The sequence below is a fragment of the Histidinibacterium aquaticum genome (genome assembly GCF_008710275.1).
GTDB classification, from domain to species: domain Bacteria; phylum Pseudomonadota; class Alphaproteobacteria; order Rhodobacterales; family Rhodobacteraceae; genus Oceanicola; species Oceanicola aquaticus.
In genome coordinates, this window is record NZ_VYQE01000003.1 from 1 (window position 1) to 56,369 (window position 56,369).

At 65.1% G+C, this 56,369-nt stretch carries 53 protein-coding genes and 2 pseudogenes (1 of these 55 running past the window's edge); 26 read left to right on the forward strand and 29 right to left on the reverse strand.

Translation table 11 applies throughout. The features are described from left to right. Window positions 1-646 precede the first annotated feature (646 nt). The 3 genes from F3S47_RS09605 to F3S47_RS09615 are packed head-to-tail and all read right to left on the reverse strand — an operon-like array spanning window position 647 to window position 7,284. Window positions 647-2,539 carry an ATP-dependent nuclease gene (locus tag F3S47_RS09605; protein WP_150445058.1) on the reverse strand — a complete coding sequence of 631 codons (1,893 nt, stop codon included), beginning with the start codon at window positions 2,537-2,539 and terminating at the stop codon, window positions 647-649. Between the two features lie 54 nt (window positions 2,540-2,593). Further along, a complete protein-coding gene (locus F3S47_RS09610; RefSeq protein ID WP_191090142.1) occupies window positions 2,594-6,040 on the reverse strand; it encodes an ATP-binding protein in 3,447 nt (1,148 codons plus the stop codon). Beyond that, window positions 6,037-7,284 (reverse strand): metallophosphoesterase family protein, encoded by a 1,248-nt coding sequence (locus F3S47_RS09615; RefSeq protein ID WP_223877781.1) that lies wholly within the window; start codon window positions 7,282-7,284, stop codon window positions 6,037-6,039. The genes F3S47_RS09610 and F3S47_RS09615 overlap by 4 nt, the downstream gene beginning before the upstream one ends. Before the next feature lie 408 nt (window positions 7,285-7,692). On the opposite strand from F3S47_RS09615, the pseudogene F3S47_RS19720 reads away from it, so the two are divergent. The 7 genes and pseudogenes from F3S47_RS19720 to F3S47_RS09645 all read left to right on the forward strand — a co-directional run. Beyond that, window positions 7,693-7,770 (forward strand): annotated as a pseudogene (locus F3S47_RS19720) (thiol reductase thioredoxin); the annotation flags it as partial. A 39-nt stretch (window positions 7,771-7,809) separates the two neighbouring features. Further along, a complete protein-coding gene (locus F3S47_RS09620) occupies window positions 7,810-8,121 on the forward strand; it encodes a thioredoxin family protein (RefSeq protein WP_317978259.1) in 312 nt (103 codons plus the stop codon). A gap of 108 nt (window positions 8,122-8,229) precedes the next feature. After that, window positions 8,230-9,153: a DnaJ C-terminal domain-containing protein gene (locus F3S47_RS09625; protein ID WP_150445062.1), complete on the forward strand. Its 924-nt coding sequence runs from the start codon at window positions 8,230-8,232 to the stop codon at window positions 9,151-9,153. After that, window positions 9,150-9,482: a chaperone modulator CbpM gene (locus F3S47_RS09630; protein WP_150445063.1), complete on the forward strand. Its 333-nt coding sequence runs from the start codon at window positions 9,150-9,152 to the stop codon at window positions 9,480-9,482. The genes F3S47_RS09625 and F3S47_RS09630 overlap by 4 nt, the downstream gene beginning before the upstream one ends. A gap of 82 nt (window positions 9,483-9,564) precedes the next feature. Then, window positions 9,565-9,861, forward strand: coding sequence for a hypothetical protein (locus tag F3S47_RS09635; protein ID WP_150445064.1), 297 nt, complete (start codon window positions 9,565-9,567; stop codon window positions 9,859-9,861). A gap of 118 nt (window positions 9,862-9,979) precedes the next feature. After that, window positions 9,980-10,192 (forward strand): CBS domain-containing protein, encoded by a 213-nt coding sequence (locus F3S47_RS09640; RefSeq protein ID WP_150445065.1) that lies wholly within the window; start codon window positions 9,980-9,982, stop codon window positions 10,190-10,192. 223 nt (window positions 10,193-10,415) lie between these two features. Then, window positions 10,416-11,195, forward strand: a complete 780-nt coding sequence (locus F3S47_RS09645; protein WP_150445623.1) for an alpha/beta fold hydrolase — start codon at window positions 10,416-10,418, stop codon at window positions 11,193-11,195. Window positions 11,196-12,438: 1,243 nt separating this feature from the next. Here F3S47_RS09645 and F3S47_RS09650 read toward each other — a convergent pair. Then, a complete protein-coding gene (locus F3S47_RS09650) occupies window positions 12,439-12,795 on the reverse strand; it encodes a hypothetical protein (protein WP_150445066.1) in 357 nt (118 codons plus the stop codon). A 157-nt stretch (window positions 12,796-12,952) separates the two neighbouring features. Between F3S47_RS09650 and F3S47_RS09655 the strand changes: the two genes are divergently transcribed. Continuing rightward, entirely contained in the window at window positions 12,953-13,171 is a 219-nt protein-coding gene (locus F3S47_RS09655; protein ID WP_150445067.1) for a hypothetical protein, read from the forward strand. 119 nt (window positions 13,172-13,290) lie between these two features. Here F3S47_RS09655 and F3S47_RS19670 read toward each other — a convergent pair. From F3S47_RS19670 to F3S47_RS09670, 3 genes and pseudogenes are all read right to left on the reverse strand, one after another. Continuing rightward, window positions 13,291-14,088 (reverse strand): annotated as a pseudogene (locus F3S47_RS19670) (IS66 family transposase); the annotation flags it as partial. A gap of 35 nt (window positions 14,089-14,123) precedes the next feature. Beyond that, window positions 14,124-14,303, reverse strand: a complete 180-nt coding sequence (locus tag F3S47_RS09665; protein ID WP_150445068.1) for a helix-turn-helix transcriptional regulator — start codon at window positions 14,301-14,303, stop codon at window positions 14,124-14,126. A 60-nt stretch (window positions 14,304-14,363) separates the two neighbouring features. Continuing rightward, window positions 14,364-15,587, reverse strand: a complete 1,224-nt coding sequence (locus F3S47_RS09670) for a tyrosine-type recombinase/integrase (protein ID WP_150445069.1) — start codon at window positions 15,585-15,587, stop codon at window positions 14,364-14,366. Window positions 15,588-15,897: 310 nt separating this feature from the next. Between F3S47_RS09670 and F3S47_RS09675 the strand changes: the two genes are divergently transcribed. The 3 genes from F3S47_RS09675 (at window position 15,898) to F3S47_RS09685 (ending at window position 17,536) form a co-directional block, all read left to right on the forward strand. Beyond that, on the forward strand, window positions 15,898-16,125 hold the full coding sequence (locus F3S47_RS09675; protein WP_150445070.1) for a hypothetical protein: 228 nt from the start codon (window positions 15,898-15,900) through the stop codon (window positions 16,123-16,125). 177 nt (window positions 16,126-16,302) lie between these two features. Further along, window positions 16,303-16,737, forward strand: a complete 435-nt coding sequence (locus F3S47_RS09680) for a hypothetical protein (RefSeq protein WP_150445071.1) — start codon at window positions 16,303-16,305, stop codon at window positions 16,735-16,737. 106 nt (window positions 16,738-16,843) lie between these two features. After that, entirely contained in the window at window positions 16,844-17,536 is a 693-nt protein-coding gene (locus tag F3S47_RS09685) for a rhomboid family intramembrane serine protease (RefSeq protein WP_150445072.1), read from the forward strand. A 9-nt stretch (window positions 17,537-17,545) separates the two neighbouring features. Here F3S47_RS09685 and F3S47_RS19375 read toward each other — a convergent pair whose 3' ends face one another. Continuing rightward, complete coding sequence (locus tag F3S47_RS19375) at window positions 17,546-17,707, reverse strand: hypothetical protein (protein ID WP_191090143.1); 162 nt, start codon at window positions 17,705-17,707, stop codon at window positions 17,546-17,548. 145 nt (window positions 17,708-17,852) lie between these two features. Further along, entirely contained in the window at window positions 17,853-20,165 is a 2,313-nt protein-coding gene (locus F3S47_RS09690) for a phosphoketolase family protein (RefSeq protein WP_150445073.1), read from the reverse strand. Window positions 20,166-20,363: 198 nt separating this feature from the next. Here F3S47_RS09690 and F3S47_RS09695 point away from each other — a divergent pair, with 198 nt between their 5' ends. The 6 genes from F3S47_RS09695 (at window position 20,364) to F3S47_RS09720 (ending at window position 25,341) form a co-directional block, all read left to right on the forward strand. Beyond that, window positions 20,364-21,071, forward strand: coding sequence for a class I SAM-dependent methyltransferase (locus F3S47_RS09695; protein WP_191090144.1), 708 nt, complete (start codon window positions 20,364-20,366; stop codon window positions 21,069-21,071). 243 nt (window positions 21,072-21,314) lie between these two features. Then, window positions 21,315-21,773, forward strand: a complete 459-nt coding sequence (locus F3S47_RS09700; protein WP_150445075.1) for an EF-hand domain-containing protein — start codon at window positions 21,315-21,317, stop codon at window positions 21,771-21,773. Between the two features lie 228 nt (window positions 21,774-22,001). Beyond that, the gene (locus F3S47_RS09705) at window positions 22,002-23,456 is read left to right on the forward strand and encodes an ATPase domain-containing protein (protein WP_150445076.1); all 1,455 of its coding nucleotides are present in this window, start codon (window positions 22,002-22,004) and stop codon (window positions 23,454-23,456) included. Continuing rightward, window positions 23,443-24,549: a sensor histidine kinase gene (locus tag F3S47_RS09710; RefSeq protein ID WP_150445077.1), complete on the forward strand. Its 1,107-nt coding sequence runs from the start codon at window positions 23,443-23,445 to the stop codon at window positions 24,547-24,549. Before F3S47_RS09705 ends, F3S47_RS09710 begins: the two co-directional genes overlap by 14 nt. A 63-nt stretch (window positions 24,550-24,612) precedes the next feature. Then, window positions 24,613-24,864 carry a hypothetical protein gene (locus tag F3S47_RS09715; RefSeq protein ID WP_150445078.1) on the forward strand — a complete coding sequence of 84 codons (252 nt, stop codon included), beginning with the start codon at window positions 24,613-24,615 and terminating at the stop codon, window positions 24,862-24,864. Between the two features lie 108 nt (window positions 24,865-24,972). Beyond that, entirely contained in the window at window positions 24,973-25,341 is a 369-nt protein-coding gene (locus tag F3S47_RS09720; protein WP_150445079.1) for a DUF805 domain-containing protein, read from the forward strand. A 3-nt stretch (window positions 25,342-25,344) separates the two neighbouring features. Here the strand turns inward: F3S47_RS09720 and F3S47_RS09725 are convergent, their stop codons facing one another. Beyond that, the gene (locus tag F3S47_RS09725) at window positions 25,345-26,229 is read right to left on the reverse strand and encodes an NAD(P)-dependent oxidoreductase (protein WP_223877782.1); all 885 of its coding nucleotides are present in this window, start codon (window positions 26,227-26,229) and stop codon (window positions 25,345-25,347) included. 58 nt (window positions 26,230-26,287) lie between these two features. Continuing rightward, a complete protein-coding gene (locus F3S47_RS09730) occupies window positions 26,288-27,145 on the reverse strand; it encodes a cobalamin B12-binding domain-containing protein (protein WP_191090145.1) in 858 nt (285 codons plus the stop codon). 164 nt (window positions 27,146-27,309) lie between these two features. On the opposite strand from F3S47_RS09730, the gene F3S47_RS09735 reads away from it, so the two are divergent. Continuing rightward, window positions 27,310-28,071 carry an HpcH/HpaI aldolase family protein gene (locus F3S47_RS09735; RefSeq protein ID WP_150445081.1) on the forward strand — a complete coding sequence of 254 codons (762 nt, stop codon included), beginning with the start codon at window positions 27,310-27,312 and terminating at the stop codon, window positions 28,069-28,071. On the opposite strand, the gene F3S47_RS09740 is transcribed toward F3S47_RS09735, so the two are convergent. The 5 genes from F3S47_RS09740 to F3S47_RS09760 form a co-directional block, all read right to left on the reverse strand. Continuing rightward, window positions 28,068-28,844 (reverse strand): FadR/GntR family transcriptional regulator, encoded by a 777-nt coding sequence (locus F3S47_RS09740; RefSeq protein ID WP_150445082.1) that lies wholly within the window; start codon window positions 28,842-28,844, stop codon window positions 28,068-28,070. The genes F3S47_RS09735 and F3S47_RS09740 overlap by 4 nt on opposite strands. Next, window positions 28,813-29,769: an oligopeptide/dipeptide ABC transporter ATP-binding protein gene (locus F3S47_RS09745; protein WP_150445083.1), complete on the reverse strand. Its 957-nt coding sequence runs from the start codon at window positions 29,767-29,769 to the stop codon at window positions 28,813-28,815. The genes F3S47_RS09740 and F3S47_RS09745 overlap by 32 nt, the downstream gene beginning before the upstream one ends. Beyond that, complete coding sequence (locus tag F3S47_RS09750; protein WP_150445084.1) at window positions 29,747-31,654, reverse strand: dipeptide/oligopeptide/nickel ABC transporter permease/ATP-binding protein; 1,908 nt, start codon at window positions 31,652-31,654, stop codon at window positions 29,747-29,749. The genes F3S47_RS09745 and F3S47_RS09750 overlap by 23 nt, the downstream gene beginning before the upstream one ends. Beyond that, window positions 31,651-32,598 (reverse strand): ABC transporter permease, encoded by a 948-nt coding sequence (locus tag F3S47_RS09755; protein ID WP_150445085.1) that lies wholly within the window; start codon window positions 32,596-32,598, stop codon window positions 31,651-31,653. Before F3S47_RS09755 ends, F3S47_RS09750 begins: the two co-directional genes overlap by 4 nt. A gap of 157 nt (window positions 32,599-32,755) precedes the next feature. After that, window positions 32,756-34,333: an ABC transporter substrate-binding protein gene (locus tag F3S47_RS09760; RefSeq protein ID WP_150445086.1), complete on the reverse strand. Its 1,578-nt coding sequence runs from the start codon at window positions 34,331-34,333 to the stop codon at window positions 32,756-32,758. 100 nt (window positions 34,334-34,433) lie between these two features. On the opposite strand from F3S47_RS09760, the gene F3S47_RS09765 reads away from it, so the two are divergent. Genes F3S47_RS09765 through F3S47_RS09790 form a run of 6 tightly spaced genes read left to right on the forward strand, consistent with a single transcriptional unit; the run spans window position 34,434 to window position 41,377 of the window. Then, a complete protein-coding gene (locus F3S47_RS09765; protein ID WP_150445087.1) occupies window positions 34,434-35,099 on the forward strand; it encodes a DUF1028 domain-containing protein in 666 nt (221 codons plus the stop codon). Next, complete coding sequence (locus F3S47_RS09770) at window positions 35,092-36,315, forward strand: M20 family metallo-hydrolase (RefSeq protein WP_150445088.1); 1,224 nt, start codon at window positions 35,092-35,094, stop codon at window positions 36,313-36,315. The genes F3S47_RS09765 and F3S47_RS09770 overlap by 8 nt, the downstream gene beginning before the upstream one ends. A gap of 49 nt (window positions 36,316-36,364) precedes the next feature. After that, the gene (locus F3S47_RS09775; protein ID WP_150445089.1) at window positions 36,365-37,021 is read left to right on the forward strand and encodes a paraquat-inducible protein A; all 657 of its coding nucleotides are present in this window, start codon (window positions 36,365-36,367) and stop codon (window positions 37,019-37,021) included. After that, window positions 36,991-37,623 (forward strand): paraquat-inducible protein A, encoded by a 633-nt coding sequence (locus F3S47_RS09780; RefSeq protein WP_150445090.1) that lies wholly within the window; start codon window positions 36,991-36,993, stop codon window positions 37,621-37,623. The genes F3S47_RS09775 and F3S47_RS09780 overlap by 31 nt, the downstream gene beginning before the upstream one ends. After that, window positions 37,620-40,802 (forward strand): MlaD family protein, encoded by a 3,183-nt coding sequence (locus F3S47_RS19380; protein ID WP_191090146.1) that lies wholly within the window; start codon window positions 37,620-37,622, stop codon window positions 40,800-40,802. Before F3S47_RS09780 ends, F3S47_RS19380 begins: the two co-directional genes overlap by 4 nt. A 2-nt stretch (window positions 40,803-40,804) precedes the next feature. After that, window positions 40,805-41,377 carry a PqiC family protein gene (locus tag F3S47_RS09790; protein WP_150445091.1) on the forward strand — a complete coding sequence of 191 codons (573 nt, stop codon included), beginning with the start codon at window positions 40,805-40,807 and terminating at the stop codon, window positions 41,375-41,377. Between the two features lie 47 nt (window positions 41,378-41,424). Here F3S47_RS09790 and F3S47_RS09795 read toward each other — a convergent pair whose 3' ends face one another. From F3S47_RS09795 to F3S47_RS09845, 11 genes are all read right to left on the reverse strand, one after another. After that, window positions 41,425-42,549, reverse strand: coding sequence for an aminodeoxychorismate synthase component I (locus tag F3S47_RS09795; protein ID WP_150445092.1), 1,125 nt, complete (start codon window positions 42,547-42,549; stop codon window positions 41,425-41,427). 5 nt (window positions 42,550-42,554) lie between these two features. Further along, window positions 42,555-42,845 (reverse strand): Dabb family protein, encoded by a 291-nt coding sequence (locus tag F3S47_RS09800; RefSeq protein ID WP_150445093.1) that lies wholly within the window; start codon window positions 42,843-42,845, stop codon window positions 42,555-42,557. Between the two features lie 94 nt (window positions 42,846-42,939). Next, the gene (locus tag F3S47_RS09805) at window positions 42,940-43,671 is read right to left on the reverse strand and encodes an amino acid ABC transporter ATP-binding protein (RefSeq protein ID WP_223877783.1); all 732 of its coding nucleotides are present in this window, start codon (window positions 43,669-43,671) and stop codon (window positions 42,940-42,942) included. Next, complete coding sequence (locus tag F3S47_RS09810; RefSeq protein WP_150445094.1) at window positions 43,668-44,522, reverse strand: amino acid ABC transporter permease; 855 nt, start codon at window positions 44,520-44,522, stop codon at window positions 43,668-43,670. Before F3S47_RS09810 ends, F3S47_RS09805 begins: the two co-directional genes overlap by 4 nt. Before the next feature lies 1 nt (window position 44,523). Continuing rightward, window positions 44,524-45,351, reverse strand: coding sequence for an ABC transporter substrate-binding protein (locus F3S47_RS09815; RefSeq protein WP_150445095.1), 828 nt, complete (start codon window positions 45,349-45,351; stop codon window positions 44,524-44,526). Between the two features lie 256 nt (window positions 45,352-45,607). After that, window positions 45,608-46,681, reverse strand: a complete 1,074-nt coding sequence (locus tag F3S47_RS09820) for an ABC transporter ATP-binding protein (RefSeq protein WP_150445096.1) — start codon at window positions 46,679-46,681, stop codon at window positions 45,608-45,610. Window positions 46,682-46,684: 3 nt separating this feature from the next. After that, complete coding sequence (locus F3S47_RS09825; RefSeq protein WP_150445097.1) at window positions 46,685-47,527, reverse strand: carbohydrate ABC transporter permease; 843 nt, start codon at window positions 47,525-47,527, stop codon at window positions 46,685-46,687. Next, window positions 47,524-48,417, reverse strand: a complete 894-nt coding sequence (locus tag F3S47_RS09830; protein WP_223877784.1) for a carbohydrate ABC transporter permease — start codon at window positions 48,415-48,417, stop codon at window positions 47,524-47,526. Before F3S47_RS09830 ends, F3S47_RS09825 begins: the two co-directional genes overlap by 4 nt. Before the next feature lie 75 nt (window positions 48,418-48,492). Beyond that, the gene (locus F3S47_RS09835; protein WP_150445099.1) at window positions 48,493-49,752 is read right to left on the reverse strand and encodes an extracellular solute-binding protein; all 1,260 of its coding nucleotides are present in this window, start codon (window positions 49,750-49,752) and stop codon (window positions 48,493-48,495) included. Window positions 49,753-49,861: 109 nt separating this feature from the next. Next, window positions 49,862-51,370 (reverse strand): arabinosylfuranosidase ArfA, encoded by a 1,509-nt coding sequence (gene arfA, locus F3S47_RS09840; protein ID WP_150445100.1) that lies wholly within the window; start codon window positions 51,368-51,370, stop codon window positions 49,862-49,864. Window positions 51,371-51,467: 97 nt separating this feature from the next. After that, window positions 51,468-52,388: an ArsR/SmtB family transcription factor gene (locus tag F3S47_RS09845; protein ID WP_150445101.1), complete on the reverse strand. Its 921-nt coding sequence runs from the start codon at window positions 52,386-52,388 to the stop codon at window positions 51,468-51,470. A 222-nt stretch (window positions 52,389-52,610) separates the two neighbouring features. On the opposite strand from F3S47_RS09845, the gene F3S47_RS19725 reads away from it, so the two are divergent. After that, window positions 52,611-52,823, forward strand: a complete 213-nt coding sequence (locus F3S47_RS19725) for a MucR family transcriptional regulator (RefSeq protein WP_150445102.1) — start codon at window positions 52,611-52,613, stop codon at window positions 52,821-52,823. Window positions 52,824-52,828: 5 nt separating this feature from the next. Here the strand turns inward: F3S47_RS19725 and F3S47_RS09855 are convergent, their stop codons facing one another. Then, a complete protein-coding gene (locus F3S47_RS09855; RefSeq protein ID WP_150445103.1) occupies window positions 52,829-53,521 on the reverse strand; it encodes a response regulator transcription factor in 693 nt (230 codons plus the stop codon). A gap of 109 nt (window positions 53,522-53,630) precedes the next feature. Here F3S47_RS09855 and F3S47_RS09860 point away from each other — a divergent pair, with 109 nt between their 5' ends. Next, on the forward strand, window positions 53,631-56,279 hold the full coding sequence (locus tag F3S47_RS09860; protein WP_150445104.1) for a PAS domain S-box protein: 2,649 nt from the start codon (window positions 53,631-53,633) through the stop codon (window positions 56,277-56,279). Window positions 56,280-56,283: 4 nt separating this feature from the next. Here F3S47_RS09860 and F3S47_RS09865 read toward each other — a convergent pair whose 3' ends face one another. Beyond that, window positions 56,284-56,369, reverse strand: the 3' end of a protein-coding gene (locus tag F3S47_RS09865) for a redoxin domain-containing protein (protein ID WP_150445105.1). Its footprint extends 643 nt past the window's final position; only the last 86 of its 729 coding nucleotides appear in the window; its start codon lies off the right edge, out of view; its stop codon occupies window positions 56,284-56,286.

Here is a 56,369-nt window from a genome sequence, read left to right on the forward strand (position 1 = left end):
GAAGAAAGGGGCGAGCTTGGCCATCTGCTCGTCGCTCAGCCAGAAAAGATCGCTCATGTCACCGCTCCGTTTTCAGAGCCGTGAATCACGCCGTACAGCGACGATCAATGGATCCTGACCCTAACAGTTAACCGAAATCTTTCGGTTTTCGGTTGGCCGAAGCCAGGCATGCGGCATCCTCACCTCCTTAACAGCTAACCGAAATCTTTCGGTTTTCGGTTGGCCGGAGCCAGGCATGTGGCATCCCCACCTCCTTAACAGTTAACCGAAATCTTTCGGTTTTCGGTTGGCCGGAGCCAGGCATGCGGCATCCTCACCTCCTTGACAGTTAACCGAAATCTTTCGGTTTTCGGTTGGCCGAAGCCAGGCATGCGGCATCCTCACCTTCTTAACCGTTGACCGAAATCTTTGGGGGTGTCCGCAAACCGTGTTGGTCCGCTATACCGACCTTCCGGCCGTTCGCTGCGCGTGTATCATCTCCCGCTTCGCTGACGCGGCATCCTGAAGAGAGGGCGGAGAGCAGACATTCGCTGCGACTGCGCAGAATCTGTTCCAGAAGTGCAAAATCTGCCATTGAAGTGGTAGCAGTCCGAAGCGCCATGCTACGCAGCGCGCCAATGTCGGCTGTGCGCAGTAAGCGCCCTTTCTAAGCAAGCACCCTATCGATTAGCGATCCAAGCGTCTCGAACCTCACACCATCGTCCCACGCAGCTGACATACATGCGGCGACAAATAGAGGATGCTTCTTAGTACCTCCGAGGTTCCCCACGGCATCCCGTCCCGCCTGATAGTAGTTTTCCTTTTTCGCGCCAAACTCTTCTTCGAGCATGCGCTCGATGTCGAAGTGCCATGCCGTCAGATTGTCCTTTATGATGTGGGAGTCCGGGAAAGATTCCATTTTTTCATGACCTGTAAGGGCAAGAATGGCATCATTATCTCGAATGTGCTCATCATGCGCTCGTTTATATTTGGCAGCATCTTTCTCGAGAAGCGACTTATAGACGGCATCACAATCGAAAATGACATGATGCTGTATTCCAAAACTCTTTGCTACAAGCAGCATGAGCGCCAGCGAGCTCTTGCCCTCGCATACGACGATAAACGATCCTGACTTTTGAAAATCCCTCTTCTTATCGGACAGTCGAAGGTAAGCCTCAATACAGGCGAGGTCTGAAATACCCTCAACTAAAACAACTCGCTCAGCGAAAAAAATTTCGTTGAATTTCGGCTGTATTTGAATGGCGAGTTTCGTACGTGCCTGGTCTTCATTCTGAAGTTTCTTGTTGAACGCCTTATTGTATTCCTTGAGGACGCATTCAAAACTGGACTTTGAGATCTCCACCGACCCTGAGTCATTCCGGAACATTTTTATTCCGTCGAAATAGTCGACATCGATGAAGTATGGGCTGTGTGTGGTAACGAAGACTTGGGCATCAGCTTCCGAGAGCTCCATCAAAATCTCAGCAAGATGGCGGGCTTGAGGGGGATGTTGATAGAGCTCCGGTTCTTCGCATCCCAAGATCAGCGTCGGGCTAACTGTACTATCGACAGCCATCAGTTCCTGCAAAATTACAAGGAGAAAGGACCTTTGGAGTCCGTGTCCGAATTTCTCCACTCGATCACTGTACCCACGCTCTGAGAGCATGACCTGGGCAGTCGGAGCGTCAACTGATATGGATTTCTCATCTTGTTTCCAAGCAAGCTCAAGACCAGCATCGGTCATGACCGCAGACTGAAGTCGGTCAGCGAGGCGAGACTCAAGTCCCTCTAGGTGCTTTCGCTGACTATCCAACAGGCCCGAATATGCCTTGAAAGCCTCTTTTCTGATCCGCTCGAGCTCAGCGTCATAGTCCATTTGTGAGCGGATTGTGTGTTGGATCAGCTTGCCGAGATGCGAAGATTTGCCCTCTTCGGATTCTGTGGCGGCCTCTTTCACGGCTGGGATATAGACCCAACTGACGTGGCGCTGGAACTTGTGCGCCCCTTTACTCACACCAAAGAACTCGGCGCCACTTGGCGTAAGCTCTTTCTCCTCGTCAGGCAAGGCTTCCTCGTAAGTGAGAAGAGCGGCCTCGCGCGCTCCATCATTGGTGGCGCTCTCAATTCCAGGGTGGTCTTCGCGCAGCTTGTCGAAGACCTGCTTCCGTGGGCTGGCTCCACTCGTCTCAAAAAAGCTCTTAAAGGGAGGGAAGACTAGACGCTCACCGCGTACCGTCTTCTTGAATGTCCCGTCCGGTTCTTTGGCGACTTCCGCTTGGACCACGAGCAGACCTGATCTGACGTAGTGACTGAACTCTTCGATCGCCTCATCGCTGAGTTCATGGAATGTAATCTTTACGACAATAGGAAGACTGTCATCGCGTTGATGGAAGTCCTCTTCAGAGAAGTTACTTATTTCGCCGAAGAAGAGATTGAGCGCATTCAAGACCGTGGATTTCCCCGCACCGTTTGGGCCTACAAATGAACTAAATCGTACACAATCGATAGTTGACTTTTTGATGGATCGGAAGTTTTCAATATGGATCTGCTTAATTCTCATACAATCATCACATATTACAGTCTTCTATTGATGAGGCTGACTTGCTTGGCAGCCCTAGGATTTGGTGAATTCGTGGATTGTTAGTTCATCTCCGCAGACCTTTCGCGCCAGTTCCACCACATGTTCATGATGGGTGAAGTACAAAGCCTGACCTTGCGTTGCGATCTGCTTCAGCAAGGTGAGGGCCGCCTCCGTACGCGTGTTATCAAATGTCTCCATAATATCATCAGAAATGAAGGGCAGCGTTGTCCCACCAGACCGGTATTGCCGGTATCCGGCCAGCCGAAGCGCGAGATACAGCTGGAACCGTGTTCCTTTGGACATCTCAGAGACCGAGATGAACCTCCCGTCCCGTCCTCGGAGAGCGAGCAGCAGCTCTTTTTGTCCATCTGCTTGAGTTTGAAGCTCCGAATAGGCGCCATTGGTAAGGGCTTTGAAGGCCGCTTCGGTATCTGCAAGCATCCCACTGCGATGCTCGTCGCGATATTCGGCAAGCGCTTGGTCAGCTGCTAGGATACCGAGCTGTAGCCGCAGTGTCGATTTTGCGCGATCTTCTAGCTCGAGTAGCAGAGTCTGCCGCCGCTCTTCGAGCTGTGCAGGGACCTCATCTCCTCCGACCTTCTCAAGGGCGTCTTTCGCCGACCGAAGATCTCCGATTTTTTCCGAATAATCGGCCTCGGCACTCTCGAGTTCAGAACTCAGTGCTTCGATCTGCCCTCGGAGATCTACAAGGTCTTGATCAACAAGGATCGCACGCGCCTCATCAACGTCTTTCACACCAAGGCACTCTTCGATTTGGTCTTCGAGAGCGCGTCTTTTCCCACGCAGGCCGTCGGCCTTTTCGGCCGTCTCAATTGCCATTACCAGAGAATCGAGGGTATTAATCTCCACGACATCCTCAAACGGTGTCGCGAGAGACTGCATACGTTCTAAGACTGCTGCGAGCTCCGCCTCGGCAGAACGCACACTGCTGTTCGCAGCTTCGATCTTCTTTGAAATGGACTCAAAATCACTTTGACTGCGCAACGCGCTGTGAAAACGCCGACGCAAACGCTCAGCGAGAACGAGAGGTGCGGCGCTTTCGGTATCGCCAATGCGATTGGCTACATCGCCCACTGAGGCCGAAAACGCCTCGAAATCTTTCATTAAAGCTTCGATGCGCCGCTCAAGCTGGTCAAGCTGAGACAATTTGGAGAGGAGTTGCAGAAGTGTGGTCTTCTTCCACGCAAACTCATCCAAGTCGCGCAGCGCTTCAGGAAGCGAGATGGCTTCGCGCTCCCATGCCTGCGCCGCGGCAGCCTTCTCCCTCTCCAGGCGCAAAACCTCTTTTGTTCGACTTTCCGCTTCGTCTTTCGCTTCCTTAAGAGCTTCGCGATGTGCAGTCGCTTCCGCTTGGGACTTGGCAGCGTTCGTTATTTCGGCGCGCGCGGTTCGAATGAGTGACCTCAGCGCTCGGCCATCAGCTTCGATACCGAGCGCGTCTTTGAGCGCATCGGCAGCGTTAGAAACGATGCGCTCAGCCGCAGTCCGAGACTTCCTCTTGGTATCGAGATCGGTATGCGCGTCTTTAGCTTCGAGAAGGGCGCTGCGCCATCGCGGCAGGTCCCTTGGATCAAAAACCGTTGGCAGCCGAAGGCGCGCCATGAGGGCCTCAGCGGTTGTCGCTGATTTAGCGAGCGCTGCCTCCAACTCAATCAATTCCTCGTGTTTGAGCTCCACCAAGCGCGCGGCAGAGGCAACCTCGATTTCAAGCTCGCGAAGTCGTGCCAACCGCTCGGCGAATCCCAAGCGGGCCTCTTGAAGCGCATCATCTCTCTGAAGGGCCGTGTGGAACTCAGACGCGGTCTTTTTGTTGAGTGTCGAGAAATGCGCCTCCCAAAGAGCGTCGCGCTCTTGGCGGGCACCCTTTGCCTCCTCATCAACAGAAGCTGCATTATCCTTTTCGAATTCCTTAAGGCGGGCGCTGAGACGGGCGTGCTCCTGGCGCGCGTCTTTAAGTTCGCGTTTCAGAGTCGAGATGCCTTCAAGTTGGTCACCCCAATGCGCTGAAAGGCGTTCGGCTTCGCTCTCGGAAAGCGCAGTCGATCCCAAGTCCTCCGCTGCGCCCTGCCAGGGTTCCAAGGCCAGAAGTGCTTTCTCGAAGCGGCGCTCCGTTGAGTCGACTTCACCTAACGCTATTTCCAACCGGGCAAGCTGATCCTCTGGCTCGAGCTCAGACAGGAGCGCTTCCAGATCCACTTCATTCGTCTCAGAAGTGACAACTGACCCGGTCTCCTGTATCTGCGCCAGGCGCGATAGGGACCTAGCTTCTTCCTCCCTAGCCGCCGTAAGTCGCTTTGCAAGATCCGTATAGTTCGTTGCCATGTTTTCGAGCTGACTCAGTTTGGCCTCGGGGATCCGACCGTCCTCCGGTTTCTCAAGGCCCAAGTCGCGGACGGCGTCGGCGAGCTCTTCCGAAAGCCCTTCACGCTCTGCTGTTCGCTTGGGGAGATCTTCTTCAGCGGTCTGCGCTCGAGATCTGGGGAGGTCGAGGAGGACTGTGAGCTCATCGGAGATCTCCAGCACCGCCGCATCCATGGCCAATCCGTCGCGTGCTTTTTGATGCTCCTCCAGCTGAATGCGCGCCAGCCGGAGCTCAGTCTCCACTTCGACCTCTTTGAGCTTGAGCGCCTTCGCTTCCTCCAGGGCGTCGTGCGGGACAACCGGGTAGGCCTCCAGACCTGAGATTGTTGCTATTGTCTCATCGAGCTGCACCAAGAGCGGTATTGCTTCGATCATTGCTCCGAGGCGTGTCCGCCTTTGGAACAGTGCGTCACGAGACGCTTTCGACGTAACTAGGATATGTTCTGCAGCGTCGCGGACCTCCTTCAAGCGTCGATATGCGCTCGCCGGAACATCAATGTCTCTAATTTGATCATTAAGCGCTTTAAGCTTTCTCTTGGCCTCCGCGAGGATCGTCTTCTTCGCGCGAGGCTTATGAAATAGATCCACCTCATTGCGGGCTGCCTCAAGCACTGAGCCCAAATCCGAGAGCCCAGCCGCTGCCGAGAAAAGGAGTTCGCCAAGATTTCCCTCGCTCGCGAGGATGTCCTCCCCCCCCTCTTCAATTGTGACGTCATTCAGCGAGAACATTGCCCGGTACTGATCACGGTCTATGCCATCCAGGGCATGCGCGAGGATCGTTGGGTTGATCGGATCTCCTTTAGGAGAAATCAGATCTCCTTTGTTACGCTTTATCCGGACAAGATCGACGACGCCTTGGTCGAGCTCCAGAGAGGCACCGATCCGCATAGTCTCATAGTCGTGAAGGAAGTTGTACTTGCTGCGGGCTGGGATCCCAAAAAGGAGGTCCAGGTAGGCATCAAAGGCGGTCGATTTGCCGGCCTCGTTTGGCCCGAAAATGATGTGAAGATCTGGTTTGCTCTCCCCCTTCGGACCGAAGTCGAGGGAGAAGTCGGTGAAATGTCCATATCGGATGAGATCAAGGCGCCGAAGCCTCACCAAGGTTGCTCCGCACCGCCGGCAAGCATACGCGCGACAATATCCTGGACGCCTTCGTCGAGAAGGTGTGCGACTTCACGAGCTTGATCATCTTCGGTTTGCCCAAACGCGCTTCGGAGCTCCGGTGGCAGATCCCCAATCAGATCCTCTGCCGCACTCCGCGCGCGCTTCAAAAAGCTTGGCTGCGCGGCAAGGTCTTTCATGAGAGCGCTTAATTCTTTCCGAGGATCTTCGCCCTCACCAACGATCGACGGCGGGACAAATTGCTGAACGATCTTGTCGATCCATACGACCCCAGAGGCGCGAGCAAGGTTTGTCACGCTCTCCAGAAGGAGGTCAGCGTCGCGCCTCAGGCGCCAGGCGAGCGGGGTTTCCCCGCGGAGCTCCAAGCGCAATACGACATGCTCCGAGGATGACTGCGCTACCAGCTTGATGACCTCTTCGATGGCGCTCATGGCGTCGCGCCAGTCGCTGACAGCGTCGAGCAAAACGTCCGTGCGAACAAACTCGATGTTCGACGTGATGCGCTCCTCAAGCGAAGCAACCCCGTCCTCAACCGAAACGAGGGTCACGGACTTTGGGCCAGCCTCGCCGATATCGCGGCCTTGGGGCATGCCTGGCATGACAATATGAGGCGTTTCGCGATGGACGGTTCGAACATGCACATGGCCCAAGGCCCAGTAATCGTACCCATGCGTTACAAGATCATTTGGGCTGCAGGGTGCATAGTTGTCGTGACCTGCCGCTCCGGCGAGGCTCGTGTGCAAAAGCCCGATATTGAACAAGCCAGGGACAGGGGCCTTGTATTTCGGCACTAGGCTCTCAGGTGCCTGCGGCTTGGCAAAGCTGACACCATGAATCGCAACGCCCTTTTCGGGGAGCTCCACGGTCCCACCATGACCGGTGAACACTTCGACATTGGGTGGGAGCTCGAGTTCACGGGTCAAGACGCTCTCCGCGTCGTGGTTGCCGCGGATCATAAAGACACTGATCCCCGCCTCATTGAGCCGCTCCATCTGGCTCACAAGGAAGGCGGCTGTCTTCATGCTCCGCATATCGCCGTCGTAGAGGTCGCCGGAAATCAGGAGAGCGTCGACCCCTTCGTTCACGCAAATATCGACGATGCGCTCGAGCGCCCGACGTGTAGCATTGCCGACAATCTCCGAGAGTTCCTCATCCTTGAGCGCTAAGCTCTTTAGAGGGGCATCAAGATGGAGATCAGCCGTATGAACAAACCGAAACATAATCCCCTAGCCCTCATAATTCCTCTTAATATCTTTTCACTATGCGAGCGAAAGCGGCCTTCACACAAGCCGCGAATTGAGACGAAGGAGAGGCTGTTCAGATGGCCGTGAACTGGCCCCCGGTTCGACAGGCCGCGGCGCAGCGATAGGACGCTTCGGGCAACGGCAGCATTGGGCCGACCACGTCGAGCCGGATCATGCTGCAAGCACGAAGCAGGCTGCCATCAGCGCAGTCAGTATGGGCTCTCCGCTGTTTCATGCATCAAGGCCTGCTTTGCCGTCGTTCGCAACAGCGCCCTTCCATACGAAAAGGAATGAAGCGACCCGCCTCGGGATTTGACCGAGCGCAAAGTCGGTCCTGATTTTGCGCGCTAACCTTCTTTCGATCATGGGCGGGGAGGTTTCGGCGTGAAACTGGCGTGTCTGGTTTGCGGTCAGGGCAACAGGGTTCCCCGCGAACGGCTGGGCGCAGGGCCCAAATGCGGCGGCTGTGGCGCGCCCTTGTTGAGCGGTGCGACCCAGGACGTGTCCTTCGAGAACCTGCAAAAGGCGGCGCGCATGGATGAATTGCCGCTCATCGTCGATTTTTGGGCGTCTTGGTGCGGACCATGCCGGATGATGGCGCCGGAATTTTCCAAGGCAGCAGGTCTGCTGAAAGGGCAGGCCCGCTGCGCCAAGCTGGACACGCAAGCCTATCCGCAAGCCGGGCAGGTCCATGGCATTCGGGGCATTCCGTTGCTGATCGCGTTCCAGGGCGGGCGCGAGATTCAGCGGCAGGCCGGCGCGATGTCAGCGCGGGATATCGAGGCCTGGGTCCGCCGGGTCGCTGCGGCATGAGATGGCAATGCGCAGCACAAGACCGCCGACGGCGGTTGCGCGCATCCTGCGTTTTCCGCGCTCGGAGGCGAAGCGGCATCGCAGCATTGCATGGTGGGAGGTTATGCGATGGCGGATGATCCATACAAGGTTCTGGGCGTGGACAAGGGCGCCACGCAGGACGAGATCAAGAAGGCCTATCGAAAGCTTGCCAAGACGCTGCACCCGGACCTGCACCCCGACGATCCCGGGAGGAAGTCGGAGTTCCAGGCCGTGTCTGCGGCCTACGATCTGTTGCGCGATCCGGAGAGGCGCAGGCGTTTCGATGCCGGTGAAATCGACGCGCAAGGCCACGAACGAGCCGAGCGTCAATTTTACCGCGACTATGCGGGCCGGCCGGGCGCCGAACGCTATCAACCGGGCGCGTATGAGGACTTGTCGGACCTGTTCTCCGATTTCTTCGCAAGGCGTCGCCGCGGTGGCGGAGAAACCTACGAGCAAAGCGTTCACGCCCGTGGGCGCGATATGCGCTATCATCTCGAGGTGGATTTCATGGATGCCGCTCGCGGCGCGAAGCGAGCCATCACGATGCCCGACGGCAAGGCGATCGAGGTGTCGATTCCTGCCGGGCTCGACGATGGCCAGACGCTGCGCCTGCGCGGCAAGGGTGGGCCGGGGATCGGCCAAGGTCCGCCCGGCGACGCGTTGATTACAGTTGGCGTACGCCCGCACCCGGTGTTCACCCGCAACGGCGACAATATCGAGATGGAGCTTCCCGTAACCTTCGACGAGGCCGTTCTGGGTGCGAAGGTCGATGTGCCGACGATTTCGGGCACCGTTGCCATGACGATCCCCAAGGGCGTCTCATCGGGGCGTCAACTACGTTTGAAGGGCAAGGGCTTTCCGGTGGGAAAGGCCACGCATGGCGATCAGATCGTGCGTATTCAGATCGTGCTGCCGGAGAAGGTGGATAAAGAGATGGAGGAGATCGCGAAACGCTGGCGCGCCTTTCAGAGCTTCGATCCGCGCGAGACTTTGCGGAGGACGATATGAGTTACGATGAACGCACCGTCGTGTCGCAGGTCGAGCGCCTGACCATCAGGGAATTGCGCAGCTGGGTGCGCGAAGGCTGGGTGCGGCCCGCGCATGGCGAGCGCGGTCCGTTCTTCGACGACCTCGATATCGCGCGCGTCCGCCTGTTGTGCGACCTGAGGAAGGACATGGCGATTTCGTGGGATACGATCCCGGTGATCCTGTCACTGATCGACCGCTTGCACAGATCGCGGCGCGAGTTCCAGATGTTGCAGCAAGCGATCGACGAACAGCCCGAGGATCTGCGGCGGGAGGTGCTAAAGCGGTACGAAAAGATACGAAAACCGTGAGGCCGGGCGCGCCCTTGCTGACCCGTGGCGCGGTTTCCCGGTATTGTCTTGGTGGCAGTGTGCATCTGTCGGGGAGGAGATGATGTACAACGATCTGGATCGGCGTCGGCGCGTTCTGATTATGACTTACCAGCGCTATACCGAGGCGGACCTGGCCTGGCGGCGCGCCTGCGCGACCGCGCGAGGCTGGTTCCCGGAAGGCGATAGACCGCCGCGCCGGATGATCGGGGGGCCGGAATCCCCCGTGCGGAAGATCTATGACCGAAGGCAACGCGCCTTGGAGCAGTTCATGGCCGCGGAGCGCAAGCTTTCGCAGGCAAGGGCAAGACCGGACCGCAAGACGCCAGGAATGCTCTTGCTGGAGTTTTCCAGCGCCTGACGCGCCGGTCGCGCAATCGGTGCCTTCGCGTGGCTTGCCCCGTTATCCTTAACCAGTCTGGCATGGAATGAAATGACAGCACCGTGTCGTTGGTCAACACAAGGCCGCGGCCTCTCACATGGTCGCCAATATCCCGAGGGCCAAGTACAGCGTCCTCGGGGCACTGCGAGGGCGGCTATACCACTGCGCCGATACGGTTTTCGTGATCGACGAACATGGCAGGTTGATGGGGCTTGTCAGGATGAACGACCTCTTCGGCGAGGACGCCAAAACGACCGGCGACATCATGGAAGAGCGGCACGAGGCCGTTCTGCCGGAAGACGATCAGTAGCATACTCGACCTATCGCCAACGGCAGCTATGGGCCGTCCTTGACTGCGGCGAGACGACCGCACAGGGGTCAGGAATTGATATCTGCTGCGCGGGGGCGTCGGTGGCGGCGATGCGCAGAAGGACCGGAATGTGCGCGTCAGTTGCACGGCGCCGTCGGCACGACGACCCGTCGGCTACCAGCACCACCGGCGAACCAGTTCCGCTGCCGAGCGTTCCTTGAGTATGGAACTGAATTGCGAACGTCACGGTGCAGGACCACCCTTGCTCCTGGTTCATGGGCTGGGTGGAAGCGTCCGGTCTTGGGACAGCATCCTGCCGATGCTTGCTCGCGGACGCGAGGTCGTGTTGGTCGATCTGCCTGGGCACGGGGGGTCTCCGGCGCTTACGGGGCGCCAGACGATCGCGGCCCATGCGGACGCGCTCGAGCACTTCATCGACCGTAAAGGGCTCGCCGGCGTCGATACCGTCGGCAGTTCTGTCGGCGCGCGGCTGGTGCTGGAACTGGCACGGCGCGGCATCGGCGGCCACACGGTCGCTTATGATCCAGGAGGTTTCTGGCGCGGCTGGGAGACCGCGTGGTTCCGCTCCACGCTTGCCGCCTCGGTCCGGCTGGTGCGCCTCCTGCGGCGGCGCATTCCGGCGCTCTCGCACAGCCGCGCCGCGCGGGCCGTTCTGCTCGCGCAACTGTCGGCGAGGCCCAGCGCCCTCGATCCCCTGCTGGTCCGGAACGAGCTGACGGCCATAGCCGAGACAGACGTGTTCGACGCGATGCTGCGTGAACTGGCGCGTGGTCCGTTGCAAGAGGGGACCGCCACACCTCCGGGCCGCGTGACGATTGGCTGGGGCCGTCAGGACCGTCTCCTGCTGCCACGTCAGGCGGAGCGCGCACAAGCGGCCTTCCCCACCGCGAAGTTGCACTGGTTCGAGCGGTGTGGCCACTTCCCGCAATGGGACCGCCCGAAGGAGGCCGCAGAGGTCATCTTGAAAACGATGGCGAGATGAGGCGCGGATAACGGACGTGACCTCTCACGCGCGGTCCAGCTCCTCGAGAACCTGCATGATGAGACGGAGACAACTCGAGCGGATGCTTCCTTTGTCCGCTCCGCCGACCTTCACCTTCGAAAATGATGCGCGAGGGATGAATGGCTGATATTGTGAAGCTGCATCGCAGCGATCCACCATCAAGCCAATGGCAGGTCTGGGCCGATCGCGGCAATGCGATTGTAGCTGCCCATGCAGAGCCGACATGACGCGCCGTGGTCAGTTTGGGCTCGGAGCCGACTTTGCGACACCTTGGATACGATGCGCGGACAATATCCGACGGGCGCACCCCTGCCATCCGCACCTCCAGCCACCGTATGTAGCCATCGAGTTTCCTCGTCGCCGGCCCGCAGAAGGGCTTGATGAACCCTTTGTAGCCGGCGTGCCGCGCATCATCTTCAGCCTCTTGGTTGTGAAGTCTTCCCATCGTCGCCGCAGAAAGGACACTCGTGTTCTTGGCTTGTCCGCATTCCGATCTCCGAGATCGCCTCCGTCTTTCGCCGGAGATCACCGATTTTCGTCTGTGCGTCCTCGATCTGGGCCGGATTCAGGTCGTCGAGGGCATCGAGAAAACGGCGAAAGTCGTGATGTAACAAGGGCATCCTCCGCGGGAAAAGCGGAGTAAGATAGGCCCTTTCGGGTTACGACGAAGCGAACCAACACGGTTTACGGACACCCCCAAATCTTTCGGTTTCCGGTTGGCCGGAGCCAGGCATGCGGCATCCTCACCTCCTTAACAGTTAACCGAGATCTTTCGGATTTCTGTGAAGGTTGCGCCGGGATTGGGCGGAACATTCACATCTTTACTTTCGGTCATGGTCCATGCTTCGGACCTGCTGGTGATCGACCATCCGAGATGACGGAGACAGGCTGAAACTCGATGTGCTGCCTCCGAATTTCTTGATCAGCGTCTAAGCGCTAACGATAGCATCAGCCCCGAGACCTTCGCCTTCTCTCCATGCAGTGCGTAGGCATCTTGCATCAGCCCGGTCAGGAGCCCGCTGTAGCCCTCCAAGCGGCCTCCGGAGAACTCCCGGATCCCGGCCCGCATCGCACTCGCACCGCGTGTGCTGTTTGCTTCGACGAAGCCGATGACGGAATGCTCCTGCCCTCGACGGTTTCGGTGGTGACGATTTTCATAGAGGTTTCCAGTTCAGTTCTGGAAGGAGTCTACCGAGCGCGGGCTTCGTCAGGGTTTAGCCGGTCATCCGTGGAGTGGGGGCTCGCTTGCTCGCTGGAACGCGGCGACGACCTCCTGATCGGCCTGGCCCAGCATCTCGGCAGGTGTCGCACCGAAGCTCCGATGCAACTGCATCAGCCCGATCAGCACCCGAAGGGAGGACCATTTCGGCGGCCGGTTCTTCATGATTTCGCTGGTTGCCGGATGAACCCGTCGTCGTAATGGATCGAACTGGAGTGCAGGAAACTCGAGCTGGCCCCCGCGCTGCCATCGCAGGACGTCGTCTCGCTTTTTGAGCCGCTCAACCTCGCTGTCATCAAGTCCCTGCAGGTCGCGCACCTGGTCGAACGTTAGCCTTTCGGCATCGAGGTAGTAAGCCATTTGCCGGTTCACAGCTTGAAATGGGAAGTTCGCCTGTCGAGCGGCACGAAGACACTCTCATCGCGGACGCCGATGCCTTTGGATTCGATTGCCCGTCAAGCCACCGCATCGCCGACTTCTGATTGACTTCGACGCCCGCCGGGTGCCGGATGTTGCTATGATCGATGAAACCAAGATAGCTCGAGCGCTTGCCGGTAATCTGGGCACCACGGAGCTGACGGCCGAAGAGTTCGCTGCATGGGAAGAGCGCTTCACGGAATTGATGGGTCAGCCGTCCCCAGAAGAGCTGGCATTCTTCGAAGAACGACGGCGTAGCGGCCTCGGCGTCGGGCTAGATGCCGACGGCAAACTTGTTCACGGTACGAGCCGAACTTAATCCCGGCCGGCCTAGTCTGCTGAGTGACTGGCCAGCAATAAATTGAAACGGTCGTTCACGAAAAATCGTAAGCGTCCGGGTAGGACCGCAGCTCGGGCGACAGCCTTGGCCTCCTGGGCGAGCGGTGCCCAGTTCCGCGGCAACAGCTCGTCGAGGCGGTTGATCATGTGATCGCCGATCCGGGTCAGGATGTCAGCGAGGTAGGCTTCGGGATCATGGCCGCTGAGCTTTCCACTCTCAATGATCGTCATGGCCTCCGCGAGGGCCTCGCCTCCGGCATCACCCCCCGCGAAGAGCCAGTTCTTCCGGCCGATCACCACGGGCTTGATCGCGCGCTCGGCCGGATTGTTGTCGATGGCCACGCGGCCATCCCCCAGGAAGAGCGCGAAGGAGGGCCAGCGGCGAAGCGCGCAGCGGAAGGCCTTGGCCAGTGCGCTCTTGCCGGAGACACGGCCGAGCTGGGTTTCCGCCCATGCCTTGGAGTTCTCTGTCAGCAGGCGCGTTCGGGCCTTGTCCGAGAGATTTCGGTTAGCCGGAGATGGACAGTAATACCCCAAATATGGGGTACTACTGTCCATCGCGTCCGGCAGCACCTTGGCGTCAAGGAGCAAGACTGACCGACTGACTTCACGGATGCGTCCTGCCGGGACGCATGGCCAGGATCGTGCCGGCCCTCTGAAACGCGACGCCTCTGAAAGACGCAAGGACGATGACCGCCTGGACCACTCCCACCGATCCACCATACGACGCCAACATGCAGCGACCCAAGCGTTCGACTGCGGAGAGAACCCGGAACCCGGCGAAGACGCAGACCTGAAACTGATGCCTTGACCAGTGCGATGATAGAACTTCAGAGGGGGCATTCCACCGAAAGAATGTTCAATCCTACAACTGAGAAACAAGGAATAGCTCCACATCTTCTCTGGTCTTCACCTGGCCTCCAATCCGCAATCTAGGACAGCCCGCGCGCCTCAAGCCACCTGCTGAGCTGTGACTCACGCCAGCCCACGGCCCGAAAGCCGATCCGGGCTTGCTTCGGGAAGGCGTCCTTCTTGATCATCCTGTAAATTGTCGTCCGGTGCAGGCCGATCAGGCGCTCGACTTCGTACATACGGAGAATTCGGTCGTTCATCTATTTTTCCTCGGTAATGTTCCTGACCAAGAACTTAGCAGCGCGAGGTTTCGGCATGATTTACCATCCTGCCAGTTTGACGACGTCCCTGCTTTCCCGGCCGAGGGCATAGTCCGCCCAAGCCTCCATCAGGTGATACCGCCGCAGCAGGAAGTCCGACCGGCCGTAGGCTCTCTCGGTCTCGTCACCGACGGCATGGGACAGCGCGGCTTCTGAGACCTCCCACTGAGCGTGGGCGTACTCCGAGGCCCAGTCCTTGAAGGTCGAGCGGAAGCCATGGGTCGTGATGCCGGACACGCCGATCCGCTCGTAGAGGCGCTTGAAGACCTCGCCAGACTGAGGGCGCGTGTCCCCGTTCTTATCCCGCGACGGGGAAGGAAAGACGAAGACGGGGTCTAGCCCTCTCATCTCCTCACGGACAGCCAGCGCCGCCGTCGACATTGGGACCCTGTGCTCAACACCGCGCTTCATGCGCTCAGGCGGGACCGTCCAAAGCGGCACGGTCGTGCTCTTCCTGTTCCTGCCGAACAGGTTCTCTTCCGAGAATTCGCCCCACTCAGCGCCGCGCGTCTCCCAGGATCGGGTGGCCGTCAGGATGATGAACTCAAGCGTCCGTGCCGAGACGGCCTTGCGCTTCCGGAGCTCCGCCATGAAGTCGGGAAGCTCCTGCCAGGGCAGCGCGGCGAGGTTCTTCTTTCGCGGCTTGTATGACGGGAGCGCCTTCTTCAGGCCGTTGACCGGGTTCTCGTATGGATAGTGCCCTGCCCCCTTCGCCCAGTCGAAGATGGTCGACAACCGCTGTCTTAGACGCTTGGCCGTCTCGTGCTTCTGCGTCCAGATAGGGGACAGGACCGCCAGGACATCGGACGTAGAGATGGTATCGAGGACGCGGTCTCCCAGCATCGGCTTGGCGTACTTCTCGACCGTCGCCAGCCAGGTCTCCGTGTGCTTCTCATTCCGCCAGGTCGGCTTCAGGCTCTCGTGGACCCGCTGCGCTGCTTCCCAGAAGGTCAGGGTCTCCTTCCTGCGCAGGTCATCCGGGTTCCCGCCCTCTCGAGCGATCCTGCGATACTCCCGCGCGAGGTCACGCGCTTCAGCCAACCCGATGTGGGAGACAGAGCCGAGGCCGAACTTGCGGCGCTTCCGGTGGACCATGGTGCGGAGGATCCACGACTTCGAGCCTCCCTCGCCCACGACCAGATAGAGACCGTCGCCATCCCCATACTCGCCGGGCTTCTTCGCCGTCTCCACCTTCCGCGCTGTCAGCTTCGCGATCTGAACCATCCCTTAGGGCCATCTTTAGGGCCACCTTGCTTGCGATTGAATGCCACGGATTGTAGCGGCATGCAATTTCGGAAACGTTAAAGGCATGTCTTACAGGCGTTTTTCGCGTCAGGAAGAGATGGGCTGCTACTATAGTTTGGTAGACCTCGGCTCCACCAAATCCCTCAGTCAGTTCCGATCGAGCCGACCGCCGTCAGTCGTGCCCGGGTCACGGAGCTATTTTTGGGCGTTTGTGCCGAAACGGACAGGCCCGTTAATCTGATGAGCAGATCCCTTCGTATCCCCGTGTGAACTACACGTGGGAACGATCATGGACATCAAGTCTGTCGAAATAAGTCGGTCATTTCTTGAGCTTCTTGGTGAGCTCGGGGAGGATGTCGTTCAGGGCCTTCCTGATCGCATCTCGTTTGAAGTCGCCGAAGTTCCCGCAGCTGAGGCCGCAAGCCTTGCAGCGCACGATAGAAGCGTCGGTGTGATGATCCTCAACGACGAGGACGGTCCCACCACAGTTCTCACACTTAAACTCGACGCGACTTAGCTGTTCCAGTGCGGCCTCCCAAGGTGCTCGCTGTAACAACAGGATGACACCCGGATCGTCAAGGGACGGCCAATGGGCCGCCACGGCGAACATCTGGGCGGGGCCTGCCCAAGGGTTGCGTGACGGTCGCTCAACGAGTCAGGCTACCTCCCAGTTGCAGGAATGGGAGGGTTTTCGATGCATATTCGGTTGGTCCTTGGCGGACTTGTCACCCTGGCGCTCGCGGCCTGTGAGACGACCGGCACGCCGCCGACCGTGACAGGCACCACGACGACCTCCAGTCCGGAGACGTCCACAGCGAGCCTGGAGCAGCGCCTGTCAGGCACGGTGCTCCGTCTCCAGTCGACTGACGGTGACTCCGCGCCCATGGTGATGCAGCTGAACGAGGACGGTTCTAGCGCCACCTCGATGGGCGGGTTCACTCTGACCGGTCAGTGGCAGGTCGAGGGCACGACGCTCTGCCAGACGGACATCCGCCTCGCCGGTATGCCGTCGGACGACCAGACTCCGCAATGCGTGGAGGTGTCGGTGTCCGGGGACAGCGTCACCTTGGTCGGGCGCTCCGATGACGGCAACCCGGAGACATTCCGGGGCACCATCGAAGAGCTCTAGGACCGACGCGAAGGCGGGACTACGGCGGCCGTCTTTTCGAAGGGCCGAAGGCCGAGACGGCATCCTTCGTTTGGCAGAAGACCTTTGGCGTTATATGCCGGGCTCAATGGACCGGGATCAGACGTCTTCCTCTCGCGATGACAGCCACCAGGACGGCGCTCCGGCGTTTCTGTGGGGGCTGGTCGGCATCATGGCCGTGATCGAGCTGACGCTCACCGCGGCTGACGCCGGGATGATCGGAACACCTCGATGGCGGTGGCTCGCCTACGGATACGGCGCCTTCTGGCAGCCGCTCCTGTCAGGCGAACTCTCGCCTTCCTTCCCGGGCCAGGTCTATTCGATGTTCGTTACCCATGCGTTTCTGCACGGCGGTCTCCTGCATCTCCTGATGAACAGCGTGGTGATCCTCGCGCTCGGCAAGATGATCGCGGGACGCATCGGGGCCGGACGAACCCTGCTCATCCTCCTGCTGGCGGCCATCGGAGGCGGCGTTGCATTCGGCATGATTGCCACGAGTACCACTCCGATGATCGGGGCGTCCGGCGCGGTCTTCGGCCTCCTCGGGGTCTGGCAGGCGTGGGACTATCGCATCCGGAGGCGACTGCAGATGCCGGTTCGACCTCTGCTCTCCGGCATCGCCGCGCTCATCCTCGTGAACGCCCTCCTCTACCTCTACCTGCAGGGCGGCCTGGCGTGGGAAGCGCACCTGGGCGGCTGGCTGGTCGGGGTCATCGCGGCCGCCACCTTCGCCAGGGCCGACATGATCGCAACGCACCGGTCGGGCGAGCCGGGCGATTGATCCGGCCAGTCAGGTGCGAACTCTCCAGCTCTGATCCAGAACTTCGCTATCGAGGAAGCCGTAGACCTCTCCGGCGGCATCGTAGACCGCGCCGCACGTCATGCATCGGTGAGTTGCCTTCTCGGCGACCTCCGGCGGCAACTTCGCTCGCATGCCTTCGGTGAGCTCCATCTGCTTGGTCGGATGAGGACCGCTGCATCTCTCTGGGCAAACCATACTGCCTCCGTGCAGACGAAACGGTCTGCCGAACGCACATGTTCCCCCTTGCCAGGGCCGCGAACCGGGTGCGCTCACCCCGTCAGAAAAGTCGACACGCCTACCGTCCGCGCCAGGCCCAATCCCTGATCTCGGGCAGATCTTCGCCCGTGCGATGGCTCCAGTCATGCTGACGCTGGCGGAGGTCGTCCACCCGCTGACGCAGCCTGTCGACACCGGGTCCGGACCGTCCGGAGCGTTCGATCGCATCGAGTGCGACGGAGAAGCGATCGATCCCGTTCATCTCGGCCATGTTGAAGGGCGTGGTTGTCGTCCCCTTCTCCCGGTAGCCGTGGACATGGAGCTGCGCGTGCCCTGCCCTGCGGTAGGCAAGCTCGTGGATCAGGCCGGGATATCCGTGGAAATTGAAGATGACGGGCGTGCGCGTGCCAAAGGCCGCGTCGAAGGCTTCGTCGCTGGCGCCGTCGGCATTGAGGCCCGGCGGCTGCAGGGCCATGAGGTCGACGACGTTGACGAAGCGCAGCCGCAACTCTGGAACATCTTCTCGGATCAGGTCGACGGCAGCGAGAGCTTCCAGCGTCGGCACGTCGCCTGCGCTGGCGATGATGATCTCCGGGTCGGCGTCGTCGGCAGCCCAGTCCCAGACACCGAACCCTCGATCAAGGTGTTCCCGAGCTTCCTCGAGGCTCAGCCACTGCGGCTCGGGCTGCTTGCCTGCCACGATGCAGTTGGCCCGGTCCCTCGATGTCAGCGCCGTCTCGGCGACCGCCAGGAGGCTGTTCGCGTCGGGCGGGAGATAGAGGCGGACGAGGTCGGCCCCCTTTGTCGCCAGATGGTCCAGGAAACCCGGGTCCTGGTGCGTGAAGCCGTTGTGGTCCTGCCGCCAGACATGGCTCGACAGGAGCCAGTTGAGCGCCGGTATGGACGACCGCCACCCGGTGTCGCGGGCCTCCCGCATCCACTTGATGTGCTGGTTTGCCATGGAGTCGATGATGTGGATGAAGGCCTCGTAGGAGTTGAAGAGACCGTGGCGCCCGGTGAGCAGGTAGCCTTCGAGCCACCCTTCGCAGAGATGCTCAGATAGCACTTCGAGCACCCGCCCGTCCGGAGCGAGGTCCGTGTCGGTCTCGGCGACCGGGCCCGGCGCCTTGCGCTCGGTCACGTCGAAGACGGCATCGAGCTTGTTCGACTTCGTCTCGTCCGGGCCGAACAGGCGGAACGTCTCCGGATTGCGTCGCATCACCTCGGCGAGCCAGGCGCCCAACACGCCGGTTGCGCTGGCCGTTGCGCCCCCGCGGGTTTCGATGGGGACCGCGTGCCCCTCGGTCCCGGGGAGGTCGAGCGGACGCGACAACCGTCCCCCGTCGGCATGCGGCGTGGCGCCTAGGCGCAAGTCGCCATCCGGAACCGCCGACATGACCTGTTTCGAGGGGGACCCGTCGGGGAGGAGGTCCAGGGGATCATAGCTCTTGAGCCAGTCCTCAAGCTGGCGGCGACGCTCCGCATCATCCGGCGCGACCTTCAGAGGCACCTGGTGCGCGCGGGCCGTGCCCTCCACAGGCTCACCGTCGACCTCTTTGGGCCCCGTCCACCCCTTGGGCGTGCGCAGGACGATCATCGGCGGGCGTCCCTCGCCGGTCCGGGCGATGCGGTCCTGAGCGTCGAGACAGGCGTCCATGGTCGCGGCCATCTCGCGGTGCATGGTCCGGGGATCGTCCCCCTCGACGAGATACGGCTCCCAGCCGTAGCCGCGGAAGAGCGCCTCTATCTCGTCGCGCTCCATCCGGCCCAGGATGGTCGGAGCGGCGATCCGATAGCCGTTGAGATGGAGGATCGGCAGGACCGCCCCGTCCCGACCGGGGCGGAGGAAGCGGTGCGAATGCCAGCTCGTCGCCAGGGCGCCGGTTTCGGCCTCGCCGTCGCCGACCGCGCAGACCACTGTCAGGTCCGGATTGTCGAAGGCGGCTCCGGTCGCATGGGCAAGGGAATAGCCGAGCTCGCCCCCCTCGTGGATCGACCCCGGAATCGGCGCTGCCGCATGGGACGGGACGCCTCCCGGGAAGGAGAATTGCCGAAACAGCTCCCGCAGGCCGGCCCTCGACCGGTCCACGTCGGGATGCCGTTCGCTGTAGGAGCCATCCAGCCACGAGTTGGCGATAACCGCCGGCCCCCCGTGTCCGGGACCGGCGACGAAGAGCATTGGGCGGCGGCGTTCGGCAATGGCGCGGTTCGTGTGAGCCATCATGAAGGTCAGGCCGGGAGAGGTCCCCCAATGGCCGAGCTGGCGAGGCTTGATGTCCTCCGCCGCAAGCGGACGCTCGAGCAGCGGGTTGTCGAGCAGATAGAGCTGTGCCGCCGACAGGTAATTGGCGGCGCGCCACCAGGCGTCGACGGCGGCGAGGTCCACGGTCATGGGAGCCTCCGGACAGAGTTCAGTCGGGATCCAACGTGCCGACGCCTTTCGGGATCCGTCTTGAGACGCGCCACGGCTGGGAGAACCCAGTGGGGACCATCGGCCTGGCTTCAAATGCGTGGGTCGCCAGAAATTCTTGCGGCAAGCCACCGCTGCCTTCAGGGTATCCAGGTTCGGCGGACTCTGGAGCATCGTCCCTTGGCGCAATACGACAACTGCGTTGAAATGAAGGGATGGCGCGCCGACGACTTTGGTTCATTCGACAAAGGAGAAGCTGCATTCTTCCAGGCCGAAGTCGGTCGACTGCTCGCCGGACGAAAGGCCGAAACGCCCGTACGTGTTCTCGAACTCGGCTTCGGGAACGGTGCCTTCATGGGGTGGGCGAGGCAGGAGGAGTTCGAAATCCTCGGCACCGAGATTCAGCCCGAGCTACGGAGGCGCGCGGAGAGCCTTGGCTTCGAGGTGGCGGGCCAAGTCGAGGGTATCGAGACGGCCAGCCTCGATGCCTGTGTTGCCTTCGACGTCTTCGAGCACATCCCGCACGACGAACTCATTATGCTTTGTAAAGAGATTCATCGCTGCCTGAAGCCGGGAGGTCACCTCGTCGCGCGCTTTCCCAATGGAGACAGCCCTTTCTCCATGCCCAATTGGAACGGCGATGCGACACACAAGAGCTGGCTCGGCCAGAATTCGATCGCTCACATCATGGAGCAGAGCGGGCTCGACCTCGTGGAGCTCCGGGCCCCGAGCGAGCCGTGCATCACCCCAAAGGACTATCTCACCAGACCACTGAAGCTCTCTCTTCGCTCCGGTTTCAGGCTGCTCGCCAAGGCTGCATTCCTGGGTGGAAGCGCTCCCGCGACCTTTCACATGAACTACATGCTGCATTCGACAAAGCGTGGCTAGTTGGCCGCTAGCGGTAGAAGCGCCCTCCTGCTCATAGACAATCTTCACAAAACCGGCGCATTGCCTCGGCAGCGAAAACAGCGCTCGGCCCTTTTTTGCCATTGAAATTAGGCCTCTGAGCCGAATTCCGCAGGTAACGTTGGATTTGGCCCCGCTGCCGGTGACAGAGCTTGTTGCCCCCGTCATGTGGGCGCAATCGCCGAAGGGCGACCGACATACAGGCATACGACTGGAGGACATCTCATGAAGACCCGTGCACTTGCGGCTGGCTTGGCAGCACTTCTCGGCACATCCGCCCTGGCCCAGGACGTGACATTCGCCGATATCGACACCAACGATGACGGCTTCCTCGAGCCGACCGAGCTCCGGACCGCCTTCGGCAACCAGGCGCAGGGTGCGCTGAATTCCCTCGACCGCGACGGCGACGGGCTCGTGAGCCTGGAAGAAGTCGTCGCCCGCCAGGAAGACGATGATGACGACGACGACGACCTCGACGAGGACGACGAGGATGATGACGACGACGATGGCGACGGTCCGAGCGCGCGCGGCCTCGAGGCCCGCGAACTGAAAGGCGACAATCGCAGCGAGCGCGGCGCCACGGCCAGCCAGGCCGGCGGCAACAACCGCAGCGACCGGGGCACGGAGCGCAGCAACAACGGTGGCGGCAACGGCAACCGTGGCAACGGCAACGGTCGCAACTAAGGCGACCCTTTGAGCGGGAGAGGCCACGTTGCCTCCCCCGCACCGGCCATTATCGCCGGTTCGCAGGGCCGGAAATCGCTCCCGCGCTCGGGACAAGACGAGCATCGGCCCCGATGGAAGCAGCAGAGCTGCCTCAGGCGAATGTTGCGTCTTGATGCCAGGGCACTATCCTCGATCTCGTGGAAGCAGGCCCGGGCGACCGTCCGTCCGATTGGGATGAGTGTGTGAATGGCTGAACCGGTTTTCGAGAGTCGCGTGACGACTGGCGTCAATGGCCTGGATCGCGTCCTCGGCGGCGGATATCCCGAAGGCCGCATCATGCTGGTGGAGGGCGCGCCCGGAACCGGCAAGACGACCCTCGCGCTGCAGTTCCTCGTCGAGGGCGCGCGCCAGGGAAAGCGCGGGGTCTTCTTCAGCATCGCGCAGTCACGGCCAGAGCTGGAAATGATTGCCGCCTCACACGGCTTCGACCTCGACGACATCGAGGTCTACACCCCCGAGCTCGGCGAACGGGAGCGGACGGAAGTCTTCTCCGTCGACAGCAACCAATCCGACCTCGTCGAACTCATGGAAGACGTCGCCCAGTCGCTGGACAAGCACGAGCCGGCGCTCTTCGTCTTCGACTCGCTGCTGGAACTTCGGCTGCTCGCTGACGGACAGACCCACTACCGCCGCGAGTTGCTGAACCTGCGCCGGAAGCTCCGCGAGGTCGAATGCACTTCGCTGCTGGTAGACCACCTCGAACCAACGGGCGGGGAGCGAAACGCCGAAGGGGTCGTGCACGGGGTCATCAAGCTGGAAACGGTCACTCCGCCCATCGGCGTCCCGCAACAGCGTCTGACCGTCACCAAGCTTCGCGGCGCGCGCTACACGCAGGGGTACCATGACTTCAAGATCGAGGTCGGCGGGCTGCGGGTCTTTCCGCGGGTCATTCCCGAGGCCGCCGAACCGGTCCGGCTGGAGGACCGGCTGGAACCGCACCACGAGGCGCTCGCCCGGCTTTTGGGCGGCGGGCTCGAGTTCGGGTCGTCGTTGCTGATCGCGGGTCAATCCGGGACCGGCAAATCGACCATGTCGACGGTCCTCTGCGCCGATGCGGCGAACCGGGGCCTTACGGCGGCCATGTTCCTCTTCGAGGAACGCCCGGAAGTGCTGCGCGACCGGTCCGAGGGCGTCGGCATCTCCGTCGAGAAGCACGAAAAGACCGGAAAGCTCCTGATCCATCACTTCGACCCGGCCGAACTCTCCCCCGGCGAATTCTCGAACGCGGTGATCGAGTCCGTGGACGCCGGCGCCCGGGTCGTGGTGATCGACAGCCTCACCGGTTACCTCGAGGCGCTGCCGGACCGCACCCATGCGGCGACGCACCTGCATACGCTGATCCAGCACCTCACCCGCCGGCAGGTGCTGGTGATCGTGACGCTGTCCCAGCACGGGCTTCTCGGCGAGCCACCGAAGACCGAGTTCGATAGCAGCTTCATCGCGGATTCCGTGCTGCTGCTCCGCCACTACGAGAGCCAGTCCGAGATCCGGCGGTCGATCGCGGTGGTCAAGAAACGCCACGGGGACCATCAGCGCAACATCGAGGAACTCGTGATCCGTCCCGGCGCCGTGGAGATCAGGGAGCTCTCCGAAGCCGTGGAAGAACGCGTCAAGACGGCATCCAGCCTTGGCGGATCCTGAACCGCCAGCCCTGATCCTCGCGCCGCTTGGCGGAGATGCCCGAGCGCTGGCCAAGGTGATCGAGTCCACGGGCACGCCGTCGCGAACCGTCGCCGACGCGGCGGAGTTCAAGGCGGCGGTGGAGGAGTTCGGCCTTGAGAACGTCCTATTCGTTCTCGTCAGCCAGGAGGGGGCGACCCAGGCCCTCGGCGAGGCGCTCCACCGGATAGCCGAGACCGAGCCCGACTGGTCCCGCCTGCCGACCCTGTTCCTCATCGACGACATCAAGCGGCCCCCGCCGGGCTATCGAATACTCGCCGCGGTGGAAGATACCTCCTCCCGCATCGTCCTGGAGCGGCCGGTCGCCCCGGCCATCCTGCGCCGCATCGCCAGGACCATGGCCGCGTCGCGCGCCCGGCAATTCCGGACCAAGAACCTCCTTGACCAGCTTCGGCGGGAAGAGGAGCGCAGCGCCTTCCTGCTCCGAGAGCTTCGGCACCGGGTTCGCAACAGCCTCGCCGTCATGCAGTCGCTCTTCAAGATGACCGCCAGGCGGGCCGAGAGCGTGGAGGAGCTGGCCGAGAGCTTCGGCACACGCCTGCGCAACCTTTCGGACGCGCACCTCCGGCTCGCGGGAAGCGGCGAAGGGGCCCCGACCCTGCAGGAGCTCGTGTCCGACCAGGTCCTGCCCTACGCCGGTGAGCGGGACCGGCTGGATATCTCCGGCCCTGAGGTCTGGCTCTCGGACAAGATCGCCTTCGACCTTGCCCTGGTGATCCACGAGCTCGCGACGAATGCCTCGAAGTACGGCGCCCTCAGCAACGAAACCGGGCGCATCGAGGTCGATTGGACGACGGACACGGAGACCGGGGAACTCGTCCTGTCCTGGCGAGAACGGGGAGGACCGTCTGTATCCCCTCCGGAGCGGCGGGGATTGGGCAGTTCCCTGATCTCGTCCTTCCTGGCCGATGGCGAGAACAAGCCGGAGACCCGCTACGAGCCCGAGGGCCTCGTCTGGACAGCCCATATCCCCGAGAGCGACTACTGGACGAGTGAACCAACGGCTCCGGGTCGGTTGCAAGAGTCCGCTCATCAGGACCGGGAACCGTCCTGAGGATTGAACTTTCCTTACGCTTGGGAAGTTGCTCACCAGTATGCTACCAAGAGGAGTGTAGCGGTGAGCGATCCGGACAACGAGCTGACGGTGCCGGTAAAAGTTCCCAAGACGTTGCCCCGAAACATGGAATCCGGCCGCCTCGACCAGGCAGTCGCCTGGTGCGAGGATCATGTCGGGACCTCGCGGTTCTCGGTCGACCCGGCAGAGAGCCCCGGCACGACGGTCTTTCGATTTCGCCACGAGGACGACCTTGGCGGCTTCGTGGCCGCCTTCCCCGATCTGGTGTCGGACAGCAGGCCTCAGACCCGGTGACGCGGCCCCCTTCGGGGTCTCGATTCCGCCACGAGCGGCGGCGCGGCCCCGCTTGACCGAATGAAGCCCGCGCCTCAGTATGTCTTTGGACATAGCGGGGAGCAGGCCATGAACTTCGAACAAGCGATCCGGACAGCCGTTCAGCAGAGGTATGCCGATTTCCAGGGGCGGTCCCGGCGCGCGGAATACTGGTATTTTGCGCTGATGATGTTCGTCCTCAACCTGATCAGCCAGGCCATCGGCGGCGTGATCGCCCTGCTCATCGGCCTGGTCAGCCTGTTGCTGCTCATCCCGGGCATCGCCGTCACCGTCCGCCGGCTGCACGACCTCGACAAGAGCGGCTGGTTCGCGCTGCTCCTTCTCATTCCGATCGTGAACATCGTGCTGATCCTGATCTGGTTCACCCAGCCCGGGACGAAGGGACCGAACCGGTACGGACCGGACCCGGTCGGCGCAGAGACTCCAGCCTCGACCTGAGGCTCAGAGCTTCGCCAGGATCCGGTCGACGCGGTCGAGGAGATCGTCCTCGCCCGCCTCCGCGCCCAGGGTGCCGATCCGCGCCTGCCAGTCGGCGGTCGCCGCGCTCATCCCGCCGCCCAGTCCCAGCGCCGCGACGGTCTTCTCGACCTCCCGCATCTCGGCCGCCCGCCGCACGCCGTGGACCATCATGCGTTCGAGGTTGTAGGCGCCGCGGCTGGGCCAGGTGAGCTCCGGGTCCGAGGCCTCGAGCGAGGCGAGCACCGCGGCATCGACGCCGGCCCGACGGGCCGCGAGGAAACATTCCGCGCTCAGCGCTTCCATGCCCTTGATCATCACCGAGCGGATCATCTTGATTGCGCTCGCCTCGCCGACGTTTTCGCCCGCGATCCGCGGTCGCATGTCCAGCCGGGCAAGCACCGCCTCGGCCTCCGCCGCACGGGGACCCGCAAGCAGAAGCGGCACATGGTGGCGCTTGGGATGCACCGGCGACATCACCGCCACGTCCACGTAGCGTCCGCCGGCGCCTTCGATCACGTCGGCCGCGGCGCGCTTGGTCTCCGGCGCGCAGGAGTTGCAGTCGAGCCATAGGGTCCCCGGCGAGAGAACGGGCGCGGCTGCTTCGGCCGCAGCGAGCGCCTGGTCGGCGGTCACGACGCTGAAGACGACCTCGACGCCGCCCAGCGCCGATCCGGGCTCGGCATGACCGTCGACCTCGCACCTGTCGAAGCGCGCGGTCATCTCCGGAGCGGTCGCCGGGTCGCCTGCCTTGATGTCGACCGCCGTCACCTGCCGCGGGCGCAGGTCTCCCCAGCCATCCAGGAAGGCCGTCGCGGCCTCGCCGAAGCCCACGAAGGCAAGATTCCCGATATCCTGGTCCGATCCCATCACACTCTCCCGACCGCTTGCGCCACGGATGCCGTGAACCGGCGCGGCGGGCAAGCGGTCAGTCGGCGGCGCCGTCGGAGGGCGCGGTTCCGCGTGAGGCGGGATCGTCGAAGAGCCACTCCATGAGCGACATCGCCTCGTCCAGCTCGGTCGCCACCGCGTCGGGCCCGATCCAGCGCATGGCCTCGGGCTCCTTCGAGACGAGCGGCCCCGCCACCAGCACCCGGGTCGCCGGTGCGGCCAGCCGGATCGCGGCGACCAGGCGTGTAAGCGCCCCGAGGCTTTCGGGTCGCGTGGCGGAGATCGCCACGACGGGCGCCGGCCGCCGCTCGAGATCGTCGACCAGCTCCTCGTGCGTGCGGTCGGTGCGTAGCCGGATGTCCCACCCCTCGAGCCGGGACAGGTCAGCCGCCATCTGCGCGCCGAGCCGGTGCGTCTCACCCGGAAGCGTGCAGAAGAAGGCCGTCCGCTCTGTCGCGACCACCTGTCCGCTGCGGCTCCCGAAGATGCGGCGCATGATCGTGTAGATCCGCCCTACCCCGACGGTCACCGAGGTGAGGCCCACCTCGTCCTGCATCCAGCCGTCGCCGAGATAGCGCGCGGCCCCGGCCAGGTAGTCGAGGTAGATCGCCTCGATGCTGGCGCCGTCCGAGACAAGGCGGGTGATATAGTCGACGGCCGCCGTCGGGCTCTCGGACATGAGCGCGCTGGCGAGCGCCTCGATCTCCTCGGGCGTGGCATGTCCACGCCCCCAGGAGCGGCTCTGCCGCTTCTCGGCCAGACGCAGCACGACCTCCTGTGCAAAGGCCTGGAGATCCGCCGGCGGAAGTCGCCTGCGCAGCCGATCGAAATCGGCCTCCGATGCCGCGAGCACGCCGGGATCCAGCTGGTCGGTGGCTTTCCCTCTGAGAGACATGGCTCTCATCCCCCCTGCGCAGCAGTCTTGCGCGGATTCGGGAGTCTAGCAACATGCGACATGCGGACCGCCCCCGATTTTCAGTATCTTGCGCATCGGCGCGCGTTTGACAGCGCCGCATGCTCGGGCCCAGATGCGCGCGCACGCAGAAGGAGACGACGCGCATGGACCTGCCCCGGAACACGCTGAAGGAGGCCCTCGCCGCGGGGCGCAAGCAGATCGGGCTCTGGGTCTCCGGGGCCAGTCCCGATTCGGCCGAGCTCTTGGCCGGATGCGGCTACGACTGGCTGGTCTTCGACCTCGAACACTCGACGACCTCTCCCTCGGAGGCCGTGGCCCTGCTGCGCGCCGCCGCGCCCTACCCCGTCTCGCCCGTCGTCCGGCCGGGCTGGAACGATCCGGTCGAGATCAAGCGCCTGCTCGACGGCGGCGCCCAGACCATCGTCGTGCCCTACGTCCAGACCGCCGAGGAGGCGCGCGCGGCGGTCAGGGCCCTGCGCTATCCGCCCGAAGGCATCCGAGGTGTCTCCGGCATCACCCGCGCCTCCCGCTACGGACGGATCGCGGACTACGGCCGCCGCGCCGCCGAAGAGCTCTGCCTGATCGTGCAGGTCGAGACGGCCGAGGCGCTCGGACAGGTGGAGGAGATCGCGGCGGTCGACGGCGTGGACTGCGTCTTCATAGGGCCCGCCGACCTCGCGGCCTCCATGGGGCGCATCGGCGAAGGCTCTCACGCGGAGGTGCGTGCGGCCGTGCTCGAAGGGATTGCCAGGATCAGGTCAGCGGGCAAACCGGCGGGCCTGCTCTCGCTCGACCAGAGCTTCCTGCGCGAGGCGGAGGAGGCCGGCGCGCTCTTCCTCGGCGTCGATATCGACTACGCTCTCCTGCAGCGCGCGGCTTTGGCCCGGCGGGAGGAGTGGCGCTAGCTGCCGCGCCACTCGGTGATGAAGCGGCGCTCGACCTCGGCCTCCTGGCCCTGCATCAGCGACCAGGCGGTGCGCATGTGCGCCTTCATGATCGCCCGCGCCGCCGGGCCGTCGCCCTCTCGCAACGCCATGAGCAGACGTGTCTGGTAGTCGCGTCCCTTCGACCAGAGCTCGGTATTGGGCGGCGAGTAGAGTTTCCGGTAGACCGTGAGATCCGACAGCAGGTTGACCATGAAGTCGATGACGAAGCCCAGCAGCCGGTTCTCCGCCTGCTCGGCCAGGATCGCGTGGAAGCGCAGCGAGGCGATGTGCTGCTCGCGCTCCTCCTCCAGGTCGTGCGAGGGCTCGGCATATTCGGCGATGGTCGCCTCCAGCCGCTCCAGCGCCTCCTCCGGCAGCCGCCCCGCGAGCGAGGCGGCAAGACGCGGCTCCAGCGCGAGGCGCAGCTCGTAGATGTCGCCGATGGTCAGGTCCTGGAAATAGAAGTAGTTGCCGAGCAGCGCCTTGGCCCGCTGCCGGCTGACCTCGTGGACGAAGTTGCCGCCCCCCGGCCCGGTTCGCGTCTTGATGAGGCCCTGCGCCTCGAGAATGCGCATGGCCTCGCGGATCGTGCCCTTGGCCATGCCGAACCGCTGGATCAGCTCGGTTTCTCCCGGCAGCCGGTCGCCGGCGGAGAGCCCCTCTTCGACCACCCAGTCCTTGATCGCTTCCGCCACCCGAACAGGGCGGCTCAGCTTCGGCTCATCCTTCGAGCGGGTGGTGACAGGCGGCAAACTGATCCTCTCCCATGCGTTCGAGCGGCGGGTCCTGCTCGCGGCAGATCTCGGTGGCCTTCGGACAGCGCCCCGCGAAGGGGCATCCCGGCGGCGGGTCGAGCGGATCGGGCAGCTCCGTTCCCTTCTGCTCGGGTTCCGTCAGCGGCCGGCCCACCACCGGCGCACTCTCCGCCAGCAGCCGTGTATAGGGATGCTTCGGGCTGTTGAAGATCCGCTCCGCTCGCCCGATCTCCACGACCGAGCCGAAGTAGAGCACGACCACGCGGTCGCTCACCGCCTCCACGACGGCGAGGTCGTGGCTGATGAAGAGATAGGTCAGGTTGAACTCCGACCTCAGCCGGGCCAGCAGGTTCAGCACCTGCGCCTGCACCGACACGTCGAGCGCCGAGACGGGTTCGTCCAGCACGATGATCCGGGGCTCCGCCGCCAGCGCCCGCGCGATGCCGATGCGCTGCGCCTGCCCGCCCGAGAACTCGTGCGGATAGCGGTCGAGGAACTCCTCGCGCAGGTTCACGCTGTCGAAGATCTCGGCGATCCGCGTCTCGCGCTGCTTGCGATCCATGCCGTAGAGCAGCTTGAGCGGCGTCTCCATGATCGCCCGGATCGTCCGGCGTGGGTTCAGAGAGCTGATCGGGTCCTGGAAGACGTACTGGATCAGCCGCCCGAAGGCCGCCGGGTCCGCGTTGTCGAGCGCCTTGCCCTCGATCTCGATATGGCCCGTCGTCGGCGAAAGCAGCCCCACCAGCATCCGCGCCAGCGTGGACTTCCCGCAGCCGGACTCGCCCACGATCCCCAGCGTCTCGCCCTCCTCGACGACGAAGCTCATGGGCCGGACCGCGCGCACGCCCGGGGGCGCCTTGCCAAAGAGCGGCCGCGCCCGGTCGAAGGTCTTGGAGAGCTCACTCACCTGCAAGGCGGGCATCGGCCATCTCCTCTTCCAGAAAGGTTTCTTCGGGGTAGAGGCAGCGCACCGCGCGTTCCTCTTTCGTGAAGAGCGCGATCTCGCCCTTCTGGCACTCGGGCTGCGCCTTGGGGCAGCGCGGCGCGAAGGCGCAGCCGGGCGGCAGCTTGTCCACCGGCGGCGGCAACCCCGGGATCGCCTCCAGCTTGCGCCGGCCACCGCCCAGCTCGGGCACGCAGGCGATCAGGCGCGAGGTATAGGGATGCAGCGGATGCTCCAGCACCTCGCGCGTCATGCCCTCCTCGACGATCCGGCCCGCGTACATCACCGCCACCCGGTCGCAGAGCTGTGCAACCACGCCGAAGTCGTGGGTGATGAAGACGATGGCGAGCCCGCGCTCGCGCCGCAGGTCGTCGAGCATCGAGAGGATCTGCGCCTGCACCGTCACGTCGAGGGCCGTCGTCGGCTCGTCGGCGATGATGACGTCGGGGTCGTTGGCGAGCGCCATGGCGATGCCGACCCGCTGCCGCATGCCGCCCGACATCTCGTGCGGGTAGTTGCGCATCCGGCTCTCGGGATTGGGGATCCGCACCGAGCGGAGGAGCTCCAGCCCCCGCCGCTTGGCCTCCGCGTCGCTCACCCTGTGGTGCACGCGGATCGCCTCTGCCAGCTGGTCGCCCACCCGGTAGAGCGGATGCAGCGTCGCCAGCGGATCCTGGAAGATGTAGGCGACGTTTTCGCCCCGCTTCCGCCGCAGGCTCTTGTAGTCGGCCGAGAGCAGGTCCTCGCCGTCGTATTTCACCGCGCCGCCGGTCACGACGCCGGGCGGCGAGGCCACAAGCCCCATGACCGAGAGCGCCGTGACCGACTTGCCGGAGCCGCTCTCGCCGATGATGCCGAGGCATTCTCCCGGCTTCACATGCAGCGAGACGCCGCCCACAGCCCGGTAGATGCGCTCGCCCACGTGGAACTGCGTCTGAAGCTCCTGCAGGTCGAGCAGCCCCTGCTGCGGGGTCTCCGGCACCGGCCCTTTCCGGTCCACCGCCGTCGTCGCCCGCGGCCGCGAGAGCGCGCCGGACTTCAGACGCGGGTCCAGCGCGTCGCGGATGCCGTCGCCCAGGAGGTTCACGCTCATCACGATGAGGAAGATCATCACGCCCGGCACGACCGAGGTGTGCGGCGCCGAAATGAGCGCCGCCCGTGCCTCGCCCAGCATGGAGCCGAGGTCGGCCTGCGGCGGTTGCGAGCCCAGCCCCAGAAAGCTCAGGCCGGCGGTCTCGAGGATCATCCAGCCCACCGTCGTCGACATGGCGATGACGATGGTCGGCAGCACGTTGGGCAGGATCTCCACCATCACGATCCGCCCGCTTCCCATCCCCGCGAGCTTCGCCGCGTCGACGAACTCCCGCCCCGCGAGCCCCACGGTGACGCCCCGGATGTTCCGCGCGAAGAAGGGGATGTTGACCGCCGCCACCGCGATCAGCGCGTTGAGCAGTCCCGGTCCCAGCGCCGCCACGATCGCCAGGGCCAGCAGGATGTAGGGAAAGGCCATGAGCATGTCGACGCCGCGCATCACCACGTTGTCGAGCCGCCCGCCGAAGTATCCGGCGAGGATGCCGATGGCCGAACCGATGGTCGCCGCGATGAGCGCCGCCGCGAGACCCACCGCCAGCGAGAGCCGCGTGCCGTAGAGGAGCCGCGCCAGCAGGTCGCGCCCCAGGTGGTCGGTGCCCAGCAGGTGCCCCGCCGAGAAGGGCCGCAGGAAGCGGTCGCCCGTTGCCGTCGCGTTCGGGTCCGGCAGCGGGAGCAGCGGCGTGACCAGCACCAGCAGCACGATGGCCCCCAGCACGATCGCGCCCAGTCCGGCGAGGCGGTTGCGGAAGAGAAGCTTCAGGAACTGCCTCATGTCTTGATCCTCGGATCGAGCAGGCTCTGCGCCACGTCCACCGCGATGTTGAAGAGCACGTAACAGGCGGCGACGAAGACCACGCCGCCCTGCACGAGCAGGATGTCGCGCTGAAGGATGGCGTTGACCAGCATCCGGCCCACGCCCGGCCACTGGAAGACGATCTCGATGTAGACCGCGCCCGAAAGGACGAAGCCCGCCTGGATTCCCAGCACCGGGATGATCGAGACCATGGCCGCCTTCAGCGCATGTCCGTAGATCACCCGCCGCTCCGGCACGCCCTTCGCCCGCGCGGTGCGGATGTAGTCCTGCCGAAGCACCTCCAGCATCGCCGAGCGCGAGAGCCTCGCGACCACGCCCGTCGCCACCGCGGCGAGCGCGAGCGCGGGCATGGTCAGGTGTTCGATCAACACCCAGAGCGTGCGGTCCCCGTAGATCGGCCACATGCCGGAGACCGGCAGCCACTGCAGGTTCACCGCGAAGAGCAGGATCATCATCATGCCCAGGAAGAACGAGGGAATGGAGATCCCGATGAGCACGGTGAAGGTGATCGCCTTGTCGGCGAAGCCGTACTGCCGCGAGGCCGAGACGACGCCCGCGAGGATCCCCAGCACCGCGCAGAGCACGAAGCTGGTGCCCGCGAGGATCAACGTCGCGTTGAACCGCTCCAGGATCTCGTCGAGGACGGGCCGGTTCAGCGAGTAGCTGCGCCCGAAGTCGCCCGTCAGCATGTTGCCGAGCCAGATGAAGTACCGCTGCACCATGGGCTCGTCGAGCCCGAGCGAGCGGTTCACCCGCTCCACGTTCTCGGGCGTGGCATAGGCGCCGAGGATCGCGGTCGCCGGGTCGCCCGGGATCATCGCCATGATCAGGAAGACGATGATGGTGATCCCCAGCAGAACCGGGATCGCCGAGACCAGGCGCTTGAGGATGTAGCTGCCCATGGCGGGCTCCTTTCCCGGCCGGCGGGGACCCGCGCCCCCTCTTCATCTGGCCGAAAATACCTTCCGGGGGTCCGGGGGGCCGAGGCCCCCCGGCGATCGGGGGGGCCGGGGGGCAACGCCCCCCGGCGGGTCGGGCCGCGCAAGCGGCCCGAGACCCTCAGTTCTTCTCGACGTCGCCCAGCATCAGCAGGAAGGAGGGTTCGAGCGAGAAGTTCTCGACGCGGTCGTTGGTCACCGCGTTCTGCTTCCAGTTCGCGACGAAGACCCAGGGCGCGTCCTCGACGACGATCTCCTGCATCTCCTTGTAGAGCTCTGCGCGGCGCTCCTGGCTGGTGGCGGTGCGCGCCTCCTGCAGCAGCCGGTCGACCTCCTCGTTGGAGTAGTAGCCGGAGTTGAAGCCGCCCTGGTCGGGCATCGCCTCGCTGCGCAGCGTCAGGTAGGGCAGCGTGTCGGGGTCGTTGGTCATCCAGGCCATCTCGGCCATGTCCGCCTTGCCCTCGAGACCGGGGTTCACTTCGCCAAGGAAGGTGTTCCACTCGTAGGTCTCGATGGTCACGTCGAAGCCCACCTCGGCGAGATCCGCCTGGATCGCGGTGCCCATGGCGACCGGATCGAGCATGCCGGAGCCGCCCTCGGTGACGTAGAAGGTCACTTCCGGGTTCTCCATGCCGGCCTCGGCCAGCAGCTCGCGCGCCCGCTCGGGATCGTGCGGATAGGGGTCGAGCTCCTCGTTGTAGGCCCAGTTGAAGGCCGGCGGCGTCGGACCGGTCGCAACCTCGGCCGTGCCCTCAAGCACGTCGTTGACGATGGCCTCCTTGTCGATCGCGTAGTTCGCGGCCTGCCGCACGAGCTGGTTCTCGAAGGGTCCCTCGCGCATGTTCAGGATCAGGAACCACAGGTGCGGACCGGCCTGTTCGTAGACCTGGAACTGTTCGCCCTCGAACTGGCCCAGCGAGGTCGGCGGCACCTCGACCATGAGGTCGATGCCCCCGGCGAGCATCTCGGCGACGCGGGTGTTCGCGTCGGTGATCGGACGGAAGACCACGGCCTCGAGCGGCGCCTCGTCGCCCCAGTAGTCGGCGTTGCGTTCCAGCACGACCGCCTCGTTCGAACGCCACTCGCCGAACTGGAAGGGCCCGGTGCCCACCGGGTTGCGGCCGTAGTCCTGGCCGTTTGCTTCCACCGCGGCGGGCGAGACGAGCAGGCCCGTGGGATAGGCGAGGTTGGACAGGAACGGCGCGAAAGGCTCGCTCAGCGTGAACTCGACGGTGTATTCGTCCACCGCCTCGGTGCTCTCCACCGCGGAGAAGTTGAAGGACAGCGGGAAGGGGCCGGTGTCGTGGTAGGGATGATCCTCGTTCAGCATCCGGTCGAAGTTGAACTTCACCGCCTCGGCGTTGAACGGCGTGCCGTCGTGGAAGGTCACGTCCTCGCGCAGGGTGAAGGTGTAGACCGTGCCGTCCTCGCTGATTTCCCAGTCGGTGGCGAGATGCGGCTCGACCTCGAGCGTGCCCGGCGCGTAGCGCACGAGGCCCTCGTAGAGGTTCACGAGGATGCGGAAGTCGTTCACGGCGGTGACGGCCGCCGGGTCGAGCGACTTGGGCTCGGCGATCTGGCCGACGATCAGCACGCCGGGCGGCGTCTGCGCCTGCGCCGGCGCGCCGAGGCCCAGCGTCAGCACGGCCCCCGTCGCGGCGGCGGCCAGGCCGCGGCGCGTCCAGTTGAAGAGGGTCATCTTCTGTCTCCCAGGTTGGTTGGTGCACCCGAGTTTACGGAGAAAAATTGATCGGTCAATTTTTCATGATAAATTAATCGAAACGACCGACAGGAGCGTCATGACTTTCTCGATTCTTGTGCAGGATGCCGAAACCGGCGCCATCGGCGGCGCCGCCGCCACGGGCAGCCTCTGCGTCGGCGGCTGGGTGCTGCGCGGCCGGCTGGGCGCCGGCATGTCCGCCAGCCAGGGTGCCGCGCCCTCGACCTTCTGGGGCGAGGAGGTGCTGGACGAGATGGAAGGCGGCCTCGACGCGGGCGGGGCGGTGGCCAAGGTCACGCAGGCGGATCCGGGGCGCGACTGGCGCCAGCTCTCGGCGCTGGACACCACCGGACGCGGCGCCGCCTTCACCGGCGCGCACAACACCGAGCGGATGGCCTCGCACGGCTTCGACAGCGGCATCGCGGCGGGCAACATGCTTGCCCGGGACGAGGTCGTGACGGAACTGGCCGCGGGGTACTCCGGCGCCGACGGCGCGCTCTCCGACCGGCTCCTCACCGCCCTGCGCGCGGCCGAGGCGGCGGGGAGCGATTCGCGAGGGCTGCTCTCGGCGGCTCTCCTCGTACTTCATCCGGACCACCCGCCCCTCACCCTCCGCGTCGACTTTCACGAGAGCGACCCCATCGGCGCGCTGGCCGAGCTCCACCGGCGCGCGACGACCGGCGACTACGCCGACTGGGCCCGCCAGGTCCCCGTCGCCAACGACAGGAGACGCATCCTTGACTGACGCGGGACTCGACGCGGCGGAGGCGCTGGCCTCGCTCTCGGAGCATTCCGAGCCGGGCCCCGGCGTCACCCGCCTGCCCTTCACGCCGGAACACCGCGCCGCGCTCGACCGGCTCACCGCGCTCATGGAAAGCGCCGGGCTCACCGTCTCGCTCGACGCCGCGGGGACGCTCGTCGGCCGGGCCGAGGGGCCGCCCGGCGCACCGACCCTGCTCATGGGCTCGCACCAGGACTCGGTCCGCGAAGGCGGCGCCTTTGACGGGATCATGGGCGTGGTTCTGCCCCTCCTGGCCCTCGCCCGCCTGCGGCTCGAGGGGACGGCCCTCCCCCTCTCGGTCGAGGTCCTGGCCTTCGCCGATGAAGAGGGCGTGCGTTTCCCCACCGCGCTGCTGGGCTCCCGGGCGCTCGCGGGTACGGTCGACCCCGCCGTGCTGGAGATGGCCGACGCGGAGGGCACGACCCTGGGCGACGCCCTGCGGCGGTTCGGCCTCGACCCCGCCGCGATTCCCGGCCTGAGGCGAGACCCCGCCACGATCGCCGGCTTCGTCGAGACCCACATCGAGCAGGGCCCGGTCCTGGAAGCGGCGGAGGCCCCGCTCGGCGTGGTCACCGCCATCTGCGGGATCGAGCGTCATGCCGTCACGGTCACCGGAGAGACCGGTCATGCGGGCACCCTGCCCATGGAAGGCCGCCGCGACGCGCTGGTCGCCGCCGCCCGGATCGTCTCCGAGGTCGACCGCCTCGCCCGCGCCGAACCGCCCATGCGCGGCACGGTGGGCGCGCTCTCCGTCGCGCCCGGCGTGGTCAACGCCGTGCCCCGAGAGGTGCGCCTGACCGCCGAGCTCCGCAGCCCCGAGGACACTCAGCGCTTGCGCGCGGGCAAGGCGCTCCACGCCGCCTGCGCGCGCATCGCCACCGAACACGGCCTCACCGTCGACGCCGCGCGGACCTACGCCCAGCCGGCGCAGCCCTGCGATCCGACGCTTTCGGACCGGCTCGCGGCGGCGGTGACCGCGGTCACGGGATCCGAGCCGCCGCGCCTGCCCTCGGGCGCGACGCATGACGCCTCCGCGATGGCCGATCTCTGCCCGATGACCATGCTCTTCGTGCGCTGCCGCGGCGGGATCAGCCACGACCCGGCCGAATACGCCGCACCCGACGACATGGGCGCGGCCGTGGAGGCTCTCGCGAAGCTGATCGCGGACTGGCCCGCCTGAGCACGCGCCCCGTGGCGCTCTGCGCAGCGGCGGTCTAGACAGGTCCCTGATGGACCGCGATCTTCCACCGCCCGCGCAGGACGCCGACCTGCCCCACTCGGACGAGCTCATGGCCTGCCCGACCTGCGACGCGCTCTACCGGGCGCGCGAGCCGGAGCATGGGGCCAAGGCCATCTGCGGGCGCTGTCACACCGTCCTCATCGCGCCCCGGCGCGGCGCGGGCCTCAATATCATCGCGCTGAGCCTCTCGGTGACCATCCTCGTCATCGCGGCGACGGTCTTTCCCTTTCTCGAGATCAACGCCGCGGGCCTCGGCAACCGCACCTCGATCCTCGACGTGGCGCTGAGCTTCCGGTCCGGGCTGCTCGTCGCGCTCTCGGTGGCCACCGTGGCGATGATCGTGCTGCTGCCGCTCCTGCGCACGCTGCTGCTGCTCTATGTCCTGACGCCCGTCGTCTTCGACCGCCCGCCCGCGCCGCATGCCGCCGGCGCCTTCCGTCTCGCCCAGCGCATCCGCCCCTGGGCCATGTCGGAGATCTTCGCCATCGGCTGCGCCGTGGCGCTGGTGAAGGTCTCGGACCTCGCCACCATCGGCTTCGGCCCCGCCTTCTGGATGTTCGCCCTCCTGGTCGTCATCGTCATCCTCAACGACAGTTACCTCTGCTCCTGGTCGGTATGGAAATCGCTCGAGAAAAACCGGTCCTGACCGCGCGCGAGGCCGGTCTCGTGGGCTGCACCCGCTGCGCGCGGGTCTGGCCCATGGGCCGCCGGACCTGCGGGCGCTGCGGCAGCCCGCTGCACTCGCGCGACACGACCAGCCTGCAGCGCGTCTGGGCCTGGTGGATCGCCGGCGTCATCGCCTACATCCCGGCCAACCTCTACCCGATGCTCGTGACGCGCACGCTGCTGGAGCGGTCCGACGACACCATCGTCGGCGGCGCGGTGGAGCTGGCGAGCCACGGGGACTACGGGGTCGCCGCGATCATCCTCATCGCGTCGGTGCTGATCCCCGTCGGCAAGTTCCTGGCGATCGCCTACCTCGCGATCTCCGTGCACCGCGGATCGGCCCGCTCGCTGCACGCCAAGTTCCGTCTCTACGAGGTCGTCGAGTTCATCGGACGCTGGTCCATGATCGACGTTTTCGTTGTGGCAATCCTGTCATCCCTGGTGCAATTGTCGGTGGTTGCGTCCATCCGGCCGGGGCCGGCGGCGCTGACATTCGCGTTGTCGGTGATCTTCACGATGCTCTCGGCCCAGTCCTTCGACACGCGTTTGATCTGGGACGGTGGCCGGAAGGAGGGCAAGTGAGCGACGCGCCGGACGTGCCGACCGAAGAGCGGGAGGGCCTGCTCGACAGGATCTCTATCGTCTGGGCGATCCCCGTCATCGCACTCGCCGTCGCCCTCTTCGCCGCCTGGCGCAACTACGCCGAGCGCGGTCCGGTCATCGACATCCACTTCGCCAATGCCGCCGGGGTCACAGCCGACGAGACGGAGCTGCGCTACCGCGACATCGGCGTGGGCCTCGTCGAGGAGGTCGGCTTCTCCGAGGACCTCACCGACGTGATCGTCTCCGTCCGCGTGGAGGGAGAACTCGCCCCCTACATCGACGACGGCGCGCGCTTCTGGGTCGTGCGGCCCGAGGTGACGGCGCGCGGGGTCACCGGCCTCGATACGGTGCTGTCGGGCGTCTACATCCAGGGCGCCTGGGACGGCGAGATCGGCGCCTCGCAGACAGAGTTCGAGGGCCTCGAGGCCCCGCCCCTTCTCGGCGCCGAGCAGAACGGCGTCGAGTTCGTCCTGCGGTCGGACAGCGGTCTGCCGACGGCGGATTCCCCGATCCTCTTCAAGGGCGTGGAGGTCGGACAGGTGGACGCGCCCAGCGTCTCCGAGGACGGCACGGCGGTCGAGGCGGAGGCGGTGATCTACGAGCCCTACGACCGGCTGGTGACCACCTCGACCCGCTTCTGGGACACTTCCGGGTTCAGCTTCTCACTCGGCGCCAGCGGCGCGCGGCTCAACTTCGACACGATCGCCTCGCTGATTTCCGGCGGAGTCACCTTCGAGACCCTGGGCTCGGGCGGCTCGGCACTCGAGGACGGGGCGGTCTACGAGCTCTTCGAGAGCGAGGAGGCGGCGCGCGAGGACTTCCTGGTCGAGGGCGAGGGCGAAGCGGTCAACCTCTCGCTGGTCTTCGACGAGAACCTCGCTGGCCTCTCGGCCGGCGCCCCGGTCGAGCTCGGCGGCCTGCGCGTGGGCGACGTGGCCTCGATCTCGGGCATCGTCGACGAGGAGCGGTTCGGCGACGCGGAGGTGCGCCTCGTGGCCGCGGTCCGCATCAACCCCGGCCGCATCGGCCTCTCTTCCGGTGCGGGAGAAGAGGAACTGCTCGACTACCTCGAAGGCCGTGTCGAGGACGGCTTGCGCGCGCGGCTCACCAATGCCTCGCTCATTACCGGCGGTCTGAAGGTGGAACTCGTCGAACTGCCGGGCGCCGAACCCGCCGAGCTCGACCGCGACGCCGAGCCCTACCCGCGCCTGCCCACGGCCGACCCGGACGTGACCGACGTGCAGGCCACCGCCCAGGGCGTCCTGCAACGCGTCAACGAGCTGCCCATCGAGGAGCTTCTCGACAACGCGGTCGGCTTCCTCGAACAGGCGACGGCGCTGGTCGCCAGCGAAGACCTGCAGAACACTCCGACCGAGCTGCGCGGCACCCTCGCCGCCCTCCGCGGCGTGGCCGAAAGCGACGGCGTGCAGCAGCTGCCGGACCAGATCACGGAGGTGATGACCCAGGTGCAGGAGGCCACGGACCGCGTGAACACCCTGCTCGCCGAGTTGGAAGAACGCGAGGCGGCGGCCGCCCTGACCGAGGCCATCGAGAGCGTGGGAGAGGCCGCCGACAGCCTGCCCCCGGTGGTGGAGCGCGCGGAAAGCGTGCTCGCCCAGGCCGAGGACCTGCAACTGGAGGAGCTCGTCGCCCAGGCCTCGAGCCTGCTCGCCAGCGCCGAGGAGATCCTCGCGCAGGAGGCGACGCGCGCCCTGACCGCCCAGGTCAACGCCTCGCTGGCCGAGCTGCGCCGGACCCTCGCCTCGGTCCGAGGCATCGCCACCAGCGAGAGCGTGCAGAGCATCCCCGGCGAGGTCTCGGGCCTGCTGACCGACCTGCGCGGCACCAACGCGCAGATCTCCGGCCTTCTGACCGAGCTCGAAGAGCAGGAAGCCGTCGCCAACATCACCGCCGCGGTGGACAGCATCCGGACGGCCGCCGACAGCCTGCCCGGCCTCGTCGACGAGGCCGAGGCCCTGCTCGCGCAGGCCCGGGACCTGCCGCTCGACGACCTCGTGACCCGCGCGACGGCGCTGATCGACAGCGCCGAGGCCCTGCTCGCGCAGGAGGCCACCCGGGCGATCCCCGAGCAGGTGACCGCCTCCCTGTCGGAGCTGCGCGAGACCGTGGCATCGGTCCGCGGCATCGCCACCAGCGAGAGCGTCCAGCAGATCCCGGGCGAGGTCTCGGCCCTCGTCGCCGACCTGCGCACCGCCAGCGGCCAGCTCAACGCGATCCTCGCCGAGGTGGAGGAGCAGGGCACCGTCGCCACCTTCACTGGCGCGGTCGACAGCATCGGCGCCACCGCCGACACCCTTCCCGGACTCGTCGCCCAGGCCGAGAGCCTGCTGGCCCAGGCCGAGGAGCTGCCCCTTGACGAGCTCGTCACCCGCGCGACCGCCCTCATCGACAGCGCCGAGGCCCTGCTCGCGCAGGACGCCACCCGCGCGATCCCGGCGCAGGTGACCGCCTCCCTCGCCGAGCTGCGCGACACGGTGGCCTCGATCCGCGGCATCGCCACCAGCGAGGAGGTGCAGGCCCTGCCCGGCCAGGTCTCGACCCTCGCCACCGATCTGCAGGCCTCGGCCGCTCGGCTCGACGGCCTGCTCGCCCGGATCGAGGACGAGGACGCCGTGGGCGACCTGATCGCCGCGATCGAGAACATCGGCGAGACCGCGGACAGCCTGCCCGGCCTCGTGGAGCAGGCCCGCTCGCTTCTGGGCGAGGCCGAGGAACTGCCGCTCGAGGCGCTGGTCGCGCGGACGACCGAGCTGCTCGACGCCGCAGAGGCCGTCCTCGACCAGGAGAGCGCGCGCCAGGTCCCGGCCGAGCTCAACGCCGCCCTGACGGAGCTGCGCACCACGCTCCAGGAGCTGCGCGAAGGCGGGCTGGTCGAGAATACCAACGCCACGCTCGCCGCCGCCCGTCAGGCTGCCGACGCCATCGCCGAGGCCTCGCAGAGTCTGCCCGCGCTTTCCGCCCAGCTGCAGCAGGCGGCGACGCAGGCGGACACGACTCTCGCCGGGTTCAGCCGCGACTCCGAGTTCTCCCGCGATCTCCGCCAGGCGATCCGCCAGGTCGACGAGGCCGCGGCCTCCATCGAAAGCCTCGCGCGCCAGATCGAGCGCAATCCCAACTCCATCATTCTCGGACGGTGACCATGGCTGCCAAGTTTCCCTTCCGCCCCGCCGGGCTTCTCGCCGCGCTGCTGCTCGCCGCCGCCTGCGGCACGGACACGCGCTACGCGGTCCCCGCGGTCGACACGCCGACCGAGCGGGTGCCCTCGGCCTTCGCGAGCCTCGAAGTGGTGGAGGTCACGCTGCCCACCTATGCCGCCTCCGAGGACATCTACCTGCAGGACGCGGGCGGGGGGCTGGAGCCGCTCGGCCCCCTCTGGGCCGACGACCCGGCCCGCGCGGTGACGCTGCAGTTGTCCCGCGACCTTCAGCGCATCACCGGCGCCCTGGTGGCGCCCGATCCCTGGCCCTTCCGCGACTTCCCCGCCGCGCGGCTCGACGTGCGTCTCGAGGAGTTCGTGGCCACCGCGAGCGGCGGCTTCCTGATCGCCGGGCAGTACTTCGTGGCCCCCGAGGAGGGCGGCGGCGACGCCGCGGGCCGCTTCGCCATCGAGGTGCCGCTCGCCGAGCGCGAGAGCGCCGCCGCGATCGCCACCGCCCGCAGTGCCGCGGTCACGCGGCTCGCCACCGAGATCGCGCGCGCCGGTCTGCGCTGACAAGGCGCGTCGACGCGGCGTCCCACGGGCCTTCGAAGGCCCGTACCCTAGACCAGGTCCGTCAGGAACCGCGCCTTGAGCAGCGCCTCGCGGTACTCGTCCTCGGCGGTGCTGTCGTGAACGATCCCGCCCCCGACTCCGAGCCGGACCGCGCCCCCCGCCATGTGCAGGGTGCGGATGCCGACGCTGAACTGCATCGCCCCGTCCGGCGCCACCCAGCCGATCGCCCCGCAGTAGGCGTCGCGCGGCGCGGGCTCTAGTTCGGCAATGATCTCCATCGCGCGGATCTTCGGCGCGCCCGTGATCGAGCCGCAGGGATGCAGCGCCTCGAAGACCTCCGCCAGCGTGACCCGCCGCGCCAGTTGCCCTGTCACCAGTGAGGTCATCTGGTGCACGGTCCGGTAGCTCTCGACCGAGAAGAGCTCGGGCACCCGCACCGAGCCGATCCGGCAGATCCGCCCGATGTCGTTGCGCAGGAGATCGACGATCATCAGATTCTCGGCCCGGTTCTTCTCCGAGGCCGCGAGCCCCGCCTTAAGCGCCGCGTCCTCTTCCGGCGTCGCGCCGCGCCGGGCGGTGCCCTTCATCGGCCGGGTCTCGATCCGCCCGTCCGCGTCGGCGCGGAAGAAGAGCTCGGGCGAGCGCGAGAGCAGCCACTCCTCGCCGCCGAGATCGATCAGCGCCCCGTGTCGCACCGGTTGGCTCTCGCGCAGCAGGGCATAGAGGTCCGCCGCCTGCCCCGCGACCGCGAGCGTCATCGGGAATGTCAGGTTCGCCTGGTAGATGTCGCCCGCCGCGATGTAGTCGGCCACCCGCGCGAAGGCCGCCGCGTACGCCGCTTCGTCCCAGCCCGGCACGGGCGGCCCCAGCCGGACCGCGCCCGCCGCCGGCAGCGCCTCCGCCGGCTCCGGGCGGTCGAAGACCCCGAGGCAGAGCAGCGGCAGCGCCCGACACTCCGGCATCAGCCGCCGCAGCTTCTCGACCAGCGCGTACCCGAGCTCGTAGCTCGCGAAACCTGCCAGCCAGGCACCGCCCTCGTGCGCTGCCTGTGCCGCCGCCAGGGCCTCGGGCACCTCCTCCGCCTCCCGCGCGACGATCACCTCGCGCGGCGCGGAGAAGAGCGTTCCCGTCCCCAGCGGCCCCTCGTCGAAGCGGATGCTCCCGAGCGACACCGTGGTCAGATCGCCACGTCGGCGGCGAAGCGCAGCTCCCGCAGGGGCCGCACGACGTCGATGGAGGTCTGGTAGAGCGGATGGGCCTTGTAGGCCTCGAGCGCGGCCTCGTCGGCGAACTCGCCGTAGACGACGACGTCGATCTCGTTGCCCAGCGCGTCGCGCCGCAGGTTCGGCCGGATCTCCAGCACCTCGGCATGGGGAATCCGCGTCAGAACGCTCAGCCCCTCGACGATGCGGTCCACGTCGGCCTCGTCCTTGGCGCTGAAGAAAACCATATGCCTGATCCGCGCCATGCCCGGCCTCCTCGCGTTGCATGCCCGGCAACCCGGCCGGACGCGCCGCTTGTTTCGCGAAGCCCCGGAGGGGTCAAGGGCCCGGGAGACCTGCTCAGAGCACCCGCGACAGGAAGGCGCGCGTGCGCTCTTCCCGGGGATCGGCGAAGAGCTCCGACGGCGGTCCCTGCTCGAGGATCCGCCCCCCGTCGAGAAAGCAGATCTTGTCCGCCAGCTCCCGCGCGAAGCCCATCTCGTGGGTCGCCAGGATCATCGTCATGCCCTCGGCATGGAGCTGCCGCAGCACGTCGAGCACCTCCCCCACCAGCTCGGGATCGAGCGCGGACGTGATCTCGTCGAAGAGCATGATCTCCGGCTCCATCGCCAGCGCCCGGATGATCGCCACCCGCTGCTGCTGCCCGCCCGAGAGCTGGTCGGGATAGTGCTGCATGCGGTCGGAAAGCCCGAACCGCGTGAAGAGCCGTTCGACCACCGGCGCGAGCGCGGCCTTGGTCTTCCCGCGGATGCGGCGCGGCGCCAGCATGACGTTCTCCTCCGCCGTCATGTGCGGGAAGAGGTTGTAGGATTGGAAGACGATCCCGATCCGCTCGCGCACCGGCCGGGGGTCGCGTCCCGGCTCGGCGATATCCTCGCCGTCGAGCCAGATCGCGCCGTCGTCCACCGGCTCCAGCAGGTTGATGCAACGCAGCAGGGTCGACTTGCCCGAGCCCGAGGCGCCGATCAGGCAGACCATCTCCCCCTTCCCGACGTCGAGATCGACACCGCGGATCACCTCGGCCTCGCCGAAGCTCTTCCGCACCCCCCTGAGGCTCAGCTTCGCCGTCACCGCCGCCGCCTCTGCTGGCGGGCCATCAGGTAATCGGCGTAGCGGGTCGCGGGAATGGTGATCGCGAGAAAGATCACCGCCGCGCCGACGTAGGGCGTGAAGTTCGCCATGAGCGACTTGTAGACCCCCGCCTGCCGGAAGATTTCCACCGGCCCGATGAAGGAGAGCAGCGCCACGTCCTTCTGCAGGGCGATGAGCAGGTTCATGTTGGCCGGGACCACGTTCCTCAGCGCCTGCGGCAGCACGACGTATCGCATCGTGTCCGCCTCCGAGAGCCCCAGCGAGGCCGCCGCCGACCGCTGGCTCTGGTGGATCGAGTCGATGCCCGAGCGGATCACCTCGGCCACGTAGGCGGAATAGACCAGGATCAGCGCCAGCGATCCCCAGAGGTAGGGCGAGTTCCAGGGGCGCGGCAGCCCCAGCCCCGGCACGCCGAAGCCGATGAGGTAGATCACCAGGATCACCGGCAGCCCGCGGAAGATGTCGGTGAAGACCGCCCCGAAGGCGCGCAGCGGGAAGAGCGCCGGTGCCCGCACGTCGCGGCAGAGCGCGATCACCAGCCCCACCAGCGCGATCGAGGGCGCGCACCAGGCGAAGATCGCCACGTCCAGCAGGAAGGCCTCGAGCAGCCCCGGGAAGGTCTCGACGAAGACGCGCCCGTTGAAGAAGCTCCGCTGGACCGCCTCCCAGCCCGGCGCCAGAGGCACCAGGACGACGACCGCCAGCATCACGGCCGCCGTGGAGGCCGCCGCGATCAGGTTGGACCGTCGCCGGATCCGCGCCTCGTAGGCCGCGCGGCGGGTCGGCGCGCCGGCCACGCGGCGCGCCTGTGTCAGACCGGTATCCGCCATCTCACTCGATGACGGGGACGCCGGTGGCCTCCTGCAGCCACTCGGATTCGATCTCGGCCAGGCGGCCGCTCTCGCGCAGCGCGGTGATCGCCGCGTCGACGCATTCCTTGAGCGGGTTGCCCTCTTCCATCAGCAGGCCGAACTCGTCGGGGCTCTGGCTGCGGTCGGCTGGGAACTGGCCCAGGATCGTGCCGTTCTCCAGCGTCACCGCCGAGAGGTAGAGCGCCGTCGGCAGGTCGAAGAGCGCCGCGTCGATCTGGCCCGCCTGCATCGCCGCGGTGACGTCGGCGTTGTCCCCGTAGAGCAGCGGGTCGGAGCTGGGCGCGATCAGGTCTATGAGGATCGGCATGGCGGTCGTGCCCGCCATGGCGCCCCAGCGCAGGTCCTTCATCGACTCCACGGTAGGCTCCAGCCCCTGCGCCTCGACGATGTCCCCGGTGGTCAGCACTGCCATGGCCGAACTGTAGTAGGGTTCGGAGAAATCGACCATTTCCTCGCGCTCGGGCGTGATCGAGAACTGCTGCATGTTCACGTCGAAGCTCTTGGCGCCCGGCTGGATCGCCTCGTCGAAGGAGGTCCGGACCCATTCGACCTGGTCCTCGCCGAAGCCCATCTCCTCGGCCACCGCATAGGCCACGGCGGCCTCGTAGCCCTCGCCGCTCTCGGGGGCGTCGTCGATCACCCAGGGGTAGTAGGCGGGGTTGCCGGTGGCGATGGTCAGCACGCCCTCCTGCAGGGTCTTTCCCTCGGCGCAGGTGGCGTGTTCGGCGGCCCAGGCCCCGGTGGCGGGCAGCGCGGTCGCGCAGAGGGCAAGCATCGTCCGTCTCATGGGGGGTCTCCCGTCCTGATATCTCCCGCCCGCAGGTTCGGCCCCCGCCGCGGGATTGTCCAGACCGTCCCCTTCATCTGGCCCGCAAATACCTCGGGGGAGTCCGCGGCACAGCCGCGGACGGGGGCAGCGCCCCCTGCTCCGCTGAAACTGTTGAACTTTCCGTCGCTTGAAACTGTGGGCAACCGAAGGCCACGCCTGCGGCCCCGGCCTTTGTCCGCCATGCCGTGTGGGGACCTATGGCGCGGGCGCCTGGTCAGTCAGCATGGTAGGCGTGGCCTGCGGAGTCGAAGAGGTGCAGCTGGCTGGTGTCGAAGCGCAGGGCGACGGTGTCGCCGGGCGCGACCTGCGACCGGCCGCCGTCCAGCGCGATGACCTCGGTCCCGTCACCCAGGCGAGCATAGACCAGCGTCCTGTCCCCGAGGTGCTCGACCACGGTGGCCTCGCCCGTCGTGTCACCTTCCTCCGCCGTGACGTGGACCGCCTCGGGCCGTATGCCCAGCTCGTAGGCCCCGCTGTCGGGAATGGTCACGGTCATCTCCACGCGGGACCCGTCACCGAGGGTCGCCACCGCCTCCTTGCCGGAGGTCGTGACCTCGGCCTTGAGGAAATTCATGCCCGGACTGCCCACGAAACCGGCGACGAAGCGCGAGGCGGGATAGGTGTAGACCTCCATCGGCGTTCCGATCTGCTCGATCCGGCAGTCGTTCAGGATGACGATCCGGTCGGCAAGCGTCATGGCCTCGGTCTGGTCGTGGGTCACGTAGATCATCGTGGCCGCGATGCGCTGGTGAAGCTGCGCAAGCTCCACCCGGGTCCGGACGCGAAGCGCCGCGTCGAGGTTCGACAGGGGCTCGTCGAAGAGAAACGCCGCCGGCTCCTTGACGATGGCCCGGCCGATGGCGACACGCTGGCGCTGCCCGCCCGAGAGCTGGCTCGGCCGGCGGTCCAGAAGCGCGTCCATCTCGAGGATGCGCCCCGCGTCCGCGACCCGCTCCGCGATGTCCTTCTCGTTCATGCCCACGTTGCGCAGACCGAAGGCCATGTTCTCGCGCACGGTCATGTGGGGATAGAGCGCGTAGTTCTGGAACACCATCGCCACGTCCCGCTGGCCCGGGGCGAGGTCCTGGCACTCCCGGCCCCCGATCAGCAGCTTGCCGCGGTCGATGGACTCCAGCCCCGCGATCATGCGCAGGAGCGTGGATTTGCCCGAGCCCGAGGGCCCGAGGAAGACCACGAACTCCCCCTGCTCGACCTTCAGGCTGATGTCCTTGATGACCTCGACGGCGCCGAAGCTCTTCGAGACGTTCTGCAGCGCGATTTCCGCCATGCCTTACCCCTTGATCCCCGCACTGAGCGTGATGGCCTGCGTGACCCGCCGCTGGAACAGCAGGTAGGCGAGCGCGACAGGGAAACCTGCGAGCACGGCCGAGGCCAGTTGCCGCGCGTAATAGACACCGAAGGCGTCACTGACCTGGGTGATGCCGACCGTGATGGTCATCATCTCGGTTCGCGTGACCGCCAGGAACGGCCAAAGGAAGGCGTTCCAGGCCCAGATGAAGGTGACGATGGAGAGCGCCGTGGTCACGCCCCAGTTCATCGGGATGTAGACCTTGGTCAGGATCCGGAACTCCGACGCGTTGTCCATCACGGCCGCCTCGCGGAACTCCCGCGGGACCTGGTCGAAGAACTGCTTGTAGACGATGATGACCACCGGGTGGATGAGCTGCGGCAGGATGATCCCGGCCCAGGTATTGAGCAGGCCCATGTTCGCGATCAGCACGAAATGGTTGATGATGAGCACCTGCGTGGGAACCATGAAGCTGGCCAGGATCAGCCACCACAGCGGCCGCCGTCCCGGAAACCGGAGCTGGCTGATGGCATAGCCCACGAGGAGCGAGGTGGAGACCGTCAGGACCGTCACGCCGAGCGCCGTGGCCACCGAGTTCAGGTACCAGCTGCCGATCTGCGTCTGCGTCAGGGCGAACCAGTAATGGCGCAGCGTCGGGGTTTCGGGCCAGAGCTCGATGTAGGGCCGCACGACCTCGTCCTCGAGCTTGAAGGACGAGACGATGCCCCAGTAGATCGGGAAGGCCCACAAGACGGCGGCGATCACCGTGATGATGGTGATGATCGCGCCACCGATGTTGAAGCGTCGGGCGTTGGCGGAGGTCATGTCTTGCGCTCCGCGAGGCGTAGGAGCTGGAAGTTCAGCACGGACACCACGATGACGATCAGGAAGAGGACCACCGCGATCGCCGCCGCGCGCCCGCCGTCGTCGTTCTGAAAGGCGCGCTGGTAGATGTAGTAGACCATCACCAGGTTGTCGTTCGGTCGCCCGCCAATGGAGAAGAGGTAGACCTGGTCGAAGATCTTCAGCTGCAGGATCAGCTGGATCGTCAGGACCAGCGCCGTGATGGGCCATAGCAGCGGCCAAGTCAGCTTGCGGAAGACGGTCCAGCGACCGGCATTATCCAGTTCCGCGGCCTCGTAGATCTCGGTCGGGATCGCCCGGAGGCCCGCGAGGAACAGCAGGATCGAAAAACCGCAGGTCCACCAGATCGTTACGAAGGCGACGGCCGGCATGAACCAGGTCGAGGTCTTGAATATCGGAACGCGGTCGATGCCCAGGACATCGAAGAGGTGCATGGCGATGCCGAACTGGAAGTTCAGCGTCCAGTCCCAGATCCGGTAGACCACGGAGACAGGCAGGATGTAGGGCAGGAAGAACAGCGCCAGCACGAGCGCCTGAAGCCGGCCCGAAAGCCGCGTGATGCCCATGGCGATGGCGAGCGCCACGAGCGTGCCCGGAACCACCGTCAGCAGAACGAAGTAGGCCGTGTTCCAGAAGGCCGTGCCGAAGCGCCGGTCGTCGGGCAGCCGGGTGTAGTTGTCGAGGCCGGTCCACTCCGGGGTCTGGGGCCCGAAGGTGATGAGCGGCGCATCCTGGAAAGACAGGATGAACATGTCGATCGTCGGGTAGACGAAGATCAGCCCGTAGATCGCCACGAACGGTGCGATCAGGACATAGGCGATCAGCGTGTCTTTTCTCGCGTTGCGGATCACGCCGGGTCCTCCCATTCGAACCGGTGGTCACAAGAAAGGGGGCGCGCGCCCGGCGCACGCCCCCTCCCGGGAGAATTACATGTCGTTGAGTTCGTACTGGATTTCCTCGACCGCCTCGGCCGGGTCCATCTCGCCGTTCAACGTCGGAACGAAGTAGGTGGACATCACGTCGAACATCGGACCGGCGACGCCCGAGAATTCGCTCTGGGGATCGAAGATCATGTTCTCGGTCAGCGAGGAGTAGGTCGCGTTGGGCTCCATCTGGGAATACTCCTCGGAGGCCGTGACGCCGGAGTTGGCCGGGATGTGACCCGCGGTGGCCCAGAAGAGCGAGTTCTCGGAGATCCAGGAGATGACCTCGAGCACCGCGTCGCGCTTCGCCGTGCCTTCATCCACGCCGTTGTTCGCGGGGATCGCGAAGGCGTGGCTGTCGGCGTAGGTCGAGGCGTGGTCGAAGATGATCGGAAGTTCCACAGCGCCCCAGTCGAAGAGACGGCCCTCGTCGGCGAGGTCCTTCATCGTCGGGACTTCCCAGACGCCATTGATCATCATGCCCGCCTCGCCAGAGGTGAAGAGCGCGACGGTCGCGGGGTAGTCGGTATAGGTCGACTGCCACTCGTTGTTGGTCCACTCCTGCAGCACGGAGAGCGCATTCTGCAGCTTCTCGGCATTGTCGCCGGCGAGGAACTCGCCGTCGGTCAGGAGCTCGCCGTCCTGCTGGCCCATGAGCGAGTAGATCGTGCGGTACATGAAGTTGCCGTCGGCCGTGACCGAGGCCAGCGGATACTCGACGCCCGCATCCTTAAGCGCGGCCAGCGTCTCCTCGAAGCCTTCGCGGCTGTCGAGCCCCATGGGCGTTCCGTCCTCGTTAAGGCGGCCGGCTTCCTCGAGGAGGTCGCGGTTGTAGTAGAGCACGATCGGGTGCGTATCGAGCGGCACCGCGTATTGCTCACCGTCGACGGTGACCGCGTTCCAGGTGGCTTCGGCGAAGTCGTCCTGGCTCAGGCCCATCTGCTCCCAGTCGGCATCGGTGATCGGCTGGAGCACGCCCTGGCTCACGGCCAGCGGGATACGGCTGGCGTGGTAGGTCATGATGTCGGGGGCCTCGCCCACGGCGACCGAGGTCTGCACCTTGGTGTAGAAGGGCACGCCCCATTCGAGCGTGGTCGCGTCGATGGTGATCTCACCCTCGTGCGCGGCATTGAAGTCCTCGATCAGCGACTTCATCCGCACGCCGTCACCGCCGCTCAGGAAGTCCCACCAGACCACGGTTTCCTGCGCCTGCGCAGCCGTCGCCAGCGTGGCCCCGAGGGCCATACCCATCAGATGTTTCATCTTTCTCCTCCCAAAGAGCGACCGGTCCCCGGTCGCAGATCGATGTTACACTACCGTCGGATCCGATCAACGATTTTGGCGGTACATACCCGATATCCTGATACGGTCTTCACAGCCCCACCCGGATCATCGAATAGCTGTAGGGCGGCAGGGTCATGCTGAGCGTATTGCCCTCGATCGAGGCACCACTGCCCTCCTGCGGCACCACGGTGTCCGGCGCGTCCATCGTGTTCCGCGCTTCCAGGTCGTCATGCTTGATCAGGATATGGCTCGCACTCTTCGGGGTGCCGAACCGCTCGAGCGATAGCTCGACCTCCAGCGGCTCGCTCCCGTTCCGGTTGATCGCGAAGAAGGTCACGCTGCCCGCGTCGGCGTCGTGCACGCCCGCGATGTCGAGGTAGCTGACCCCTGCCGCCATGTCCGCGTCGTAGGTCGGGCAGTCGACGTCCAGCTGCAGCGCGGTGCCGCGCCCGTGGTGCGACGCGAGCTTGAAGGGGTAGTAGATCGTCTGCCGCCAGGCCGGACCGCCGGGGCTGGTCATGATCGGCGCGATGACGTTCACGAGCTGCGCGATGCAGGCGATGCGCACCCGGTCCGAACGGCGGATGAAGGTGTTGAGGATGCAGCCCACCTGCAGCACGTCTTCGAAGTTGTAGACGTCCTCGAGGATCGGCGGCCAGTACTGCCAGTCCTTGCCCTCCAGGTAGACCTGGTCCTGCTTCCGCGTGTGGTACCAGACGTTCCACTCGTCGAAGGAGATCTTCACGTCCTTCTTCGACCGCTTCTTGCCCTTCACGAAATCGATCACGCCGCTCACCGTGCCGATGTAGCGATCCAGCTTCTCCGGCAGGGCAAGGAAGTTCGCCGTGTTCTTCTCGTAGTTCTCGAAGTACATGTGCAGCGAAATGTGGTCGATGTTGTCGTAGGTCTCCTCGAGGACGGTGGCCTCCCACTGCGGGTAGGTCGGCATGTCCGAATGGGAGGAGCCGCAGACGACGAGCTCCAGGTCGCGGTCGAAAGCACGCAGGGCCTTGGCGGTCTCGTTGGCGAGGTGACCGTATTCGCGGGCCGTCTTGTGTCCGACCTGCCAGGGCCCGTCCATCTCGTTGCCGAGACACCAGGTCTTCACGTCCCAGGGCTCGGCGCGCCCGTTCTTGCGGCGCAGGTCCGACCAGTAGCTGCCGCCGGGATGGTTCACGTATTCGACGAAGCTCCGGGCCTCGTCGAGCCCGCGCGAGCCCAGGTTGACGGCAAGCATCATCTCGATCCCCGCCTTGTCGGCCCAGTCGGCATATTCGTGGATGCCCACATGGTTGTTCTCGAGCGTCTTCCACGCGAGATCGAGCCGGGTCGGCCGATCCTCCTTCGGGCCGATCCCATCCTCCCAGTTGTAGGCGGAGACGAAGTTCCCGCCGGGATAGCGGCAGATCGGCGTGTCGAGCTCGCGCACGAGGTCGATCACGTCCTGCCGCATGCCACTGGCGTCGGCGCTGGGATGGTCGGGTTCGTAGATGCCGGTATAGACCGCCCGGCCAAGATGCTCGAGGAACGACCCGTAAAGCCGCTTGTCGATATCCGCGACCGCGTAGCGCGCATGCGCGGTGACACGTGCCCTCATGGCATCCCCTCCCTAACGTACCTTATCTTCCGGTTTATACCGTCTTTTGCGATATGGTTGCGAGGGACTGCCGCCCAGTCAAGGTTTTTCTGCGCGGTCAGCGCAGGCGCATGGTGATGTCCTGGTCGTAGTTTCCGAAGCCACGCCCGAAAATGTTCATGCCCCCGGGGTGTTCGGCATCTTCGCGTACGCCGATCCTCACCCGGATCGACCGGTGCTCGTCGACCTCGAGGTCCGTCAGCGTCACGTCCGAAACGCGCAAGCCGTCGACGTAGGTGCCGTCGCCATTGATTCGCCAGGTCTTGAGCTTGCCGTACTGGGACCCGGCGAGCTTCCACCAGTCCGGCGTGAAGACGCCCCGCTTGTCGCCGAAATCCCCGGGCGAGGTCCAGGTGGCGACGTGGATCCCGTTCACGCTCAGCGAGATGTCGGACGGCCAGTCGGCGGAGGTTCCCGGCACCTCTGAACTCAGCTCCATCGAGAACTCGAGAGACTGCACCGGCTTGTTCAACAGCTTGGCATTATTGGGAAACTGGTACTCGACGAATCCACGGGTGAACCAGAGCAGCCCCGCCCGCATACGGTCCGGATCGAGAAAGGTATCGGGCACGTCGAGCAGGCCGATGACCCCTTCGGTAGAGCACAACCCGCAAGGAGCGGTCACCTCGAAATGCGAGTAGAGGCCCAGCGGCATGGAGACCTCGATCTCGTCATCGCGCACCTCCGGCCTCTGGTCGCCGAACGCCACGAGTATCTCGGTGAAGACCGACCGGCAGACCTTCTGGCTCCCCTTCCGCGCCTTCTGGATATCGGTGACGACGAGGCCCACGTTCTCGAGCACCTGCATGTTCGAGGAGATCGTGGACTGGGGAAGCGAGAGCTCGGCCGCGACCTGGTTCACGTTCATCGGACCCGACTGCGCCAGGAGCTTCAGGATCGAGATACGGACCTCGCTCGCCAGCCCCTTGAGCACATCGAACTGATCGTTCGGATCAACGACGAGCAGCTTGTTGGTCATGAAGATGGCCTTCTCCGGCAAACGGTCGGCCAATATGTATCCGGAAAGCGGGTATGAAGAAAGGGCCCTGCAGGCCGGATTATCAGCGAACGGCGCGCTTCCGGGTCTCGGGACAAGTGCATCCATACAGAACCCGTAAGAACCCCGTACGCGACCCACACCACCTTCGACCGGGCATTCGCTAGCCTAGGGGCTTGTCAGATCACTCGGGAAGCACAGCCCATGAAGCCGCAGGGACAAGATCGAAGCTCAGCTTTCTTGGTATGCCGGGAATGCGGGGAAAAGCTGCACCTGCTCTCCCGACATCTGAAGCTCCGGCACGGACTTACCTTGGACGACTATCGCCGCAAGCATTCCATCGCGCACGGGCTCCAGACACGCAGCCGAGCCTACGAAACGCTCAGGCAGACTGCCGCGATACCCCGTCGCGCCTGAAAGGTTCAGGCCCTTTCGACCAGGGTGTAGCCGACGCCTCGGACGGTCTTGATGGGGTTTTCGCCCGTGGATTTGGCGAGCTTGGCCCGTATCCGGCTGATGATCCCGTCGACGAGGCGCCCGTTCGCCACCCAACCCCGACCACGTAGGCTCTCGACGAGCTCGTGCCTCGACAAAGCCTGATCTCGCCGATGAACGAGCACCTTGAGAACGTCGAATTCGGATGGAGTGAGGGGAATTTCGGCCCCGCTCTCCGCGAAGACTTCCCGCCGCTCGAAATCGATCGTCCAGCCATCCACGCTGGCCGAACCCCTTGGTTCCCGGGTGCTGCTGGCCACCTCCCCGCGACGGCGGAGGATACTCTTCACCCGCGCGCTGAGCTCACGCGGACGAAACGGTTTGGCAATGTAGTCGTCGGCGCCGATCTCGAGGCCGAGGACGGTGTCTATCTCCGTCGCTCGCCCCGTCAGCATGACGATACCTGCATCCGACGACAGACGGATCTCGCGCGCGATATCGAGCCCGGAGCCGTCGGGAAGCACCACGTCGAGGACGAAGAGATCGAAGTCTTCCAGGCCAAGCGCCTTCAGACGAGAGCAATTCTCGGCAATCGTCGGCTCGTGCCCCTCGGCTTCGAGTGCAGCTCTGACGAGCTCAGCAACATCCCGGTCGTCTTCGAGAATCAGAACCTTGGCCAATCACTCGCCTCTCTTCTCTTCACCGTGCCGCTCAAAGCTAAGGGAGCGAGTCCCGGCGATGCAATCGGCTATGATCGATGACGCCTCTGGAATCAGCTAAAAGAACAGGATGAGTAAACGTACCGACGAGTACCGCAGAATGGACCGAGCCTGGGCGATTGTCGCCGCGGCCATCTGGGCGGCCGTGTTCGCCACGGACTTCTTCACCCCGCTCGGGTTCGCCCACGGAAGCCTCTACGTCTTCGCGGTTCTCGCCGCCAGCCTGGCAAACGACACCCGGGTACTCTGGGGGATCGGCGGGGCGAGTGCAGCGGCCACCCTGTTCGGCATCTTCGTGTCGCCCCCCGGCTTCGCCATCCCCTGGGTTCTTCTGAACCGCGCCTTCTCGCTGGGTTTGATCGGCCTGGCCTGCGTCGCGCTCTACAGCGTTCAGCGACTGCGCCACGAGGCCGAGGTCGGCGAGGAAGAGGCTCTCGAACGCGAGACCGACCTGGCCCGGGCGACATCGTCTCTCTACTTCGCCCAGTCTCTCGCAGGCGTCGGAACCTTCAAGGTTTCCGACATGGGCCGCGAGGCGGAATGGTCTCCCGGCGTCTACGAGATCTTCGGGTTCGAACCGGATGAGACGCTGACCCCCGAGAAGATCTTCGGCGCGATCCACCCCGACGACGCGCCGCGCTTCTTCGAGAAACGTGACCGGACCTGGGAGCGCGGTGAGAGGATCGAGGATATTCATCGGATCGTTCGCCGGGACGGGTCGGTCCGGACGATAAGGCTTGCCGGCCAGCCTACGGTGGAAGACGGCGAAACCGTCTTCATCGGCCTGGTCCAGGACATCACCGACGAACGATCGCTGGAAGAGCGTCTTCATCTGCTCGACACCGCCGTTTCCATGATGGGCGAGATGATCCTGATCACCGATGCCGGCAGCATCGACGCACCTGACGGCCCCAAGATCCTGTATGTGAACGACGCCTTCACGAGGATCACCGGCTACAGCCGGGAGGAGGCGATCGGCAACACGCCGAGGATGGTCCAGGGCGAAGGGACACAGCGAGAGGAATTGGACCGGATACGTCGTGGCCTCGAGGCAGGCGAGCCGGTGTCGGCGGAGCTGATCAACTACACGAAGGGCGGCGAACCTTACTGGGTCGAAGTGAGCATCTCGCCGGTCTTCTCGGAAGCCGGCCAGCTCACGCACTTCGCGGCCGTCCAACGCGACATCACCGCCGTCAAGCGGAGCGAGGATGACAGACGTCTCCTCGAAGAGAGGCACGAGATCGTCATGCGGGCGAGCAACGACATCATGTGGGACTGGGACCTCGAGACTGGTGCTCTCTGGTGCAGCACGAACGCAGAGGAGATATTCGGGACGCAGCCACGTTTCACCGAGGAGTGGCTTGAGTTAATTCATCCAGATGACCGACCCCGCATTGATCAGGGGGTCAAGGACGTCCTTTTGGGCGAAAGCGAGAACGTAGAAGACCAATTCCGGATACGTCGGGCCGACGGCAGCTACATGGATGTCTCGGACCGGGGTTTCGCGGTCCAGCAGCCGGACGGAGAGGTCCGCCGGATGGTCGGCGTCACGAAGGACATCACGGAATGGCATGTCTTGAACGAGCGGCTGCGGCAAAAGGAGAAGCTCGAGGCGATCGGCGAGCTTTCCGGGGGCGTCGCGCATGATTTCAACAACCTGCTCACCGTCATCCTGGGCAACGCCGACTTGCTCGCGGACCTCCCCGACCTCCCCGGGGAGGCAAGGCGCTTCGTCGAAACCATCGTCTCCTCCGCTGAACGGGCGGAAACGCTGACAACCAGCATGCTGGCCTTCGCGAGATCGCAGCCGCTTTCACCCCGAGCCATCGATATCCCGACCCTCGTCGAAGGAATGCGCCCCTTGCTCGAGAGCGCGCTTCCGGACTCGATGCAGCTGGAAATCGAGGTGGAGGAAGGTGTGCCTTCAGTCCTGGCTGACAGGAATCAGCTCGAGGTCGCCCTGCTGAACCTCGTCCTGAATGCCCGGGATGCCTCGGGGCAAGGGGACAGGATCATCCTGCGCGCCACCGAGACCCTGATGGACGATCCCTCGCTCGAGGAGGAGCTCCCGGGTGCGCGAACCTGCGTGACCTTCGAAGTCGAGGACTTCGGGTCCGGAATGCCCGACGAGGTCGCGCAGCGGGCGTTCGAGCCGTTCTTCACCACGAAACAGGGCGCGGCGGGCACGGGCCTTGGTCTTTCGACGGTCTACGGCTTCGCCCGCCAGTCGCTCGGGACGGTGAAGATCAAGACGGAACAGGGGCGAGGCACCTGCGTCACGCTCTATCTGCCGCCAGCCGGGGAAGTCGCGACGAACCAGGCCCCCGGCAAGCATTCCGCCCCGAGCGACGGAGGCAGGAAGCTCCTTCTCGTCGAGGATGAGGACGAGGTTCGGGCCATCGCGTCGACCTACCTCAGGAATCTCAACTACGTCGTGCGCGAAGCGGGCTCGGCCGAGGAGGCGCTGAAGCTGCTTCAGGGCGAAGAGTTCGAACTCCTCTTCACGGATGTCATCCTGCCGGGGATGAACGGCATCGAACTGGCCGAGCACGCTCTCGAGGAGCGGCCCGGCCTGAAGGTGCTCTACACGTCGGGATATGTCGGCGACGCGGCCTTGCCGCTCGATCCGGTCAACCTGAAGGGCGCGTTCCTGCAGAAGCCCTATCGCAAGAACGAGCTCGCGGTCGCGATCCACGAGCTCCTGGACCCTGCCGGGTGACCGCCTACCCCTCGTCCTCCGGTGGCTCTGTATTCAGATCGACGGTGGTCAGGTAGTAGCGGTAGCTCGTCAGCTTGTGGCCCGCCTCGG

Coding starts and splice junctions, on each gene's coding strand:
- F3S47_RS09605 (WP_150445058.1), bottom strand. CDS start 2,539: ATGAGAATTAAGCAGATCCATATTGAAAACTTCCGATCCATCAAAAAG.
- F3S47_RS09615 (WP_223877781.1), bottom strand. CDS start 7,284: ATGTTTCGGTTTGTTCATACGGCTGATCTCCATCTTGATGCCCCTCTA.
- F3S47_RS09625 (WP_150445062.1), top strand. CDS start 8,230: ATGGCGGATGATCCATACAAGGTTCTGGGCGTGGACAAGGGCGCCACG.
- F3S47_RS09630 (WP_150445063.1), top strand. CDS start 9,150: ATGAGTTACGATGAACGCACCGTCGTGTCGCAGGTCGAGCGCCTGACC.
- F3S47_RS09635 (WP_150445064.1), top strand. CDS start 9,565: ATGTACAACGATCTGGATCGGCGTCGGCGCGTTCTGATTATGACTTAC.
- F3S47_RS09640 (WP_150445065.1), top strand. CDS start 9,980: ATGGTCGCCAATATCCCGAGGGCCAAGTACAGCGTCCTCGGGGCACTG.
- F3S47_RS09645 (WP_150445623.1), top strand. CDS start 10,416: ATGGAACTGAATTGCGAACGTCACGGTGCAGGACCACCCTTGCTCCTG.
- F3S47_RS09650 (WP_150445066.1), bottom strand. CDS start 12,795: ATGGCTTACTACCTCGATGCCGAAAGGCTAACGTTCGACCAGGTGCGC.
- F3S47_RS09655 (WP_150445067.1), top strand. CDS start 12,953: ATGATCGATGAAACCAAGATAGCTCGAGCGCTTGCCGGTAATCTGGGC.
- F3S47_RS09665 (WP_150445068.1), bottom strand. CDS start 14,303: ATGAACGACCGAATTCTCCGTATGTACGAAGTCGAGCGCCTGATCGGC.
- F3S47_RS09670 (WP_150445069.1), bottom strand. CDS start 15,587: ATGGTTCAGATCGCGAAGCTGACAGCGCGGAAGGTGGAGACGGCGAAG.
- F3S47_RS09675 (WP_150445070.1), top strand. CDS start 15,898: ATGGACATCAAGTCTGTCGAAATAAGTCGGTCATTTCTTGAGCTTCTT.
- F3S47_RS09680 (WP_150445071.1), top strand. CDS start 16,303: ATGCATATTCGGTTGGTCCTTGGCGGACTTGTCACCCTGGCGCTCGCG.
- F3S47_RS09685 (WP_150445072.1), top strand. CDS start 16,844: ATGGACCGGGATCAGACGTCTTCCTCTCGCGATGACAGCCACCAGGAC.
- F3S47_RS19375 (WP_191090143.1), bottom strand. CDS start 17,707: ATGGAGCTCACCGAAGGCATGCGAGCGAAGTTGCCGCCGGAGGTCGCC.
- F3S47_RS09690 (WP_150445073.1), bottom strand. CDS start 20,165: ATGACCGTGGACCTCGCCGCCGTCGACGCCTGGTGGCGCGCCGCCAAT.
- F3S47_RS09700 (WP_150445075.1), top strand. CDS start 21,315: ATGAAGACCCGTGCACTTGCGGCTGGCTTGGCAGCACTTCTCGGCACA.
- F3S47_RS09705 (WP_150445076.1), top strand. CDS start 22,002: ATGGCTGAACCGGTTTTCGAGAGTCGCGTGACGACTGGCGTCAATGGC.
- F3S47_RS09720 (WP_150445079.1), top strand. CDS start 24,973: ATGAACTTCGAACAAGCGATCCGGACAGCCGTTCAGCAGAGGTATGCC.
- F3S47_RS09725 (WP_223877782.1), bottom strand. CDS start 26,229: ATGGGATCGGACCAGGATATCGGGAATCTTGCCTTCGTGGGCTTCGGC.
- F3S47_RS09730 (WP_191090145.1), bottom strand. CDS start 27,145: ATGTCTCTCAGAGGGAAAGCCACCGACCAGCTGGATCCCGGCGTGCTC.
- F3S47_RS09735 (WP_150445081.1), top strand. CDS start 27,310: ATGGACCTGCCCCGGAACACGCTGAAGGAGGCCCTCGCCGCGGGGCGC.
- F3S47_RS09745 (WP_150445083.1), bottom strand. CDS start 29,769: ATGCCCGCCTTGCAGGTGAGTGAGCTCTCCAAGACCTTCGACCGGGCG.
- F3S47_RS09750 (WP_150445084.1), bottom strand. CDS start 31,654: ATGAGGCAGTTCCTGAAGCTTCTCTTCCGCAACCGCCTCGCCGGACTG.
- F3S47_RS09755 (WP_150445085.1), bottom strand. CDS start 32,598: ATGGGCAGCTACATCCTCAAGCGCCTGGTCTCGGCGATCCCGGTTCTG.
- F3S47_RS09760 (WP_150445086.1), bottom strand. CDS start 34,333: ATGACCCTCTTCAACTGGACGCGCCGCGGCCTGGCCGCCGCCGCGACG.
- F3S47_RS09765 (WP_150445087.1), top strand. CDS start 34,434: ATGACTTTCTCGATTCTTGTGCAGGATGCCGAAACCGGCGCCATCGGC.
- F3S47_RS09775 (WP_150445089.1), top strand. CDS start 36,365: ATGGACCGCGATCTTCCACCGCCCGCGCAGGACGCCGACCTGCCCCAC.
- F3S47_RS09780 (WP_150445090.1), top strand. CDS start 36,991: ATGGAAATCGCTCGAGAAAAACCGGTCCTGACCGCGCGCGAGGCCGGT.
- F3S47_RS09790 (WP_150445091.1), top strand. CDS start 40,805: ATGGCTGCCAAGTTTCCCTTCCGCCCCGCCGGGCTTCTCGCCGCGCTG.
- F3S47_RS09800 (WP_150445093.1), bottom strand. CDS start 42,845: ATGGCGCGGATCAGGCATATGGTTTTCTTCAGCGCCAAGGACGAGGCC.
- F3S47_RS09810 (WP_150445094.1), bottom strand. CDS start 44,522: ATGGCGGATACCGGTCTGACACAGGCGCGCCGCGTGGCCGGCGCGCCG.
- F3S47_RS09815 (WP_150445095.1), bottom strand. CDS start 45,351: ATGAGACGGACGATGCTTGCCCTCTGCGCGACCGCGCTGCCCGCCACC.
- F3S47_RS09820 (WP_150445096.1), bottom strand. CDS start 46,681: ATGGCGGAAATCGCGCTGCAGAACGTCTCGAAGAGCTTCGGCGCCGTC.
- F3S47_RS09825 (WP_150445097.1), bottom strand. CDS start 47,527: ATGACCTCCGCCAACGCCCGACGCTTCAACATCGGTGGCGCGATCATC.
- F3S47_RS09835 (WP_150445099.1), bottom strand. CDS start 49,752: ATGAAACATCTGATGGGTATGGCCCTCGGGGCCACGCTGGCGACGGCT.
- arfA (WP_150445100.1), bottom strand. CDS start 51,370: ATGAGGGCACGTGTCACCGCGCATGCGCGCTACGCGGTCGCGGATATC.
- F3S47_RS09845 (WP_150445101.1), bottom strand. CDS start 52,388: ATGACCAACAAGCTGCTCGTCGTTGATCCGAACGATCAGTTCGATGTG.
- F3S47_RS19725 (WP_150445102.1), top strand. CDS start 52,611: ATGAAGCCGCAGGGACAAGATCGAAGCTCAGCTTTCTTGGTATGCCGG.
- F3S47_RS09860 (WP_150445104.1), top strand. CDS start 53,631: ATGAGTAAACGTACCGACGAGTACCGCAGAATGGACCGAGCCTGGGCG.